Here is a 56722-nt window from a genome sequence, read left to right on the forward strand (position 1 = left end):
GGCCGCGCTCGACGCGAAGCTCGCCGCGGACATCGCCCGGCTGCAGGGAGTCCGCGAGGAACTCCGCGAGCTCCGTCGGTCGACGGCACCGTCGGACCTCCCACCCGGGCTGTCGGAGGCTGCGACCGCCCACCAGCTCTCCCCCGCCGACCGCAAGTTCAGCGTCGTCCTCGCCCAGCTGGTGGGCCCGGCGCGGGCCGAGGAGTACGCGCGGATGCTCACCGCGCACGGCCGCACCGCCGCGGGCGACGACTTCGACCGGCTGCCCGCCGACGCGGACGACGGGACGATCGAGGACGTCACCAGGCGCCTCGTCCCCGAGGTCCTGCGGCAGATGACGGACTTCCCGGAGCTCGGCATCTGGTCCGAGGAGGGCGGTCACGATCAGCGGACGGCGCAGCGGGTCATCCTCGCCGCGCTGTCGGAGCTCTACAACCCCGCGCAGCTCGCGGTGCTGGGCCGGGTCGCTGTGGCCGCGGCCTCGGCCCGCGAGGAGAACTGACCGCTCAGCGCGCGACGCGGGCGGACCGCCCGAAGACCTCCACCACGTCGCCGACCGCGAGCTGCCGCCCCCGACGGGTGTCGACCTCGCCGTTCACGGCGACCTCGCCCTCGGCGATCACCGCCTTCGCCTCGGCGCCGGAGTCGATGAGACCCGCCAGCTTGAGGAACTGCCCCAGCCGGATCACCTCGTCGCTGATGGTCACGTCGATCGCCTCACTCACGCCCCACATCATGCCCGACTACTCTCGGGGCGTGCTGCTCGATCTCGCGGGTACCCGCACCCATGTGGTGGTCGACGCGGCGGCCGGGCGCGTCTCCGGCCCGCCCGTCGTGCTGAACTCCGGTCTGGCCGGGAACTGGTTCGACTGGGACGCCGTCACCGAACTGCTCACGCCCGGCCGCACCGTCGTCCGACTGGACCGGCCCGGGTACGGCCTCTCCGATCCGTGGCCCGACGGTGCCGTCCCCACGCTCGATTCCGAGGTCACCCGGCTGCGCGAGCTGCTCGACGCGCTCGACCTGGAGTCGGCGGTGCTGGTCGGGCATTCCATGGCGAGCTTCTACGTCGAGGCCTTCGTGCGCGAACACCCCCGGCGAACGGCGGGATCGGTCCTGCTCGACGGCAGTATCGAGCCGTCGCCGCGGTGGGTTCTGCCGGGCGACCTGCGGGACGCGCTCCTGCTGCGGACGGCCGATGCCGCCGCCGCGGTGCGGATGAACCTGTTCGGCCCGGTCGCACACCGGATGCTCGGTGCAGGGGCTCCGCCGCCGGAGTACGCGGAGATCCTCTCCTCCGAGGCGTATTTCCGCGCGGCCTTCCTGGAGAACGGCCGCTATCCCGTGCTGGCCCACGACATCGCGGAGCTGCGCGAGCGGACGCCGCTGCCGGCCGGGGTCCCGATCACGGTCGCCGCGGCGTTCGCCGGGCGCCGCACTCCGTGGGCGAAGCACTGGCTGGAGCAGCAGCGGGAGCTGGCCGACGTGCTGCGGGCGCGGTTCGCCGTGATCGCGCCCAGCGGGCATCAGGCCATGGTCGATCAGCCCGCGCAAACGGCGGCGCTGATCCTGGATGCGACTATCCCGCGCGGAGAACCCGAAGATCCGAGGCGGTGACGAGGCGCTCGCCGTCCTCGGTGAGGGTGCGCGCGAGGCGACGGTTCCGCAAGCGGGAGATCGCCTTCGAGCCCAACAGGGTGGTGCGTCGGTGCAGCTTCACAGGAATCTCCGGGCGATCTCGATGCGGAACGGTTGGTTACAGATACTGTATTCCTCGTTCGGGGCGGGGTCCAGCGCTCAGCTCCGAAGCGTGTCGCTCCTCACATCCGGGTTCCGGCGAGCAGCCGCACATCCCGCCGCTACGCTGTGGGTGTTCGTTCACTTCTTTGCGTCCTCACACATCCTCCAAGGAGAACCGTGTCCGATCTCGACGATCTGATCAAGTCCATCCCGCTCGCGGATATCGCCGCTCAGCTCGGCGTCTCGGAGGACGTCGCCTCGGAGGCCGTCAACCAGACGGTGCCGACGCTGCTCGCCGGCCTGCAGGCGCAGGACACCACCGAGGCCCCCGCCGATCTCGCCCAGGCCGCCGACAGCGGCGACGGCCAGCAGATCGTGTCCAGCCTGTTCGGTGAGAAGACCGACGACGTGGCCGCCGCGGCCGCCGCGCCGCTGTCCTCCGGCGTCACCGACGGCCTCGTCAAGCAGCTGCTCCCGATCCTCGCGCCCATCGTCATCAGCTTCGTCATGAAGAAGCTGGCCGGCGGCGGCGCGGCCGCACCGCAGCAGGAGCAGGCCCCGGCCCCGCAGCAGGGCGGCGGCGACGTCCTCGGCAGCATCCTGGGCAACATGCTCGGCGGAGGCAATCAGCAGGCCGGCGGCAACGCCGCGGGCAACGTCCTGGGCAGCATCCTGGGCGGCCTGCTCAAGGGCAAGTAGCCCACCGGAACGACCGAAGGCCGGCTCCCGTGCGGGAGCCGGCCTTCGTCGTCCGACGGTGCGCCGTCGGCCGCGGAGCTACCGCTGCGGCGCGGTGGTGGGGACGATCGGCGCGGGCAGCGCGGTATCCCCCATGAGGAAGCGGTCGACGGCGGCCGCGGCGCTGCGGCCCTCGGCGATCGCCCACACGATGAGCGACTGGCCACGGCCGGCGTCGCCGGCCACGAAGACGCCGGGCACCGTCGACTGGAAGTCGTCGTCGCGGGCGACGTTGCCGCGGTCGCTGTACTCGACGCCGAGCTTGTCGAGCAGGTCGTCGCGCTGCGGGCCGACGAAGCCCATGGCGAGCAGCACCAGATCGGCCTCGAGGGTGAAGTCGGTGCCCTCGACCTTCTCGAAGCGGCCGCCCTCCATCTTGACCTCGTAGGCCTTGAGGCCGGTGACCCGGCCGTCCTCGCCGACGAACTCCTCGGTGCTGACGGAGAAGACGCGCTCGCCGCCCTCCTCGTGCGCGGAGCTGATGCGGTACATCAGCGGGTAGGTCGGCCACGGGGTCGACTCGGCGCGCTCGCGCGGCGGGATCGGCATGATCTCGAACTGGTGCACGCTGGCCGCGCCCTGGCGCAGCGAGGTGCCCAGGCAGTCGGCGCCGGTGTCACCGCCGCCGATGATGACGACCTTCTTGTCCTTGGCGTGCAGCGGCGGCAGGCCGTTCTCGTCGACGACGTCGTCGCCGACCGCGGCGCGGTTGGCCCACGGCAGGAACTCCATCGCCTGATGGATGCCGTCCAGCTCGCGCCCGGGGATCGGCAGGTCGCGCCAGACGGTCGCGCCGTTCGCGAGCACGACCGCGTCGAAGTCCTCGCGGAGCTGTTCGACGGTCACGTCGACGCCCACGTTGACGCCGGTCTTGAAGACCGTGCCCTCGGCGTTCATCTGGGCGAGGCGGCGATCGATGTGCCGCTTCTCCATCTTGAACTCGGGGATGCCGTAGCGGAGCAGGCCGCCGATGCGGTCGGCGCGCTCGAAGACCGTCACGGTGTGGCCGCCGCGGGTGAGCTGCTGCGCCGCGGCGAGACCCGCCGGGCCGGAGCCGACGACGGCGATCTTCTTGCCGGTCAGCTTGGTCGGGTGCTGCGGCGAGACCCACCCCTCGTCGAAGGCCTTGTCGATGAGTTCGACCTCGACCTGCTTGATGGTGACGGGGTCCTGGTTGATGCCGAGGACGCACGAGGCCTCGCAGGGCGCGGGGCACAGCCGCCCGGTGAACTCCGGGAAGTTGTTCGTCGCGTGCAGCCGCTCGATGCCGTCCTGCCACCGGTCCTTGTACGCCAGCGTGTTCCACTCGGGGATCAGGTTCCCCAGCGGGCAGCCGTTGTGGCAGAACGGGATACCGCAGTCCATGCACCGGGACGCCTGCTTGCGCAGGGTGGTCCCGTCGAAGGGCTTGTAGACCTCGTTCCAGTCCAGGAGCCGGAGCGGAACCGGCCGGCGGACCGGCAGCTCGCGCGAGTTGTTCTTCAGAAAGCCTTGCGGATCAGCCACGAGCGGCCTCCATCACTGCGTCGTCGATGTTGCGGCCGTCGAGTTCGGCGCGCTTGATGGCGGTGAGAACGCGCTTGTAGTCGCGCGGCATCACCTTGGCGAAGAGCTGGCGCTCCCGCGGCCAGTTGGCCAGCACGCGCTCCGCGACCGCGGAACCCGTGTAGTCGTAGTGCTTCGTCACGGCGCTGTGAACGAACTCGAGATCGGACTCGTCGAGCGACTCCAGCTCCACCAGTTCGGTGTTGAGGTCGCGCTCGAACCGGCCATCGGCGTTGTAGACGTAGGCGACGCCGCCGGACATGCCGGCGCCGAAGTTGCGACCCGTGTCGCCGAGGACGACGACGCGGCCACCGGTCATGTACTCGCAGCCGTGGTCGCCGACGCCCTCGACCACCGCGACGGCGCCCGAGTTGCGCACGGCGAACCGCTCGCCCGCCTTGCCGTTGAGGTACACCTCGCCGGCGGTCGCACCGAACAGGATCACGTTGCCCGCGATGATGTTCTCGCCCGCGACGAACTCCTCGGGGGCGTTGCGCGCGGGACGGACCACGATCTTGCCGCCGGAGAGACCCTTGCCGACGAAGTCGTTGGCGTCGCCCTCGAGGCGCAGCGTGATGCCCTTCGGGACGAAGGCGCCGAAGCTGTTGCCCGCGCTGCCCTTGAAGGTGATGTCGATGGTGTCCTCGGGGAGGCCGTCGGCGCCGTGCGCCTTGGTGACCTCGTGGCCGAGCATCGTGCCCACCGTGCGGTTGACGTTGGAGATCGGCGTCTCGATGGTGACGGGAGCGCCGGTCTCGACGGCGACCCGCGCCTGCGAGATCAGCTGCTGGTCCAGGGCCTTCTCGAGGCCGTGGTCCTGCGGCTGGCTGCAGAACGGGTCCTGCTTCATGAACGGCGAGTCGACCTGCGCCAGGATCGGCGAAAGATCGAGCTTGCCGGCCTTGGCGTCGGACCAGTGCGCCTGCGCCGCCGTGGTGTCGAGGATCTGCGACTGGCCCACGGCCTCCTGCAGGGTGCGGAAGCCCAGCTCGGCGAGCAGCTCGCGCACCTCCTCGGCGATGTAGAGGAAGAAGTTCTCCACGAACTCGGGCTTGCCGGTGAAGCGGCGTCGCAGCACCGGGTTCTGGGTCGCCACGCCCACGGGGCAGGTGTCCAGGTGGCACACGCGCATCATGATGCAGCCGGAGACCACGAGCGGTGCGGTCGCGAAGCCGAACTCCTCACCGCCGAGCAGCGCGGCGACGATGACATCGCGGCCGGTCTTGAGCTGGCCGTCCACCTGCACCACGATCCGGTCGCGCAGGCCGTTGAGCAGCAGCGTCTGCTGGGTCTCGGCGAGCCCGATCTCCCAGGGCGCACCCGCGTGCTTGACCGAGGTCAGCGGGGTGGCGCCCGTGCCGCCGTCGTGACCCGAGATGAGCACCACGTCGGCGTGCGCCTTGGAGACGCCCGCGGCGACGGTGCCCACACCGATCTCCGAGACGAGTTTCACGTGAATCCGCGCCTGCGGGTTCGCGTTCTTCAGGTCGTGGATCAGCTGCGCCAGGTCCTCGATCGAGTAGATGTCGTGGTGCGGCGGGGGCGAGATCAGGCCGACGCCGGGCGTCGAGCCACGGACCTCGGCGACCCACGGGTACACCTTGTGCGGGGGCAGCTGGCCGCCCTCGCCGGGCTTCGCGCCCTGCGCCATCTTGATCTGGATGTCGGTGCAGTTGCTCAGGTAGTGCGAGGTCACGCCGAACCGGCCCGAGGCGACCTGCTTGATCGCCGAACGCCGGAAGTCGCCGTTCTCGTCGGGCGTGAACCGCGCCGGATCCTCGCCGCCCTCACCGGAGTTCGAGCGGCCGCCGAGGCGGTTCATGGCGATCGCCAGGGTCTCGTGCGCCTCGGCCGAGATCGAGCCGTAGCTCATGGCGCCGGTCGAGAAGCGCTTGACGATCTCGCTGGCGGGCTCCACCTCGTCGATGGAGATCGACGGGCGATCGCTCGCGAAGCGGAACAGGCCGCGCAGCGAGGCGAGCCGCTGGCTCTGGTCGTCGACGAGCTTCGTGTACTCCTTGAACACCTTGTACTGACCGGTGCGCGTCGCGTGCTGGAGCTTGAAGACGGTGTCCGGGTTGAACAGGTGGTACTCGCCCTCGCGGCGCCACTGGTACTCGCCGCCGACCTCGAGCTCGCGGTGCGCCAGCTCCTCGGGGCGGTCGTTCATGGCGCGCTTGTGCCGCGCGGAGACGTCGGCGGCGATCTCGTCGAGGCCGATGCCGCCGAGCTGGCTCTGCAGGCCGGTGAAGAACTCGTCGACGACCTCCTGCGAGAGGCCGATCACCTGGAAGAGCTGGGCGCCGGTGTACGAGGCCAGCGTGGAGATGCCCATCTTGGACATCACCTTGAGCACGCCCTTACCGGCGGCCTTGACGTAGTTGGCGTTGAGCTTCTCCAGCGGGGTGCCGTTGAGCTCGCCGCGGATGTGCATGTCCTCGATGGTGGCGAAGGCCATGTACGGGTTGACCGCCGCGGCACCGCAGCCGATGAGGGCGGCCATGTGGTGCACCTCGCGGGCGTCGCCGGACTCCACGATCAGGCCGACCTTGGTGCGGCTGCGCTCGCGGACCAGGTGGTGGTGCACCGCGGAGGTCAGCAGGAGCGACGGGATCGGCGCCAGCAGCCGGTCGGAGTTGCGGTCCGAGAGCACGATCAGGCGCGCGCCGCCGTCGATGGCCTCGGAGACCTGGGTGCGCACGGTGTCGAGCGCCTCACGCAGACCCTTGCCGCCCTCGGCCACGTGGTACAGGCCCGGGATCACCACGGACCGGAACTCGGGCAGGGTGCCGTCGTCGTTGACCTTGACCAGCTTCTGCAACTCGTCGTTGTTGAGGATCGGCTGCTCGAGGTGGATCTGGCGGCAGCTGATCGCCGTGGGGTTGAGCAGATCGGACTCGCTGCCGATCGTGCCGCCGAGCGCGGTCACGATCTCCTCGCGGATCGCGTCGAGCGGCGGGTTGGTGACCTGCGCGAAGAGCTGCTGGAAGTAGTCGAACAGCAGGCGCGGGCGCAGCGAGAGCACGGCGACGGGGGTGTCGGTACCCATGGAGCCGATCGCCTCGGCGCCGGTCTTCGCCATCGGGGTGAGCAGGATGTCCAGCTCCTCCGTGGTGTAGCCGAACATCTGCTGCCGCTGGGTGACCCGGTCGTGCGCCATCACGGTGTGGGGGCGGTCGGGCAGGTCCTTCAGGCGCAGCAGGCCCTCATCGAGCCACTCCTGGTAGGGCTCGGCGGCGGCCAGCTCGCTCTTGATCTCCTCGTCGGAGACGATGCGGCCCTGCGCGGTGTCCACGAGGAACATGCGGCCCGGCTGCAGGCGGGTCTTGTAGACCACCTCCGAGTGGTCGATGTCGAGCACGCCCACCTCGGAACCGAGCACGACGAGGCCGTCCTTGGTCACCCAGATGCGCGACGGGCGCAGGCCGTTGCGGTCGAGGACCGCGCCGATGACGGTGCCGTCGGTGAAGCAGACCGAGGCCGGCCCGTCCCACGGCTCCATCAGCGAGGAGTGGTACTCGTAGAACGCCCGGCGGGCCGGGTCCATGTCCTGGTGCCGCTCCCACGCCTCGGGGATCATCATCAGCACGGCGTGCGGCAGGCTGCGGCCGCCGAGGTGCAGCAGCTCGAGCACCTCGTCGAACCGCGCGGTGTCGGAGCCGCCCTCGGTGCAGATCGGGAAGATCTTCTCGCCGGCGTCCTCGCCGAAGGCCGAGACGTCCAGCAGCGCCTCGCGGGCCCGCATCCAGTTCTCGTTGCCGCCGACGGTGTTGATCTCACCGTTGTGCGCCACGCGCCGGTAGGGGTGCGCGAGCGGCCAGCTCGGGAAGGTGTTGGTCGAGAAGCGCGAGTGCACCAGGCCGAGAGCGGATTCCACGCGCTCGTCCTGGAGGTCCACGAAGAAGCCGCGCAGCTGCGGCGTGGTCAGCATGCCCTTGTAGACGAAGGTCTGGCCGGACAGCGACGGGAAGTACACCGACTCCTCGCCCTGCGAGCCCGCGCCGGCGCCGTCGGTGCCGAGCTCGCGCTCGACGCGCTTGCGGATCACGAAGCAGCGGCGCTCGAGGTCCATGCCCGAGAGGGGCGCACCGTCGGAATCCGTTCCGGCGATGAAGACCTGGCGCATGGTGGGCATGGCGTCACGGGCCAGCGCGCCCAGCGAGCCGTCGTCGGTGGGCTGGTCGCGCCACCCGAGGACCGACAGGCCCTCCTCGGCGACGATGCGCTCGACGCCCTCGGCCGCGGCGGTCGCCTCGGCGGCGGCCTGCGGGAGGAAGGCGATGCCCGTGGCGTAGGCGCCCTGATGGGGCAGCTCGAAATCGACGACCTCGCGGAAGAAGCGGTCCGGGACCTGGATCAGGATGCCCGCACCGTCACCGGTGTTGGGCTCGGCGCCCGCGGCGCCACGGTGCTCGAGGTTGACCAGGGCGGTGATGGCCTTGTCGACGATGTCCCGGGACTTGCGTCCGTGCATGTCCACCACGAAGGCGACACCACAGGCGTCGTGCTCGTTCGCGGGGTGGTACAGGCCCTGGGGGCCCGGGGGGACGAATCGGCTCATCGAATACCTGCCTCTACGCAGCGCCTCACGGCGGAACGGGTTCTTCAAGGTTCGGCGATCGGGACTGCAGATCACCTCAGGCATCGTTGGCTGTACCAGAAACTGTAGTTTCCCACTCCTCGATCACCAAATGAAAGGTCAACCTTACCGGTCATGACCTGCGTCGATCCGGCGGAGAGGCCACCGAGCGCCCTCGTTTCGGCTAGGTTTCCGGGACGTGACCGGAAGTGATCCGGGCGAGCTGCTCACGGTGGGCCCGGGGCTCGCCGTCGCCCTCGTCGCCCTCGCCCTGACGGGCGCCGCGGTGGCGTGGCTGGGGCGCACCGGATACGGCCCCGCGATCCTCGGCGCCACGGCGCGGGCGGTCGTCCAGCTGGCCGTCCTGGGGATGGCGCTCAGCCTGATCGTCCGGAGCCTGTGGTTCACGGCGGCGTTCGTGGTGCTCATGGGCGGCACCGCCGGCTGGACGGCGGCGCGGCGCATCGTGGGGCGACGGCCCCGGCGCTCCGAGCTCGCGGTCACGACGGTCGCCGTCGCGGGCCCGGCGGCCGTCCTCGCCGTGGCGCTCATCGTGAGCGGCGTGCTTCCCGCGCGGGGGATCGCCGTGATTCCCGTGGCGGGCAGCGCGATCGGCGCGGCGATGGCCGGCGCCGGGCTCGGCGGGAAGCGCGCGCTGGAAGAGCTGGCCGCGCGGCGCGGCGAGCTGGAGGCGGGTCTCGCGCTGGGACTCGATCCGCTGTTCATCCGGCTCGAGCTCACGCGGGCGGCGGCCGCGACGGCGCTGATCCCCGCCCTGGACCAGACGCGCACCGTCGGGCTGGTCACCATCCCCGGCGCGTTCGTCGGCATGGTGCTGGGCGGCGCCTCGCCACTGGCGGCGGCGGTCATGCAGCTGTACGTCCTGGTCGCGATCCTCTGCGTGACCCCGATCGCCGTCGTGGCCGTGACCTGGTTGGTTGCAGCCGGCCGGTACGAAACCGGACCTCGGAACTACTGACGCCCTGTGTGCGATCGTGTCCGCTCAGCGGTCACAATCCAACACACTTACGACGCGCCGATCGCGTCCAGCTCGGCGAGCGCGTCCTCCGGGAGCTCCAGCGCGGCGCCGGCGATGTTCTCCCGCAGGTGCACGACCGACGAGGTGCCCGGGATCAGCAGGATGTTCGGCGAGCGCTGCAGCAGCCACGCGAGGGCGACCGCCATCGGGGTGGCGCCGAGCCGGGCCGCGACCGCGTTGAGCGCGTCCGACTGCAGCGGGCTGAACCCGCCGAGCGGGAAGTAGGGCACGTACGCGATGCCCTGCGCCGCCAGGGAATCCACCAGGTCGTCGTCGACGCGATGGGCGATGTTGTAGAAGTTCTGGACGCACGCCACGGGCGCGATCGACTGCGCCTCGGCGACCTGCTCGGCGGTCACGGTGCTCACGCCGAGGTGCCGGATCAGGCCCTGCTGCTGCAACTCCGCGAGCACGGTGAAGGGCTCCGCGATCGACCCGGGCGCGGGGGTGTCGAAGTCGCCGACGCGCAGATTCACCACGTCGATCACGTCGAGGCCCAACCGCTCGAGGTTCTCGTCGACGGCGCGGCGCAGGTCGTCGGGCTCGAGCGCCGGCGGCCAGCCGCCGGTGTCGTCGCGTCGCGCACCGACCTTGGTGACGATGTGCAGGGAATCCGGGTACGGGTGCAGGGCCTCGCGGATGATCTCGTTGGTGACGAACGGGCCGTAGTAGTCGCTGGTGTCGATGTGCGTGATGCCGAGGTCGATCACGTCGTGCAGTACCTCGATCGCCGCCTCGCGGTCGGCGGGCGGACCGAAGACGTGCGGCCCCGCGAGCTGCATGGCGCCGTATCCGAATCGCGTGACCGTCAGGTCGCCGCCGAGGTCGAAGGTGCCGCCGGGCGGGGTGGGTGCGGACATGGTGCAACTCCTTCGTGCGGGACGATGTGACGGCCTCCAGTATCGCGCCGATCGTTCCGGCGCACCCGGCTGCATCACCACGAGTCCGTGTTGCCCGGATCCCGCTGACGTGTCGCGCTTCAGTACCCGTGCTTGTCGAGCCGGATGCGGCGCCAGCGTTCCATCACCTCGGGGAGTTCGGTGATCATGAACTCGAAGAAGTCGCGCATCACCGACAGACGCTCGGCGGCCGGGCCGCCGGCGGGGAGTTCCTCGATCCCCTCGGTCGCCACGTCCCGCCACCGCTCCAGGATCGGATTGCGCGAGGCGAAGGCCTCGTACCAGATGTCGTCACCGAGGGTGATGAGACTGTGCCGCGACCCCGGGACGTGCGTGCGGCGGATCATGCTCGTCTGCTCCAGGTACCTCACCGCACCCGATACCGCACCCGCGGACACCTGCAGCTGTGCGGCGATCTGCGACGGTGTGAGCGCGGCCTCCGGCGACGTGAGGACCGCGGCGAAGACCCGGGAAGCCATGCGCTGCATCCCCGCATCCACGAACGCGGCTGCCATGTTCTCCACGAATTCCGGCGCATCCATGCAGGTCACGATACCAGAATTCAGACACTTCACAAATTTGTGAACTGGGCGTAGCGTCGGCGCCATGACAACCGAAGTCATCCGCGTCGAGGGCCTCACCAAGACCTTCGGCAGCGCACACGCACTCACCGGCCTCGACCTCCACGTGACGCCGGGCGAGGTCCACGCCTTCCTCGGCCCCAACGGGGCCGGCAAGTCCACCACCATCCGCGTCCTCCTCGGCCTCCTGAAGAAGACCTCGGGCACCGTCGAACTGCTGGGCGGGGATCCGTGGGCACAGGCCCCCGAGCTCCACCGCCGCCTGGCGTACGTCCCGGGCGATGTGACGCTGTGGCCGAACCTGTCCGGCGGCGAGATCATCGACCTCATGGGACGCCTGCGCGGCGGCCTCGACGAGGCGCGACGGGCGGAGCTCATCGAGCGCTTCGCCCTCGACCCCGCGAAGAAGGCCCGCACGTACAGCAAGGGCAACCGGCAGAAGGTGGCGCTGGTGGCGGCGTTCGCGGCCCGCGCCGAGCTGATGATCCTCGACGAGCCCACATCCGGCCTCGATCCCCTCATGGAGGAGGTCTTCACGCAGTGCCTGGCCGAGGCCAAGGCCGCCGGCACCTCGATCCTGCTCTCCAGCCACATCCTCTCCGAGGTGGACCGGGTCGCCGACACCGTCACCATCATCAAGGACGGCGCGACCGTCGAGACCGGCTCGCTCGACTCGCTCCGGCACCTCTCCCGCACCCGCGTCGAGGCGACACTGGCGCGGCCCGTCGACCTCGCGGGAACCGCCGGCGTGCACGACCTCCAGGCCGACGGTGACCGGATCTCGTTCAGCGTCGAATCCTCCGATCTCGGCAGGGTTCTCACCGAGCTCGCGGCCGCCGGCCCCACGTCGCTCACCAGCCGCCCGCCCACGCTCGAGGAGCTCTTCCTCCGCCACTACGACACCGCGGGGGCCGTACGATGACCGGCCTCGCCGCCACCCTCCGGCTCGTGGTGCGGCGCGATCGCATCCAGCTGGTGGTGTGGCTGCTGCTGTACGTGGCCATGGCCGCGTCGGCGTACTCGACGGCGAAGACCAACTACGCCGACCAGGCCTCGCTCGACTCGGCCGCCCGCGCAGCGAGCGAGAATCCTTCGCTCGTCGCCATGTTCGGCCCTGTCTACTCCGCCACGACGGGAGCGGTCGGCATGATCAAGATGGTCGTCATGATGGCGGCCGCGCTCGGCCTGCTCACCGGCCTGCTCGTCATCCGGCACACCCGCGCCGACGAGGAGTCCGGGCGCCGGGAGATGTTGGGCGCCTCCGCGATCGACCGCACCGCTCCCCCGATCGCGGCCCTGATCGAGTCGACGGTGCTCAGCCTCGCGATCGGCGTGCTCAGCGCGCTGGTACTGGTGGGGATGGGTGCGGATGCGCAGGGCAGCATCATGTTCGGCGCGCTCTGGACCTTCACCGGCATCGTCTTCGCCGCCTTCGCACTGCTGTGCGCGCAACTCACGGAAGGAGCGCGGGCCGCACGCGGCCTCTTCGCCGTGGGCCTCGGCGCGGCCTACCTGCTCCGGGCCGTCGGCGACGTCTCCGTCATCCGGAGTGACGGGACGCTCCCCGCCGAGCCCGGATGGGAGTCGTGGCTCTCCCCGCTCGGGTGGGCACAGCAGATCCGGCCCTTCGCCGACGACCGGCCGTGGCCGATCCTGTTGCTGCTCGCGGCCTCGGTGGTGCTCACCGCGGTGGCGCTGCGCATCGCCGCCCAGCGCGACCTCGGTGCCGGCCTGATCCCCGTGGGCCGGGGCCGCGAGCGCGGCAGCGCGCTGCTGGGTTCGGTGGAGGCGCTCACGTGGCGGCTGCACCGCGGTCAGCTCATCGGGTGGAGCATCGGCATGCTCGCGGTGGGTCTCGCCTTCGGCGGCATGGGCAGCGCGATCGACTCGCTGGCCGGCAATGCGGGGACGCGCGAGATGCTGGAGCGGCTCGGCGGATCCGGCTCGAGTCTGCTCGACATCTTCTTCGGCGCCGAGTTCTCCATCATGGGCATGGCGATCGCAGCGCTGGGCATCTCCATCGTCAACACGGCGTGCTCCGAGGAGACCTCCGGCCGCGCCGAGTACCTGCTCTCCGGTCCCGTGCCGAGGGTGCGCTGGTACGTCTCGCACCTGACGGCGGCCGTCGTCGCCACGTCGATCGCGAGCCTCGCACTGGGCGTGGGGGTCACCCTCACCGCGGGCCGCCAGCTCATCGTGCCCGCGCTCGCCGCCCTCCCCGCGGTGTGGGTGATCACGGCGATCGCCGCGCTCGCCGGGGCGATCTCGGCCCGCTGGGCGTCGGTCGGCTGGATCGTCCTGGCGCTGTGCGTGACGACGATGGTCGCCGACGTGCTGAAGCTGCCCGATTGGGTCGCGAAGATCTCGCCGTTCAAGCACGTCGCGACGCAGCCCGGGGCGACGGTGCTCACCGGCGCCACGGTGGCGCTCGTCGTGATCGCGGCGGTAGGGCTGATCGCCGCAACGCTGTCCGAGTCGCGGCGGGACCTGGCGGCGTAGCGGACCAGCGCTGCGGTCTGTGCGGCGACGCTGCCGTCCGTGACTCTGCGGCGGGCAGGTCCTCCGTTCGAGCCCCGAGACCAGCTGTGTGAGACTGCATTCGTGATGAACGAACAGCAACCGGGCGGTCCTGCCTCCGGCACGTCGGCGGAGGGAGCAGACCGGATGCCCCCACTGACGGTGGAATGGGTCGCGCGACCAGGGGACCTCCGCCGCGCGACGCTCTCCGTGCTGCGGCAGCGCCGCTTCTGGGTACGGTCGTTCGTGATCGGCCTGATCGTGGGCGTGGTCGTCGTCGCGGTCTGCATCGCCACCGGTAGCGGATGGCCCCTGGGGCTCCTGATCGGCGGGTGCTTCTTCCTCGGCCTGAGCCTCGAAGTGCTCCTCCTCTGCCTCGTCGCCGCGTGGCGACAGAACCGGAAGGTCCTGCGGGCGGGCACGCGCTGGGCAGCGGGCAGCGATGCCCAGCGCATCCGCATTGAAAACCGGATCAACACGATCATCATCGCCCGCGAGAACATCAAGGGCTTCCGACGAGTCGGCAGTCTCTTCGTGCTGCAACTACCCGAGGGCGAGGTCTTCGCGATCCCAATGGCTCTGCTCGACTCGATCCTGACGGATCCGGATCTGGCCCGTCTCATTGACTGAGACACTTGACGTTTCACCTGAGAGACGCCGGGCTAACTTGAGAGATCAAAAGCCCTGCAAATGACTACTGACCGCAGCGAGCGAGTCAGCTGCGGTCAGTGCACTCTCAGGATAACAGGAGAGTTGCGGTCATGCATATATCTCATCGCGATTCTTTTGTCATGGCGTTTTCACGCTGCGACCGCATCGCTCCAGCAGAAGCCGCCCGGCGGGGTACGCGGCCAGGGCCGCGGGCAGCGCGCCGGGACGGCCGGACTCCAGCACGGCCACCACGTCGCCCAGCTCCGGCGGTCCGCCGGGCTCCACGCCGAGGCGGCGCAGGGCCTGTCGCGCGACGGGTTCCGGCGAGTCGAAGACCACGACGTCCCGGCCGGTCCGCTCCCGCAGGGCCGCCACGATCGGTTCCCTGACCAGCCCGTAGTGCGTGCAGCCCAGCACCACCGATTCGATGTCCACCGGAGTCGCCGCGGCGGCGGCGTCGATCGCAGCCGTCACTCGTTCCGGTGAACCCGAGTCGATCGCCTCGGCCAGTCCGTAGCAGGGGATGCGGTGCGCCAGCGCCGGGTCGGCGAAGGCGTCGATCAGGGAGGTCTGGTAGTCGCTCACCGTGGCGGCGGCGGTCGCCCAGACGGCGAAGGGGCGCCCCGTCGACCCTGCGGGACGGATGGCGGGCACCACGCCGACCACGGGGATCGCGGGCTCGAACCGGGCCCGCGCGGCCTCGAGCGCGTACATCGAACCGGTGTTGCAGGCGACGATGATCGCGTCGACCTCGAACTTCGCGGCCGCGGCTGCCATGGCCACCACGCACTCGGAGATCCGCGCGGGCTCGAGCAGGCCGTAGGGCATGTTGTCGGGGTCGCGGGCGAGCACCAGCTCGGTATCGGGACGGACGCGGGAGAGGGCGTCGGCGTAGTTGACCATCCCGAAACCGGAGTCGATCACCGCAACGCGCATGCCCTCGAATTTACCGGCCGAGCCACAGGCGGAACACGGTGGACGCACCGTCGCGCCGGTAATCGACATCGCCACCCAGGAGCCGCGCGTTGTCGCGGGCGATCGCCAGCCCGAGTCCCGCTCCCCCGCCGGTGCCGCGCGAGCGGGCCTCCTGGGCCTTCGCGAACCGGCCGAAGACCCGCTCCTCGTCCCCGGGCGGCACGCCCGGCCCGTGGTCACGCACCTCGACGACGGTGCCGTCGGGCGCTGCGGTCACGGTGACGGTCACGGGCGGAGCGCCGTGTCGCACCGCGTTGCCGACCAGGTTGGTCACCACGGCGACCACTCGGCGCCGGTCGGATTCGAGCGAGAGGCTGGGCACACCGTCGAGCGCGACGGACCGCCAACCGCGTGCGGAGAGCGCCTCGCGGATCGCGCCGACCAGCTCGAAGGGCGCGCGCCGGACCTCCGCGGCACCGGCGTCGAGACGGGTCATCTCCAGGAGATCGTCGACGAGCTCGGCGAGGGTGTCGACCTCGGAGGCGACCAGTTCGGAGGCGCGCCGCAAGTCGGACTCGGGGCCGAGCGACGCGGCCTCCTCGCGCAACACCTCGGCCGCGGGGACCAGCGCGGCGAGCGGGCTGCGCAACTCGTGCGAGACGTCCCCGACGAAGCGCCGCGAGCGGGCGTCCTGCCGGCGCAGGACGTCGATCGACTCGCTCTGGCGGTCGAGCATCGAGTTGAAGGTCTCGGTGAGGTCGCGCAGCTCGGTCACCTCGGTGGCGGGAAGCCGGGCCTCGACGTCGCCCTCGGTCACCCGGGCGGCGACCGCCTGGATCCGGCTGAGCGGGCGGATCACCGTTCGCGCGACGACCAGCGCGACGAGGATGCCCAACAGGGCGCTGCCGACCACCGCGACGATCAGCAATATCGTCAGGCGGTTCAATCGCGAGCCCACGTCCTCGAGCGGCTGCACGCCGTACACCACCACGCTCGAGGCATCGAAGTTCGCGGGCCGGTTCACGCTGTGCGCGACGAGCATGCGGCCGTCCGACATGCGTTGGAAGCGGTACAGCGACGGCACCGCCACCAGCTCCGACCGCATGGACCGCGGGATGTCCTGCGGCCTGATACCGCTCCCCCACTGCACCGTCTCGCCGTCGACCTCGACGAGGTACTCACTCGCCAATGCGGTGAACCGGGGCGGCTGGTCCCCTCCCGCCGGCGCCCCCGGCGGTGCGTCCCCGTCCGGCCACGCCCGCGACCGCGTGGGGGTGCGTTCGAAGGTCTCCATGTCGTGCCGGAAGGTCGTGAGCACGGCGTCCTGCGCGTCCTGATAGACCCAGTCCCGCACCACCACCGTCACCGCGATCCCGGTGACGCCCGCCGTGAGGCAGGTGACGACGACGATGATCGCGAGGATCCGGGCGCGCAGGCCCGCGATGAGGGGGCGCCGCGCGCCGCGCGCCGTCACGGTGCCGGCCGGAACCGGTAGCCGAAGCCGCGCACCGTCTCGATGTGGCTGCTCCCGTCGGGCGGGTCGATCTTCGGCCGGAGCCGCAGGATCGCGTTGTCCACAAGCCGGGAGTCCCCGAGGAAGTCCTGATTCCACGCCATCGCGAGGAGTTGCTCACGGCTGAGCACCTGGCCCGGATGATCGGCGAAGGCGTACATCAGGCGCTTCTCGGTGGGCGTGAGCGGCAGGGGCTCGCCGTCGCGCAGCACCTCGGCGCCCGCCCGGTCGACGGTCAGCGGACCGTCGGCCGACGGTGTCGCGGGCTCCGCCGACGGTGCCGGCGCGGGATCCGCGGGCGCGGACCGGCGCAGCGCGGCCTTGATCCTGGCATCCAGCACGCGGGGGCTGACGGGCTTGACCACGTAGTCGTCGGCGCCGGCTTCGAGCCCGGCGACGGTGTCGATGTCGTCGGAGCGGGCGGTGAGCATGAGGATCGGCACGGTGCTGGAACGACGGATGCGGCGGCAGACGGCGAAGCCGTCCTCCCCGGGCAGGCCCACGTCCAGGATCACGGCGTCGGCGTCGGCCACCCGCTCCTCGAGGTCGTCCGTGGCGGCGGCCAGGTGCTCGACGGTGTGATCGAGCCGGCCCAGCGACAGCGTCAGCGCGTCGACGATCGCCGGGTCATCCTCGATGAGCAGCAGCCTGACCACCCGCGAGGCTCCCTTCCACATCGGAGGTCCAGACCCAGGCGGCATGGCCGACCCGGACCACCGCGGCGGCGGCCGCGGCCACCAACCATGCTCCCAGGACATCGCCCGGCCGGTGCCACTGTTGGGCGACCACGAGCACCGAGACGACGCTGCCCACGACCGCCGCGACGAGCATCGCCACCGCCCGGTACCGGCGCGCGGCGGAGCCGACCAGGATCACCGCGAGCGCCGCGACCACGGCGACGGTGTTCGACGGGAAGGAGTTGAGCTCGGGTCCGACGCCGAACGAGGGGCGCTCCAGCAGGGCCTTGAGAATGAAGGCGCCCGCGACCGTGGCCACGAGGACGAGCGCGGCGGAGACCGCGACGGCCTTCGAGCGACGGCTCGCGACGACCGCGGCCACGAGCAGGCCGCCGACGGCGAGCATCGGGAGCTGATAGCGGCCCAGGGCGCCCTCGACGGGGTTCTCCACCCCGAACGCGGCGGAGAGCGTGCGCATGAGCTCGTGGTCGATCTGCTGGCCCGCCGGCGTGACGACGACCGCGAGGTAGAGCCCGGCGAGCGCCAGCGCGGCGACGACGGCCGCCGTCGCGGCGGTCCAGGGGCGTGTGGTTGCGAACATGACGCCGAGCATTGTCCCCCATCGTCGCCCGGCGGACTCCGTTCCGCCCCGCGAATGTCACAGCCGTGTCGCAATCCGCGACCGCGACGCACCCTCGACGCCAACTCTTCCCTTACGGGAGGGTAGAGTTCTGACTGTCGCGCGGCGGTCCCCGTCCCGCACCATCCCTCCCCGCACCCGCGCCCGGCACGCGCCGCCCGGTGCGCCCCAGGCACGAAGGATCGATCGATGACAGTGGATGCACACGTGATGCGGGCATTCCGTGACAGCGACGTCGTGGCCGCGCTGCGCAGCCCGAAGCGCCTGAGGACCGAGACCCTCGCGGGGCTCGTCGTCGCGCTGGCACTGATCCCGGAGGCGATCTCCTTCTCGATCATCGCCGGCGTCGATCCCCGCGTGGGATTGTTCGCGTCCTTCACCATGGCGGTGACGATCGCGGTCGTGGGCGGCAGGCCCGCGATGATCTCCGCCGCTACGGGCGCGGTCGCCCTGGTCGTGGCCCCCATCGCGCGCGAGCACGGGTTGGACTACCTGCTCGCGACGGTCATTCTCGCGGGCGTCCTGCAAATGCTGCTCAGCGCCCTCGGCGTAGCGAAGCTCATGCGGTTCATCCCACGATCCGTGATGGTCGGATTCGTCAACGCGCTCGCGATCCTCATCCTCCTCGCCCAGGTGCCGCACATGACCGGCGTGCCGTGGCTCGTGTACCCGATGATCGCCGCCGGCCTGCTCATCATGGTCGGCCTTCCGCGGCTCACCACCGCGGTGCCGGCGCCGCTGGTCGCGATCGTCCTCCTGACCGCGGTCACGATGATCGCCGGCCTCACGGTGCCGAACGTGGGCGACGAGGGCGAACTGCCGAACACGCTGCCCCAGTGGCTGATCCCCGACGTACCGTACGACCTGGACACCCTTCGGCTGATCGCGCCGTACGCACTCGCGGTGGCCCTCGTAGGCCTGCTCGAGTCGCTCATGACCGCCAAGCTCGTCGACGACATCACCGATACGCACTCCGACAAGACCCGCGAGGGCTGGGGGCAGGGCGTGGCGAACGTGGTGACCGGCTTCTTCGGCGGTATGGGCGGCTGCGCGATGATCGGGCAGACGATGATCAACGTCAAGAGCTCCGGCGCGCGGACGCGGATCTCGACCTTCCTCGCCGGCCTGTTCCTGCTGATCCTCGTGGTGGGACTCGGGGACCTCGTCGCACGGATCCCGATGGCCGCTCTGGTGGCGGTGATGGTGATGGTCGCGGTCGGCACCTTCGACTGGCACAGCATCGCCCCGGCGACGCTGCGCCGCATGCCCCGCAGCGAGACGGCGGTCATGCTCGTCACCGTCGCGATCACCGTCGCCACCCACAACCTCGCCTACGGCGTCGTCGGGGGCGTGATCGTCGCGACGCTCCTCCTCGTCCGCCGGGTCGCACACTTCACCGAGGTCGTCCCCGTCGAGTCCGACACCCCGGGCACGCGCGCCTACCGCGTACGGGGCGAGCTGTTCTTCGCCTCCAGCAACGACCTGGTGCACCAGTTCGACTACAGGAATGATCCGCCGCACGTGATCGTCGACCTCGCCGCTACCCACGTCTGGGACGCCTCCACCGTCGCGGCCCTCGACGCGATCGAGACCAAGTACCGCAGTAAGGGCACGAGGGTCGAGTTCGTCGGGCTCGACGCGGCCTCGGCGGAGCGGCACGCCCGTCTCAGCGGCCACCTCGGCGGAGAGAACTAGGCTCGGGCCATGGCTGACGTACCGGAGAGCGGCCGGCTCCTGCAGATCGGACAGGTTGCGGAGGCCACCGCCCTCTCGCTCAAGACGATCCGGCACTACGACGAGGTCGGGCTGGTCACGCCGTCCGAGCGCAGCCCGGGCGGATTCCGCCTCTACACCGCCACGGACGTCGACCGCCTGCTCGTGATCCGGCGCATGAAGCCGCTCGGCTTCACGCTCGAGCAGATGCGGGATCTGCTCGCGGCGTTGGACACGCTCGCCGACCCCGCTGCGGCGCCCGAGGTGCGCGCCGACGCGCAGGCCTTCATCGACCAGTGCTCGGATGCCGCGCAGCAGCGCTGTGCGGAGTTGCGGGCGCAGTTGGCGATCGCCGAGGAGTTCGCGAACACGCTCTCCGCGCTCGCCCGGCAGCACTGACGGCCGCGGCTGCGCGCGAGATGCGCGGCGCCGCGGGGGTGAGCTCCGCAGCGCCGCGCCGGCGTGCCGCTAGGCGTGGGTGAGAGTGTCCGCCTCCACGACCGCCGAGTCCGTCACGCGCAGCACCCGGCCGGACGCGATGTCGAAGAACAGGCCGATCACCTCGATGCGCCCCGCCGCCACCGCGGCGCGCGCCAGCGGATGCTCCGCGACCGCCGCCACCTGGACGGCGACGTTGACCAGGGAGAGTTGGTCGGCGGCATCGAAGCCGAGGTCCGCCGCCGCCGCCCGCACGGGGTGCCCGGCGCGGAAGGCCGCGGTCGTCGGTGCCGCGTGCGCGATCCAGCGCTCGATCGTCGGCGGCACCGGGGGCGAGGAGAGTGCGACTCCCATCGCCCCGCAGGCCGAGTGCCCGCAGACGATGATCTGGCGCACCGCGAGCTGGTCTACGGCGTAGGCCAGCGAGGCCTCGATCGACGGGTCGGTGCCCGGGGCGGGGACGAGGTTGCCCACGTTGCGCACGGTGAACAGGTCGCCCGGGCCGCTGCCGGTGATGACGTTCGGGACGACCCGGGAGTCGGCGCAGGTGAGGAACAGCGCCTCGGGTCGTTGGCCGCCGCTGAGCTGGTCGAAGTCGTCGCTCAGCAGCGCCGCGTGCCGCCGGTGGTAGCGGGCGATGCCGTCCGCGAGGCCGCCCCGGGCATGCGCACGCCACGGCAGCAGACCACGCTCGGCCGGGCGTTCCGTGATGCGCCGCGGCGTGCGGGTGGCGGCCACGTCGAGCGCCGCGCCGCCCAGGTCGTCGACGGTGACGGTGCCGCCGGCCGCTCGGTAACGGCGCGCCCACTCCTGGATCTCCTCGGCCGCCGCGTGGTCGAGGAAGTCGACGGTGAGCTCGATCGCGACGTCCTGTCCGGGCGGGACGGCCGCGAGCACCCGGGTGAGGCGGGGCAGGGAGAAGAAGGACAGCGTCCCGTCGACGGTGACGTGCCAGCGCCCGGCACCGTCGACCACGGCCTCGATGTGGGCCCGCGCGACGCGCCACAGGACGAGGACCAGCGCGACGACGAGCCCTGCGAGCACGCCCTCGAGCAGGTTGAGGAACAGCACGCCCCCGATGGTGACGGCGTAGACGAGCAGGTCGCCGGTGCGGCGGGCGGTGCGGATGTGGGAGATCTTCACCAGCTGCACGCCGATCACGATGAGCAGGCCGGCGAGCGCGGAGGTGGGGATCTTCTCGACGAGGCCGGACAGCGCGACGGAGAAGAGGAGGAGCCACACGCCGTGCAGGACCGCGGACCAGCGGGTGCGCGCGCCGGCGGCGACGTTGGTGGCGCTGCGCACGATGACGCCGGTCACGGGCAGGCCGCCGAGCAGCCCGGAGACGGTGTTGGCCGCGCCCTGACCGACGAGCTCGCGGTCGAGGTTCGTCTTGGCGCCGTCGTGCATGCGGTCGGTGGCGACCGCGGACAGGAGGGACTCGACGCTGGCGATGAGCGCGACGGTGAGCACGCCCAGCGCCACGGCGCCCCAGTTGCCGGTCGGCATGGCCGGCAGCCCGATCGCGTCGATGATGGAGCCGTTCAGGCGGATCCGCTCGACGTTCATATCGCCGACGAGCGACAGGACCGTCGCCGCGGTGACGGCGACGAGCGCACCGGGGACGCGGCGCCAGGCCGCGGGCAGCTTCGGCCAGAGCACCATCACACCGATCACCACGAGCCCGACGGCGAGGTCCGGCCAGTGCAGGGCGCCGATCCGCGAGGGCAGCTCCGCGAGATTCTGCAGCACCGAGCTGCGCGAGGAGCCACCGAGCAGGACGTGCACCTGCTGGATCACGATGGTCACGCCGATGCCGGCCAGCATGGCGTGCACCACGACCGGGGAGATCGCCAGCGCCGCACGGGCGATCCGGCTCAGCCCCAGACCGATCTGCACCAGGCCGGCGGCGACGGTGATCGCGGTGGTGACCTTCCAACCGAAGGTCGCGATGAGCTCCGCCACCACCACCGTGAGGCCGGCGGCCGGTCCGCTCACGAGCAGCGGAGAGCCGCCCAGGAGGCCGCCCACGATGCCGCCGATCACGCCCGCGATGAGGCCCGCCATGAGCGGGGCGCCCGAGGCCAGCGCGATCCCGAGGGACAGCGGCAGCGCGACGAGGAAGACGACGATCGACGACGGCCCGTCGAAACGCGCGATGTCTCTGAGTTTCTCCTGCATGGGCACCACTGTGGCGGCGTGGTGTGGCCGCTCCGCCGCGACGTCGTGAAGGTTCCGTGAAGGTGCGATCAGGGCGCGGGGAGTGTGAAGGCGAAGACGGCGCCGCGGCCCGGTCCGTCGGATTCGACCCACATGTGCCCGTCGTGCGCGGTCACGATGGCGCGACTGATGGTGAGCCCCACCCCGCTGCCGCCGTGGTCGCGATCGCGCGCGACGTCGGTGCGGTAGAAGCGCTCGAAGATCCACGGCAGGTGCTCAGCGGCGATGCCGTCGCCGTGATCGACCACCGCGATCCGGATCCGGCGGTGCGGCTGACCGTCGGCCTGAAGCTCCACCACCGCGCCGGAGTCACTGTGCCGCAGCGCGTTCGACAACAGATTCGCGAGCACCTGGTCGAGCCGCTGGCGGTCGGCGCGGATCGTGCGGTGGGCACCCGGGCCGATCCGCACGTGCAACCGGACCCCCTTCTCGGCGTAGGCCCGCGCCGCCGCGGCGGCCGCGGCCTCGAGGACCTCCACCACATCGGCGGCGCTGGGCCGCAGGTTCAACGCGCCCTCCTCGGCGTGCGAGACGGACAGCACGTCGTCGGTGAGGCGCGCCAGGCGGGTGGTCTGCGTGCGGAGCATCGCGAGGGTCTCCGCATCCGGCTCGACCACGCCGTCCGCGATGCCCTCGAGGTAGCCGTCGAGAACGCTCACCGGCGTGCGGATCTCGTGCGCGAGGTCGGCGAGCAGCCGCCGCCGCGACTGATCGCCGGATTCGAGCTGCACCGCCATGTCGTTGAACGCCGACACCAGCCCGTCGGCCTCGGGTCCGAGCCCGACGGGCGCGACCCGCACGCCCGCGCGGCCGTCGGCCACCTGGCGCGCGGCGCGTTCCAGTCGCGCCATGGTGCGCCCCAACCGGCGCGCGATGAAGACGCTCGCCCCGATGGAGAAGGCCACCGCGCAACCGAATCCGAGGACCACGGCGAGCACGTTCACCGAGACCGTGCCCGTCCGCCCCAGGATCAGCGGCCACACCACGAAGTCGACGACGGCCGTCACGGCGAGCGTGCCCAGCGAGACGGCCATGAGCATGCCGCCCATCCGGGCGCCCATCCCGACATCCCCCACGGACCTCACCCGGGCCCCATCCGATAGCCCACGCCCCGGACCGTGCGCACGTACCGCGGATCCGCGGCGTCGTCGCCGAGCTTGCGGCGCACGCGGCCCACGTGCACGTCCACGAGGCGCTCGTCGCCGACCCAGCCGGCACCCCAGATCGCCTCGATGAGCTGCCCGCGCGAGAAGGCGATGTTGGGACTGCGAGCGAGGGTTGCGAGCACGTCGAACTCGGTGGCGGTGAGCTCCACGACGCGCTGCCCCACCGTGACCTCGCGGGCCAGCGGGTCGATGACGAGCTCACCGAACCGCCGGGCCGCGGCGGCGCCGGCACCGTCGGGCAGGGTGCGCGGGCGGCGCAGCATGGCCCGGACCCGCGCCACCACCTCGCGCGGGCTGAAGGGCTTCACCAGGTAGTCGTCGGCACCGACCGAGAGGCCGACGATCGTGTCGAGCTCGTCGCCGCGCGCCGTGAGCATGATGACGTAGGCATCGCTGAAGGCGCGGACGGCGCGGCACACCTCCAGCCCGTCGATGCGGGGCAGGCCGATGTCGAGCAGGATCACGGCCGGATCCAGCTCCCGCGCGAGCGCCAGGCCGCGTTCGCCGTCCGCCGCCGTCGTCACGTCGAAACCGTCGCGCGCCAGGTATTCCTGCGTCAGCCGAGCGAGGGCGGGTTCGTCCTCGATCACCAGTACCTTGTGAGTGGTCATGCTTCATATAGTAATATGCGCATGTGCTGATTCCTGATCCACCGGTCGACGCACCGTCGATCCTGGGCATGCTCGGCTGGGATCCGCCCGCTCTCCCGGTGCTCCCACTGGCGGCGGCGATCGCGGCCGCGCTGTACCTGCTGGGGGTACGGACGGTGCGGCGCCGGGGACGACGGTGGCCGCTCGCGCGCGTGGTGAGCTTCCTCCTCGGCTGCGTGGTGCTGGCCGGCGTCACCGGGCTGCGCATCGAGGCCTACTCCTGGCATCTGTTCAGCGCATTCATGTTCCAACAACTCACGCTGTCGATCCTGGTGCCGCCGCTGATCGTCGGCGGCGCGCCCGGGGTGCTCCTGCTGCGCGCCACGCCGCACCGCGGCCTCGGCCGCATCGTGCTGGCGGCGGCGCTCGGGCTGCTGCGCAGCCGCGCGCCGCGGATCCTGCTGCACTCCGGCTTCACCATCCCGCTGTTCCTGGCGAGCTACTACGGCGTCTACCTCGGCGGCGTCGTCGACGCGATCGGCGGGACCTGGCTCGGCCACACCGCGCTGCAGGTCTTCTTCCTCGGCGCGGGGCTGCTGTTCATCATCCCGATCCTGTCGATCGGGCCGCTCCCCGGCCGCGACTCCTGGCTGATGCGCTTCTTCGACATCTTCATCGAGATGCCGCTGCACGTCTTCATCGGCGTGATCCTGATGATGGCGACCACCCCGATGGTCGCGCTCTTCGCCGCGCCGCCGGCGTCCTGGGGGATCGACCCGCTGCGCGATCAGTCCATCGCCGGCGCGCTCGCGTGGTCCTACGGCGAGCCGATCGCGATGATCACGACCTGCCTCTTCGCGCTGCGCTGGCGGCGGTCCGAGCGGCGCGACGCCGCCCGGGCGGGCGCGGACCGTCGGGAAGAGGACGAGCGCGAGGCGTACAACGCCTACCTGCGCGAACTCCGCTCTCGGTAGCGTGGTGCCCATGCGCCGCGCCCGACTCATCCTGCTCGCCGGCACCGCGCTCTACTCGGCCTGGATCATCGCACCGCTCCTGGGCTCCGGGCTGAGCCCGCTGTACTCCTACGTCAGCGAGGCCGGCGCCGCCGGCCAGCCGCACGCCCTGCTCTTCCGCGCCACCGATCTGCTCGCCGGCACGGCCTTCGTCGTCGCGGCCGTGCTCGCCCACCGCGCCGCCCGGCCGGTGCCGCGGCTGGCCCTCGCCGCACTCGCCGGCCTGCTGATCCTGGGGGCCGCGACCATGTGCGACGCCCTCATGCCGCTGTCGTGCACCCCGACCGCCGACGCCGCCTGCGCCGCCCGGGAGGCCGCCGGGCAGGTGCCCCTCACGCACGTCGGGCACGCCGTCTCATCGGGGATCGCGGGCTTCGGCGGTGTCGTCGCGGTGCTCGGGTGGGGGCTGTGGCGCCGGTCGAGCCGACACGGTTCGGGGAGCGGCTTCGACGGTGCGCGGATCCCGCTGGCCCTGGGCGCGCTGTACCTGGTGACCACCGCGTGGACGCTGGCCGCGATGCTGGAGCCGGCGCTCTACCTCGGGCTGGCGCAGCGCGGACAGGTGCTCTCGCTCACGCTGTGGCTGGTGCTTCTCGCGACGTCGCCTCGCGCTCAGCGGCTCCCAGCACCGAATCGAGCAGACCGGGGTACGCCGCGTTCACCTCGTCGACGAGCAACAACTGGCGGGCCGTCGCGCCCAGATCGTCCCGACGGGTGAGCCCCGCCTCGCGCAGCACCTTGAAGTGATGGCTGGCCGTGGCCTTGGTGACCCCGTCGTAGAGCTCGGCGCAGGCGAGCGGGCGCTGCTCGCGGTGCAGGCGCCGCACCATCTCCAGCCGCACCGGATCGGCCAGCGCGCTCAGCACGGTGTGCAGCGGGACGGCGGCAGTGGCGGTGGCGTCGGTCATGATTCTCGTTCCCTGAGACAACGGTTTGATCTTCGTCGAACCGGGTGTACCGTTGGCAACGGTTCGATGATCGTCGAACCTCGACGATACACCCGGAGGCGAGCATGAGTCTGGCGCAGCAGGTCGCGGCACCGTCGACGCACATCCACCCGCAGCGCTGGTCCTTCGCTCTCCTGCTCACCCTGCTCGCGCTGGCCCTCGGCGTCTCCGGCTTGCCGTCCCCGCTGTACCCGCTCTACCAGCAGCAATGGCACATGTCGGCGCTGTCGACCACCGTCGTCTTCGCGGTTTACGCGATCGGCGCGCTGGGCGCGGCGCTGACCGTCGGCCCGATCTCCGACGCCATCGGCCGCAAGCCGGTCCTGCTCGCCGCCGTCGGGACCATCCTCGCGGGGCTGCTCCTGTTCCTGTTCGCGGGTGCCGAATGGCAGCTGATCCTGGCGCGGTTCCTGCACGGCGCCGCCATCGGTTCGATCACCGTGGTCGCGGGCGCGGCCCTGCTCGACGTCCGGCCCACCGACGGCGCCCGCAACGGCATGCTGTCCGGCGTCGCCCTCAACATCGGCATCGCCGCGACCGCGCTCGGCGCCGCGGCCGTCGCCCAGTACGCGCCGCATCCGCTGCGCACGCCCTTCGTGACGATGGGCGTCGTGGTGCTCGCGATCCTGCTCGGCGTCATCGCGCTGATCGAACCGCACGTCGGGCGCACGGGCGAGCGGGTCCGGCTCAGCCGCCCCGGCGTGCCCGGAGAGATCACCGCCGACTTCTGGTTCTCCGGCATCGGCATCATCACCGCCTGGTCGGTGCTCGGCGTCTTCCTCAGCCTCTATCCCGCGCTGGTGCAGCACGTGACCGGGCACGGCTCGGTGATCTTCACCGGCGGCCTCGTCGCCGTGATGGCGCTGGCCTCAGCGGTCTCGCAGTTCATCGGCGGCCGGTACCCGGCCAAGCCGACCGCGATCGTCGGCGACGTCGGCCTCGCCGCGTCGCTGATCCTCGCCGTGGTCGCGGTCCGCTACGGCCACACCTGGCTGATCGTGGTCGACACGGTCCTGCTCGGCGCCACCTTCGGCCTGGCCTTCGGCGGCTCGCTGCGGCACCTCGGCTCCGTCGCCCCCGCGCACGCGCGCGGCCAGGTGATGAGTGCCTACTACCTGCTCGGCTACCTCGCGATGGGCGTGCCCACCGTGATCGCCGGCTACCTCGCCACGCAGTACAGCACGGCGACGATCTTCCCCTGGTTCGCCGCCGCCGTGGCCGCGGCCTGCCTGGGTGCCGCCTGGATCGGCCTCCGCGGCCGACGGTCCGCCGTGGTCGCGTAAGCGCCGCGGCTCCCGTGGAGGAGGCGGCTTCGCGCGGGGGACGACCGCACCCGCGTCGCCGCGGGATCAGCCTCCGGCGGTACCCGAGGGCGGCACCGTCGACGGCGAGGGCGCCGCGGACGTGGTCTCCGGCGCCTCGCCCTGATCGCCGCGCGGGAGAGCGCTCCCCGCGACCCAGGTGGCCCAGGGCACGGACCAGTCGCCGTTCTGCCACTGCTCCAGCGCGGGGCCCCCGGTGTTGCGGACCTCCACGACGTCGCCGGGCTGCGAGAGCCCGAAGAACCATTGCGCGTTCGCGGGGCTCAGGTTGAGGCAGCCGTGCGACTCGTTGCGGACGCCCTGCGCGCCGATGTTGTCGAGGGCGTGCAGGTAGATCCCGTCGTTGCTGATCCGGGTGGCCCAGCCGATGCTCTGCTTGTAGCCCAGCCGCGAATTGATCGGCAGGCCGTAGGTCGACGAGTCCATGATCACCGGATTCGCCTTGTCGAGGACGGTGTAGACGCCGCGCTGCGTCCAGAAGTGGAAGGTCTGGCCGTTGATGACCTCGTTGCCGCCCTGCCCCATCGACGTGGGCATCGACCGCACCATCTGGCCGTTCACGAAAACCTGCACCTGCTTGGTGTTGTCGTCGGCGATGGAGACGTGCGACTCGCCGATCGAGAACGTGATCGCGATGTCCTTCTCACCCCAGAGGCCGGGGCTGACCTCCTTGCCGAAGGCGTTGACCTGGATCGAGACCTTGGTGCCCGACGGGTAGTAGTCCTTCGGCCGCCACGCCACCGTCTTGTCGGTGGTCCACATCCACGCGCCCTCGACCGGCGGGGTCGTCGTGACCTTGAGGAGCTTCTGGGCCATGGCCCGGTCCTTGATCGGCTCGTCGAAATGGACGACCGCGACCTGCCCGACGCCGTAGACGGCACCGTCGTTGAGCGACATCCCGCCCGTGTTCTCGAAGTAGGGCAGCGTCTTGTTGGTGTCGTCGACGGTGACGGTGGAGAAGGTGGTCCGCTTCTCCCGCTGCTGCCCCAGCGTCTCGTACTTCGCGACCAGCGTGTACTGCGCGTTGTACTCGAGCGGCTTCGACGCCTTCCAGGTCAGCATGTCCGTCGAGAGCGCGCCCTCCACGGCGACGCCCTTGGCGTCGGTGAGCGTGACCGAACCGAGGACGGCCTTCGCGATCGTCACCGTGACCGGCGTGATCGGGCTGACGGCCTGCGCGCCGTCGGCCGGGGCGACCGTCACCTCCGCCGGGTCGGGCGGGGGCGTGGAGGGCCCAGCACTCGTGCCGCCACCGGTCAGATCGCCGATCGTGCAGCCTGCGGCCACCAGGGGCACCGCCGCGGCGGCACCGACCAGGACCGCGCGCCGGCCGACGCGCTCGTTGAACATGCTCACTGAATCGTCCCCTCGCTGATTACATGCGAGTCTAACGATGCTTCCTGACATCCCCGTCCGGGTAACGCTCCCGATGCATCGCCTCGGACAGCGGGCGACGCTCGCGCCAACCGAATCGCTCCAGGTCGGGCACCGTCTGCAGGGCGGTCACGGGGCCCACGCACAGCCACGCCACGATGTGGACGTGCTCGGGGACGTCGACCAGGGCGCGCAGGAAGGGCTCGCGGTAGAACGACACCCAGCCCACGCCGATGCCCTCCGCGGTCGCGGCCAGCCACAGGTTCTGGATGGCCAGGGCCACGGACAGTCGGCCGGTCTCGTCGATCGTGTGCCGGCCGAGGATGTGGGTGCCACCGCGGGTCGGATCGTAGGTGACGACGACGCCGGTGCGGGACGACTCGATGCCCTCGATGACGATCGGGTTGAAGGTGTCCTTGCGGTCCGGCGGCAACGAGCGGGCGAAGTCCTCCCGGCATTCGCCGACGTGCCCGGCGAACCGCTCGAGCGTCTCCGGATCCTGGACGACGACGAAGTCCCAGGGCTGGGTGTTCCCGACGCTGGGCGCGCTGTGCGCGGCGCCGAGGATCCGTACCAGCCGCTCCTCGTCGATCCGCTCGCCCGAGAACTCGTTGCGCACGTCGCGCCGGCGCAGGATCGCCTCGAAGACGTCCATCAGGCCCCGCCGGCGCGGACGGCACCGTCGGCCTGCGCGGCCAGGGCCCCGAGGCTCTCGCCCGTGAGTCGTTGCGTGGTCCACTCTTCCATCGGCACCGCGCCGATCGACCGGTAGAAGCCGATCGCGGGGGCGTTCCAATCGAGGACGGTCCACTCGAGCCGGGCGTAACCGTTGTCGCGGCACTCCTGCGCGAGGGCGGCGAGCAACTTCTTGCCGTGGCCGCCGCCGCGCGCGCCGGGCCGGACGTAGAGGTCCTCGAGCCAGATGCCGTGGGTCCCGGTCCAGGTGGAGAAGGTGCGGAAGTACACGGCCATCCCGACCACCGTCTCGGTTCCGCCGGGGCGGCGCACCGCATCGTCGGCCGGCCCCGGCTCGGAGGCGATGAGCGCGAAGACGGCGGGCGCCGGCCCGAACAGCGCGGCGTGCAACTGCTCGGCCGTGGCGACCGCGGCGTCGGGTTCCTTCTCGTACGCGGCGAGCTCGGCGATCATCGTGAGGATCTCCGGCACGTCGGCGGGCGTCGCCGGACGGATCACTGCGCGCCGCCCGATGCCGAGCCGCTCGCGGCCGCGGCCTGCGCCGCGATCGCGGGCATCAGACACTCGCGGACGACGCGGCCCGCGGTGTAGGGATCGTCGAAGCTGATGAGACCGTCGGGCGCGAGGAGCACCGAGTGCCCGACGCGCGCGAAGATCTCGGCGATCGGCTTCGGGTCGAACTCCGGCAGGTCGCCGCTCGACTGGAAACCCGCGATGATGTTGGCGGCGAACTCACGGCCGATCTCGATGACCATGCCGCCGCCCTGCGCGATCATCGGCAGGCCGACGACGACGTTGCCGTCGCCGATGCCGCGGATCAGCGGCCGACGATGCGCCTCGCGCAGGAAGGCGACGAAGCCCTCGGTGAGCGCCTCCTCGACGGAGCCCAGCCCCTGCACCTGTTGTTCCACCGTCTTGAGCAGCTGTTCGGCTTCGTACCGGATGGCCTGCTGGACGAGGTTGTCCTTCCGGTTGAAACGCCGGTAGACGGTGGCCACGCCGATGCCCGCGAGGTTGGCGACGTTCTCCATCGTGGTCCGCGAAATGCCGACGCTGCCGATGCTCGACACCGCTGCAGACAAGATGCTCTGCGCGGTCTGATCGTTTCTGCCGGGACTCACAACGTCCGATTCTAGGCGCAGTGGGACCATGGAGGTATGAACGACGGTCCGAGCAAGCCCAACCCCGTGCAGTACGTCCTGTACTCCTACGGCAGGACGGTGCTGCCGCCGTCGATGCACGAGTGGGTGGCGAACGACCTCGCGGGCCCGCGTGCCGCACTGCGGACCGTCGTGCGCTTCGCGATCCCCTGTCTGCTGATCCTGGTCCCGTTCTGGTTCATCGACACCTCCGTGCTGAACCGGGCGACGATGACCCTGCCGATCTTCATCCCGTTCGTCTACTTCTCGATCGCGCTGAACAAGATCTACCGGCGCGGCCGGCTGCGCCACCACGGGCTGGACCCCGACCTCGTCGACGTGATCGCCCGCGAGAAGGAGGCGGACCTGCACGCCGCCTACATCGCCAAGCACGGCCCGCGCGACACCTGAGACGGCCGCCGCCGCGGCGCTGATACGTGATCCGCGTCCTACTATCAGTGCCATGGCGCTCACCGAAGTCCTCCAGAAGCTGGCCCTGCAGATCCCGACCCCGCTCGTCGCGGGGGCGGCGAAGATGCTGTTCGGGCTGCCCGCGCATGTCAAGCAGCGCCTCGGCACCCCGCAGACCGTCGAGGGCAACGAGCTGGACCTGGATTCGCGGATCACCCTCCTGCTGCTGGGCCTGCAGGGGGTCGACGGGCTCTCCGGTGCCCGCGACGTCGACTTCTCCCGCGCCTCGATGCTCAAGCTGAGCCAGGTCGTCGGCGCGGGCACCGCGCCGTCGGTCGGCGTCCGGGGTCTCATGGTCGACGGTGCCGAAGGCCCCCTCCCGGCACGGCTGTACACGCCGGCCGGGCTCGAGGCGGGCTCGCCGCTGGTCGTCTTCTTCCACGGGGGCGGTTTCGTCCTCGGTGATCTGGATTCCCACGACGCACCGTGCCGCTACATCGCGGATCGGGCTCGCGTGCGGGTGCTGTCCGTCGACTACCGGCTGGCGCCCGAGGCGATCTTCCCCGCGGCGGCCGACGACGCCGTCGCCGCCACGGCGTGGGCGCTCGCCCACGCCGACCAGCTGGGCGCCGACCCCACCAGGGTGGCGGTATCGGGCGACAGCGCGGGCGGCAACCTCGCGGGCGTCGCCGCCCGCGAGCTGGCACTGGCCGGCGGCGCGCAGCCCGCGTTCTCGCTCCTCTTCTACCCCGTGACCGGTGCGGATCCGGCGAACCGCAGTCGCGACACCTTCGCCAGCGGCTACTTCCTCACCAAGGACGACATCGAGTACTTCCGGCAGCTGTACACGCCGGAGCCGGGCCAGGACACCGACCCGAAGTTCGACCTGCGGCACGCCGACGACCTCGCCGGCATCGGCCGCACGCACGTCGTGGTAGCGGGGTTCGACCCGCTGCGCGACGAGGGCGCGGCCTACGCACAGCGGCTGCGCGACGCCGGCGTCGACGCCACGACCCAGCTCGCGCCGGGAGCGCTCCACGGCTTCCTCAACACCGTCGGCGTGAGCGCCGACGCGCGGGTCGACGTGGACGCCGCGCTCGACGTCCTGCGGTCCGCGCTCGCCCGTCGTTAGCGACAACAAGCGTTGGCAGTTGCAGTCGCACGCGAACACGCATGTCACGAAAGGTGGCACCCGTACGCGTATACCCCGTATCGTGGGTTCTGCGGCCGCCATATGACGTCTCCCCCCACGTCGGCGGCTGCGTGATTGAGCCTTGATACCGGCTCCCCCTCCTCCCCCCATTCCGGGAGCCGGTATCAAGGCCTTTCACGTTTTCGGACCCGGTGCGCCGAGGTGGATACTGGAGGGGTGACTGATCTCGACCAGGCCCCCGCTCCGGCCGCGCAGCCGGAGCAGGCGCAACGCACCTTCCTCGATGTCGGCGGCATGACGTGCGCCGCGTGCGTCGGGCGGGTGGAGCGCAAGCTCAACAAGCTCGACGGGGTGCGCGCCGTGGTCAATCTGGCGACGCGGACGGCCACCGTCGAGCACGCGCCGACGGTCAGCGTCGAGCAGCTGACCGGGACCGTCGAGGCTGCGGGGTACACCGCCGCGCCGAAGTCCCCGAACCCGCGCCGCGCGATCCTCGCCGAGGAGCGCGAGCGCCGCGACGTGCTGCGCCGGCTGATCGTCTCGCTGGTGCTGTTCGTGCCCGCCGCGGATCTGTCGATCGTGCTCGCGACCATCCCGTCGACGCGGTTCACCGGCTGGCAGTGGGTGCTGCTCGCGTTGAGCCTGCCCGTCGTGACCTGGGGCGCCTGGCCGCTGCACAAGCGGGCCTTCCAGGGAGCGCGGCACGGCGCCGCGACCATGGACACGCTGGTCTCGGTCGGCATCATCTCCGCCACCGCCTGGTCGGTGGTCACGGTGCTCACGCCCGGCCGGCAGCGCCCGGATCCGCACGGCTTCTGGAACGCGATCATCCAGTCCGACCCGATCTACCTCGAGGTCGCGATGGGCGTCACCGTCTTCGTGCTCGCGGGCCGGTACTTCGAGGCGTCGGCGCGCGCGAAGGCCGCGTCCGCGCTGCGCGAGCTCGCCACGCGCGGCGCGCGCGAGGTGTCGGTGCTGGTCCGCGACGGTTCCGAGCTGCGCATCCCGGTCGGCGAGCTGCGCGAGGAGCAGCTCTTCGTGGTGCGCCCCGGCGAGACGATCGCGACGGACGGCGTCGTCGAGTCCGGCTCCGCGTTCGTCGACAACTCGGCGATGACCGGCGAGTCCCGGCCCGTGCCCGCGGGCCCGGGCGACCGCGTCGTCGGCGGCACCGTCTGCCAGGACGGCCGCCTGACGGTCCGCGCGACCGCCGTCGGGGAGGACACCACTTTCGCCGCGATGCTCCGGCTCGTCGAGGACGCGCAGGCGAGCAAGGCGCGGATGCAGCGCCTCGCCGATCGGGTCTCCGCCGTCTTCGTGCCGTGCGTTTTCGCCATCGCCGCACTCACCTTCGCGGGCTGGCTGATCGGCAGCGGGATCGACAGCGCGGTGAAGTCCGCGATCGCCGTGCTCGTGATCGCCTGCCCGTGCGCGCTGGGGCTCGCCACGCCCGTCGCCTTCATGGTCGCCTCCGGCCGCGGCGCGCAGCTGGGCGTCTACGTCCGCGGGCATCAGGCGCTCGAAGCCACCGAGACCATCGACACCGTCGTCTTCGACAAGACCGGCACCGTGACCACCGGCGTGCTCTCGGTGGCCGGCGTGAGCGTCGCGCCGGGATTCACCGAGGACGCCGTGCTGCGATTGGCCGGCGCCGTCGAGGCGGCGTCCGAGCACGCCGTCGCCCGGGCGGTCGTCGCGCGCGCCGGGGGCGACCTGCCCGCGGTCGAGGACTTCCGGGCCGTGCCGGGCCTCGGCGCCACCGGCGTCGTCGACGGTGCCGCCGTGCGCGTCGGATCGCCGCGGTTCGTCGCGCCGGGCGTGCTCTCCGGGGCGGTCGAGGCCGCCGCCGAGGCGGGCCGGACCGTCGCCGTGGTGGAGGTCGACGGTGCCGTCGCCGCCGTCCTCGAGGTGGCCGACACGATCAAGCCGGATGCGGCGGCCTCCGTCGCGCGGCTGCACGAGGCCGGGATCCGGACGGTGCTGCTCACCGGCGACAACGCCGCCGCGGCGGCCAAGGTCGCGGCGCTCGTCGGCATCGACGACGTGCGCGCCGACGTGCTGCCCGACGGGAAGGTCGCGGCGGTGCGGGAGCTGCAGGCGTCGGGCCGGAAGGTCGCCATGGTGGGCGACGGCGTGAACGACGGCCCCGCCCTCGCCGCCGCCGACCTGGGCCTGGCGATGGGCACGGGCACCGACGTGGCGCAGAGCGCGGCCGATATCGTCCTGATGCGCGAAGAGCTCTCCGCGGTGCCCGACGCGCTCGGCCTCGCCCGCGCCACGCTGAAAACCATCAAGACGAACCTGGTGTGGGCCTTCGGCTACAACGTCGCCGCGATCCCCGTCGCCGTCGCCGGCCTGCTGAATCCCCTGATCGGCGCCGCGGCCATGGCGTTCAGCTCGTTCTTCGTGGTGTGGAACAGCCTGCGCCTGCGCACGTTCGGTAAACGCTAGCGGGAATTCGCCTGGTCTAATTCCCTCATTCCCCGTTGCAAAAGCAACGCGCGGGAATACTGTGACGCCTGAGGCTAATGAGGTCTCGCTGTCGCCTAGGGAGTTGCCATGCCAAGCAGTCGGGGATCCTCCTTCCGTAACCACCGCGAGCCCGCGCCGGGGCGGCGCCTCAGGTGGCGTGCCGCACTGATACTCGCCGCATCTCTACTGGTGGCCATCAATGGCATGCGACCTGCCGTACCAGCGCAGGCAGCCGTCCAAGTAGGCGACGGGCAACGCGGACTCAACATCCAAACGCTGTACGTTCAGGCGAACATCATCTACGACCACCCGACCGCAGTCGGTACCGGCGAGCCGCAGTCGTCGTACAACTACCTCGCGGGATTGGGACACAAGCTCATTCGCCTGAACATTAATTGGGACTACCTCCAGCCGAACCTCGACACGGGTAATCGCACATTCCACTCGGCCTACTGGGCGGCGGTCAAGTCGGAAGTCTCGAAAATTAGGACTGCCGGCATGCGCACCGTGCTGGATCTGCACAACGGTTGTGAGTGGAAGAAGCCCAAGACGTCGACCACCCTTCTCTGCGGCGCCGGCCTCACCACGACGGATACCACCGACGTCTGGCGCAAACTCTCGACCGAATTCAAGAACGACACCAGCGTCGTCGCGTACGACCTGTTCAACGAGCCCGTGCGGTTCAATCACCCCACCCGCCCGGAAGTTCGGAAGCCGGACTACCAGCCCTATTCGACGTACAAGACGCACGTCAACGCGGTCGTCGCCGCGATCCGGGCGAACAGTGACAACAAGACCATCTGGGTCGAATCACTGTGCTGCCATTGGTCGCAGGACCTACCGGACACCGATCCCGGAGGCGGCTGGGTCGTCGATCCTCAGAACAAGATCGTCTACTCGTTGCACATGTATCCGGTTGGCGACAGCACCGCGGGCGAAACCTATAACCCTGCGAAAGAAGATCCGAACTACGAGCAGCCACCCGGCAACTTCTGGGCCGACTACGGGTACGACCGAGGCTTTCTCGGGCGCCTCGACCGATTCGGGAGGTGGTGCGTCGATCGGGGTGTCCGGTGTTCGATCGGCGAGGTTGGTTGGTACGGCTACGGCCAGTCGGCCACCAGTGCCGCGCAATGGAATGAGCTCGGCGACATCTGGTACTACAAGGCCAACTTCTACGGTTTGGACGTCACGTACTTCGGTGCGTCGTCGGCATATCACGAGGGCCTCACCGCGTACGACGCACCCGGGCCCGACACGTGGTTGCCCGCTGCTGGAATCAGCCGCAAACAGGCGCAGGCGACGATCCTGGAGAAACCTGAGCACCGCTCGCGGTAGTCGCGTCGGCTAACGCTCACGCAGGGTCGCGTTCCTCACCTCGAATGAAGAATCGGAAGCAGCACGAGTCCGGCAGTAGTGAGCGCCTGCAACGCGGCCAGGGCGACCAGCGGCCAGAGCCTGCGCACGTGATTCGATACGAACAGCTGGGTCAGTAGGAGAACCGTCAGCACGGCGGCCGGCAGCTCTACGTACTTCTGGTACAGCTGCGCGCCGAACATCAGCGCCGCAGCGAGCGCGACCAGAGATGCCACCAGGACTGCGCCGTAGCGGGCCGGCACGGCCCGCACGGCCACTGTCGCCGCGAAACCGCCGAGGAAGGCCAGGACCACCAGCACCGGCGAACGGCCTGCGATGTCCGGGAACGCCCCGACGGCCGACCAGACGAGTCCGCCCCGCCGGGAGTCATCGGGGGAAAGCGTCGCCCCACTGGCGAAGACGACTGCGGGCACCGCCGCGATCACGCCCACCACGGAGGCCTCCCGCGCCCGGACGAGCACGCCCGAGAATCCCGCGGTGGCCAGCACGGTCGGCACGAGGAAGACTGCGGCCACCGCCGAGACGAAGGACAGCGATGTCGGGCTCAGGTGCATCCCACTCATCTCTTTACCTGCGGGCGGAGCAAGCCCCTCACAGCGCGGTGAGCCACGCCGACATGGCCAGCCCCGGCGCGCAGATCCGGACCAGCGCCGGCACCCCGGGCCAGCGCGGACCACTTCCTCCAGCGAAGGCGTACGCTGCGCACGCCGGCAGCAACAACCAGATGAAGTTCTGACGGGTGGGGAGGCTCCCGCGATGAGCACGCCGACACCCAGCTGCGCGCGGGCCCCGTCCGAACGTCAGGGCTGCGGCGAGCGCGGCGAAGGCGAACAGCGTCGCGGCATCATTGCCTAGAAGCTTCCTGATGAGCCGCCGCCGTCGGAGAAGCCGCCCGAGCTCGACGAGGAGCTCGGGCCGCTCGAGCCGCTGTCGGAGGCGAAGCTCGAGCTCGATCCGCCACCGCCGAAGACCCCGCCCGACGAACTCGAACCCGTCTCCGATTCCCGTACGTGCCACTGCGGGTAGATGCTGTTCCACGTGACCAGGCCGACGCCGGTGTGCCGGTGCGCATGGGCGTAGCGCTTGCGGTTCGACCAGGTCGCGTAGCCGGGCTCGTCGTCGATGACAGCGGCGAGGCGCGAGCGCAGTTCGGGGGTGTCAGCGTTCGCGGCGGCCCCGAGCTTCGTCACGATCGAGACGACGATGCCGATCGCCACCAGGACGAAGATTGCGATGATCACCCCGGGGATCCCACTGTTCTGCGTCGCCGGGCTCTGCCAGTGTGGGGAAGATCCGGGATAGCTGCCGTAGATCCCGCCGTCGCCGGGGTTGTACGTCGTCCCGCCCGCGAGGCCGGGAGCGAGCACCACAGCATCGTCAGGGGTGGTGGCGACGGCGGCGGTCGTTGTGGCCACGGCGAGCCCGGTGGCGACGTCGGCGAGACCTCGCAGCCCGGCGATGACGCCGTTCGCGTAGTTCCCCGCACGGAAGGGCGGCGTGATGGCGGTGTCGATGACGCGGGTGATCTCGGCATCGGGGATGCGCGTCATCGCCGTCGGTGTGGTGTAGACACCGACCTTCCTCGTCTGTACGTCCACCGCGATCACCACCGCCTCGCCGCGATCCCGGCCGAGCACCGCGCCCGCGCCGGTGGCGAACGCGCGGATGTCCTGCCCCCCGATCCCGTTCGCGGTGACGACGGTGCCGGTCATCCCCGTCCGCAGCTGGAAATCGTCCAAGGCCGCCCCCACGTCGCCCGCCCGGTCGCCGAACAGCCCGGCGCGGTCGGCGACACCCGTCGGATCAGCTGCCGCCGTGCCGACACCGGCGGTCAGAGCTACGATCAGCACGCACACGATGCCGAAGATCCGGTTCATGATCGGATCATACTTAGCGATCGTGATGTTCTGCTGCATGATCGTTAGGGCATTGTCGACAGCCTCGCCCCTCCGCCGGAGCCCCGGGGGACCGACGGCCTCACGGCCGACTCAGAGCAACTCTGGCTCGGAGTCCTCGTCGCGGTTGCGCCACGCCCAGTGCAGGACGAGACCGAGGGTGACGAGCGCGATCGCGGCCTCGTCGGTGGCCCACGCGACGACGCCGCCGACGAACTGGTCGCGGTGCAGGTCCGTCATCCACGGGAAGTCGAGGTAGAGGTACAGGCGCGAGCCGACGAGACCGTCCATCGTCATCACGATGAGCGCGAACACCATGGTGATCGGCATCATCGCGAGCAGCATGCCGATGCGGCCGATGAACGGCAGCTCGCCCGGCACCGGGTCGATCTGGAAGACGCGCCAGTAGAACAGGAAGCCGGTGAACAGCAGCGCGGCGTAGATCGCCAGGTGGCCCCAGTGGTAGCGGCCGATGCTGTCGAAGAGCGGCGTGAAGTACAGACCGTAGAGCACCGCCGCGAACAGTCCGAGCTGCACGACGGGCCGCATGAGCACGGCGAAGGACTTCGACTCGAGCACGGTCGAGAGCCACCGCGCGGGCGCCCCGGTGAGCGTGTCCCGCATCAGCGTGATCGGCGCTCCCAGCAGCAGGAAGACCGGCACGATCGAGGTCATCAGCATGTGCACCACCATGTGCACGCTGAACATCGCGTTGGAGTAGGTGCGCAGCCCGGAGCTGGTCAGAGTGAGCAGGAAGACGCAGCCGAGCACGAAGAAGACGCTGCGGTACCAGGGCCAGTTCGTCGTACGCCGCACCAGCAGCAGGTAGCCGACGGCGAGGGCGATCGCGAAGGGCGCGAGGTTCAGGTCGGGCCGCCAGTTCCCGAGGAAGGACATCGCACTCGGCGGATCCGGCAGGTTGTAGCCGAGGAAGTTCTCCCCCACCGTGGGCCGGCTGCGCAGGAACGGCGGCGGCGTCAGTTCCGAGGCCGCGATGGCGGTGCCGAAGGCCGCCGTCAGTAGCGCCGCCGCGACCGGCAGCGCGCGCAGCCAGTGCGCCGCGCCCGCGACGAGGAGAAGCGCCCCGGTGGCGAGCAGAAGCAGGCCGTACCAAGTGACCCAGAGGTCGGATCCGGGTGCCATGACCACGGCGATGACAGCGCCGTTGACCAGCGCCACGGCGGCGAACAGCGGGCCGATCCAGCGGCGCTCGGGCCGGGCCGGCAACCGCACCGCCGACCACAGACCACCGAGCCACAGGGCCGCGACGACCGCAAGCGTCGTCAGCGCGGCGGTCGTGTAGTCGTGGTTCCAGTTCTGGGCCTCGTTGGCGGTCACGACCGTGGCGAGCAGGCCGACGACCGCGGGCAGCAGCATCCACAGGTGCGCCATCCACGTCATCGCGGTGCGCAGAGCCGCGTACACGATCACCGCGCAGACGAGCGAGACGATCCAGCCCTTCGCCGTGTCGGAGGCCGAGATCAGGATGCCGAGACCGCCGACCCGGTACGTGTCGACGAGGTTCTGGGCGGCGCTCTCCGCGGCCGCGAGGAAGATCATCGGGAGCGAGACGACGGCCCAGACGGCGGCGTACCGTCGGGCCTGCAACTGCGTGAGGTACCCGCGCAGGCCCAGCTCCCCCGTGTCGAGGGCCTTGGTCCGGAAGACCGCGTAGCCCACCGCGCCGAAGGTCAGCGCCGCGGCGACGGTGCCGATCACCCGGCCGACGGCCGCGCCGTAGGCGGTGAGCGCCCCGGGGTAGGCATTGCCGTTGACGAGGTAGCGCAGCTCGCCCTCGCTCGCGACCAGCCAGATCACCACCGCGACGGCGGCGACGGAGCCGACGGCGAGCGCTGCGACGCCGCCCGCGCGCGGGGCGCCCGGGGATCCTTCGGTCGTCGCAGCGGCGTCGGACTCCTGCGCCACCGTCGTCAAGCTACTTCGCGTCCTTGATCTTCTTCACGGCCTTGTCGAGGAAGCCGTTGAACTCGCCGCGATCCGGGTCGCCGCCGAGCTTGGTGCCCTGCACCGCGACGGTGTAGCCGCGCAGCGAGGCCACGCCGACGAGGACCTTCTGGTGGATCGGGAAGGAGTCGGCGCCCTTGGTGCGGGTGCCGTCGAGGGCGATCTCGAAGGTGGCCTTCTGCTTGTCCGAGGAGACCTCCTTGGTGATGGCGCGCACCTTGATGGTGCCGCCCCGCGGATCGTTGGTCTCGATGGTCACGTCGGAGCACATCTTGAGCAGGCCGACCTTGACGGTGTCGACGTCGACGTCCTTGGCGACGAGCGTCTCGCTCAGGCTCTTGCGGTCCTGATCGTGCACGCCGGCGACGGTGTCGCCGTCGCTCTGGCCGCCCTTGACGGCGGTGAGGAGGTTCTTGCACTCCGGCGGCGTGACCTTCGCCGAGCTGGCGAGGGTCAGCGGGTCGGCGCCGAGTTCGTTGGCCAGCCGCTGCTGCGGCGACGGCACGACGATGTAGCCGCCCGGGAAGTCGCTGGAGTTCAGCAGCAGCTCCGCCGACGGTGCGGTGGGCTTGGTAGTGGTGTCGGGGTCGGCGACGGCGACACCACCGGTCAGGCCGACGACCAGCGAGGTCGCGGCAGTGAGGGTGGCGGCGCGACGCAGGCCCGCTCGCTTGAGGTCAGTCTTCGCGTTCATCCTTCACCTATCTCCGGTCTCGAGCCGTTCGTTACGCGGAACGACGGTGACGGTGGTCACCGCACGGCACGCTTGCGCAGCGCGATCATGCTCAGCGCCGCGACGGCCACGGCGATCTCCGCCGCGGCGAAGACGATCATCAGGGTCATCCAGGGCTGCATCGAGCTCATCGAGTGGCCCATCGCGCCCATGTCCATCCCGGGCATGGAGTGGTCCATGCCCGCCATGCCGGAGTCCATCGCCGACATCAACACCGGGTGCAGCGCGATCATGATCGCGCCCATCGCCGCGGTCCGCACCCAGGCGCTCACCGTCGGGTTGCGGAACAGGCACACCGAGCAGTGCGCGCAACCGATCAGCATCGCCGCGACGATCAGCGAGACCACCCAGCTGTTGTCGCCGAGCATCGGAAGGTGCACGAGCGACGTGGCGAGCGCGACGGCGGCGCCGACCCACCCCCAGATGCGGGCGGTCCGGGACGTTCCGGCGGCGTCGGCGTGCGCGTGGTTCACGCCCGTGATCCTACCCGGCGGGCTCCTCGACCACGTCCGGCGGCGGCTGGTCGCCGGACAAGACGTACACCGCCCCGGCCAGCGCCGCGAGAATCCAGGTCATGTACCAGATCTGCATGAAGCCCGAGGTGTCGAGGATCAGGCAGATCACGATCAGCGCGGCGATGGACCCGCTGATACCGCTGGCGATGTCGGCGAGCGCCCCGTGGGCCCTCGCCGAAGCGCGGATCGCGAGGTAGAGACCCACTCCCAGGGCGCCGAGGAACGTGACCAGACCGAAGACACCGGCCTCCATGAGGCGCGAGAGGTACTGGTTGTCGAGGACCGGCTGCTTGAGCGTCGGATACGCGCCCACCCCCTGCCCGAACCAGAGCCGTTTCCAGACGTTCTCCGCAACGAAGGCCTGGCCGACGGCCCGCGATTGCAGCGACGAGTCGTTGCCGGATCCCGCGAAGGTCTCGATCAGCGCGGTGATGATCTTGATCTGCGCGATCGTACCGACGATCACGATCGTGGCGGCGCTGACGACGATGCCGAGCAACCGGCGCACTGGCCAGCGCCAGCACATTACGAGCAGTGCGGCGACCCCGCCGACGACCGCCGACCGGGACAGGGACGCCGCGTCCGCGACAACGATGAGGCCCGTGCACGTCAGCCAGGGCCACACCTTAGCCCCACGGGCTCGGGCGGCCAGGATCATCCCGGCACCGAGCGGGACGAGCAGCGTGAGCACCGCGCCCAGCTCAAGTGGGTGCCCCGCGCTGCCCTGCGGCCGATTCAGCCCTGCCCGCGTTGCGTTCTTGATCAAGACGAAATCGTTCGCCTTCGTGAGCCCCGGAATCCGGAAGCTGGCCGCGATGTCGAGCCCTGTGCCGGCGAACAGCAGCGCGAACAGAGCGCTCACGGTTCCGCCGAGCAGGAGGCCGCCCAGGATGATACGGAGCGACTGCTCGGTCCGCGCGACCGCGAGGATCAGCAGCACCATTCCGACCAACAACATGTCGACGATGATGTAGCGGTCCATCGCCTCGACCGTGATGCCGCTCGGGACGCCGCGCGACATTGCGCCCGCGTAGGAGACGAAGGAGGCACACGCGTAGGCGAGCACGGCCGCCACGATGGTGCGGTCGCGCACAGGCAGTCCGTACCCGGTAAACGCGGCGGTCCCCCACACCAACGCACCCACCGCGAACATGGTCTGGGCCAGCGTCAGTCCGTACGTGGCCGGGACCGTGATCGTCTGGCGCATCGACAGCAACGCGAAACCGCACGTCGCCACGAACACCGCGCCCGGTGGCCCGATCGTCCGGGCGATCCTGCGCGTGATCGTCGATCCCACGTCGACAGGATCGAGTACGGCGAGCGACTCCCGCAGCCGTGTCACAACAACGCCTGCTCGGTGTGAGGATCCACTGTCGCCGATGCGCCGTCCTCCAGGGGGCCGGAGTGAGTCGGATGGTCACCATCGACGGGCTCGGGCCCGCCCCGGGCAGCACTTCCTCGCAGTCCCGCCAGCAGGACCACGACGAACAGGACCAGGAGCATTCCGCCCATCGCGTATCCGACGGCGGTCCGCGCCGGATCCGCACCGCTCAGGACTCCCGGCCTGGGCTCGACCGCCACTCGTAGGTCGGCGAAGGTCCCGTCGACCATGCCCGATTCCCGTTGCATGGCCTGGAGGCGGACGCGCAGAAAGTCAATGAGGGCCACCGCCGCCTCACGGGACGCCCACTGGTTCGGCGCGCGGACCGCGAACACGACCTGCGGGGAGAGAAGCGCGGACGAGCCCTCACCTGCCACCGTCGAGACGACGTAGTCCGGCGACCCGCCCTTGTCCGCGACGACACGCCGGGCGTCCTCACTGACCGCCACGGTCGCCAGGACGTGCGCCAACTGTGCCGTATTGGACAGGTTCGTGAACGGGTTCAGCGTGGGGTTCGGGTTACCGGCACCAGGCGGGATGGCGACGACCGCCCCCACCGATTCGTATTCGACGGTGATCGACTTCCAGCCCACGGCACCGCAGACGATGGCGGCGACGATAACGGCGGCGACGACGACACGGCGCAGGAAGACGTCTCGAACCATGCCCGCAATGTCCACGTCCGTCCTTCCCGCCTCACTCTGTCTGTCGCGCCTCCCAGGACTGTGAGCGCCTGCGATAATGCGATCGCAATGATAGCCGGAAGGAACCGAATGCCCCGCATACTCGACTCCCTGCGTGCGCTCCCGCGCTCCCACGCGGTCGCCCTGGCCATGTTCGCAGCAGCATCGCTCCTTGTCATCGCCTATGCGGTCCACAGCGGCACACCGCTGCGCTACAGCGACGAGAAAGAGTACGTCGAGATCGCGCGCGGGATCGTGGCCGGCGACGGGTACCGCCTGTACGGGGCAGATAGTGCGTACCGACCTCCTGCCTGGCCTCTGTTGTTGGCGGCGTTCCTCGCGGTCGGGGTTCCGGAATCCCTGCTACCCGCCGTCTCCGCCGCGCTTCTGGTGATCGCGGCTGTGAGCGCGGGTGTTTTGGGTGTGCGCATCACCCGGTGCGCGCTCGGCGCGATCGCCGCTCCGTTCGTCCTGCTCTATCCCATCAACGCCTACACGGCGACGACGCTTTATCCGCAGGCCCTTGCCACGGCGGCACTGGTCCTGCTCGTGCTGTACGCGTCCCGCGCCGGCGACGGCCACCTGTCCACGCGCTCCGCGTTGGCGATCGGGGCCCTGCTCGCCGTATCGGTGCTCTCCGTCCCCACGATGGGATTCAGCGCCGCCGTGATCGGGCTGTGGATCCTCGTGCGTCAGCACGGCAACCGCTTCCGATACGCAGTCGCCGCCGGGCTCACCGCCTTCGCCCCGATCGCGGCGTGGACGGTCTACAACGCGCACCGCCTGGGATCGCCCGTGGTGGTCAGCACCAGCGGGGGCCGCAACCTGCTGATCGGGAACAACCCCTCCGCCACCGGCAGTTCCGGAGTCGCCGTCGACCTGGGCCCGTACGAAGCAGGTGCACGAGGCTTGAACGAGGTGGATCAGGATCGCTACATGCAGCAGTCGGCGATCGACTGGATCACCGCGAATCCGGGCCGGGCCGCCTCTCTGTACGTCGAGAAGACGTTGAACTATTTCGCGCCCTACAACCCGCCGGCCACCGCCGAGCAGGCCGAGAGTCCCGCTCGCATCGCACTGTTGGTACTCGCATTCGCAGTGATGCTCGTAGGTGTCGCGCTACGGTTGGGCCTCCATCGCAGGCTGTCGATCCGGCCGGTGGAGTGGCTGATCATGGGCCTGTTCGTCGCGAACGCGCCCGTGATGGCCGTCTTCTTCACCCGAACCCGGTTCCGACAGCCACTGGATGCTCTGCTTCTGATCGAAACCGCGGTCGCCGTCGCGGTCGTGGTGCCCCTGCTGCTCGCCCGTCGGCGCTCCGCACGTACCGCCACACCAACGCCAATCCCAGAGTGACCAGGGCGGAGACCGCGCCGAAGGTCAACGCGGCAATGGCGAGATCACCGGTGACCTCGTGCGCCGCGGGCGCGGGCACTGCGACCTGGACCTGGGCCATCCGGTCCACGGGAACGCCGGCGCTGGTCTGGATCGAGCGGACGGCATCGCGGACGGCAGCGACGAGCGCATCGGCACCGCGCCGGGCGGCGTCGGCATCGCCGGCGTTGATGGTGTAGTCGATCTGGGCGACGTTCTGGGCGAAATTCGCGCGCACCTCCCGCGCCACCGTCTCGAGGGTGTAGTCGCGGCGCGCTCCGGACGAGGCGGCCACGCGATCGCGGGTCTCCTCCGATCGGACATTCGTCGCCACGACCGCGGTGAACTGTGTGGAGTTGTACATGTTCGCGAACGGGTTCTGACCTGCATCCTTGCTGCCCGCTCCAGGCGGCAGCACGATGACCGTCCCCTGCGTCGTGTAGTACGGCTCCGTCGTCGAGTACCCGACAGTCCCGCCGGCGGCGGCCGCGGCGACCACCAGCGCGGCGGCGAACACCCTGCCGCGCAGGCCCCGGAGCCACCGGGCCAGATCAGTCCACACGTTTCCTCAGCACCCCGTCGGTCTTCACGATCGCAATCGACTCTAGCGTGCCGTGAGCCTCGGAGCCCAACCCCGCGGGGCTTGACCGTCCCGAACCGTCGTGATCGACTGGGCGCAGGTAATCGGCGTTACGAAACCAGCGCTTGTGCAATCCGACCGATCGGAACGGGTCCGTCATGAATGCGAAGCCCCTGGGCGCGATGGCCGCCGCCCTCCTCACCGTCGCCGCCCTCACGGCGTGCGGGTCCAGCGAGGATCAGCAGGACAGCTCCGTCGCCTTCTCCCAGATCACCGGCGACGACTTCACGGCCAACCCCGGCGCCTGGCAGACCGACGGTGTGCCCGTGCCCGAGAAGGGCGTCACGATGGTGGGCGATCCCGTCGCCGCGCAGGCCCTGGCGAACGCGGGGCTCGAGCAGGGCACCATCACCGCCAGTTCCGGCGACGGTGCCACCGTCTTCTACCCGAAGGCGCCGCCCGTACCCGGTCTGCCCGTCGGCGAGCACGAGGTGGCGCCTCCGCCGCCGCAGCTCACGCGACCCGTCAACACCCGTCCGTGGAACTACACGCCGCACCAGATCGCCGTGTACCGCCAGATCTGCGAGACGGGCCGGTGGAACGGCTGGGTCGCCGGCGCCGAGGTGCAGTCGCAGACCTGTTGGACCGTGTACGGACGGCAGCTCGGCGTTCGACCGTGGTACCCCGGGCAGCCGAAGCCGTGGGAGCGCCCGTCCTGGCCCAAGCCCTGGTACGACGCCGCCTTCCGCGCCGACGTTCCCGTGATGTGGGTGTATCCGCGCGACTGGAGCCGGCCGCGGCCGCAGCCGATCATCTCCGTCTCGATCGGGCTGAACGTGCCGCAGAACCCGCACGCCCGTCCCAACCCGCGGTTCCGCGACGACCCCTACCTGCCGGTGTGGGCGGTCACGCCCGGCCGGCCCGTCGCGGCCCGGGACCAGGCCCGGGTCGTCGCGCCGTGGCTCGCCTACGACGTCACGCCGACGGCCCGCTACACCCCGCCGCCCGTCTACCCGGGCACGGCCCTCGCCGCGATGCCCTCGTCGGGCCGGGCCGAGGTCATCACCGCTCTTCCCGGCGCGGACGGCGAGTGGAACCCGAACCGGGACCGGACGGTGCTCTCCCCCTCCGCCCGCGCCATCGCCGGCGCGGCCGTCTACAACGGGACCAGGGCCGACGTGGTGCGGGCCCTGGGCGAGGACGTCGACGTGAGCGTCGCGACCAGCCGCAGCCGCCCGTCGACGACCACGACCACGACCACGAAGGCGAAGACCGGCTCGAGCGCGGCCGCCACCTCGACGGCCCGGACGACCGACGCCGACGGCGCGGAGTCCACGACGACCACACGGACCACCGATCGCACGACCACCACGACGACCACGAAGGCTCCGTCCACCACCACGACGAAGCCCGTGAAGACCACGGAGCCGACCACGACGAAGCCCGAGACCTCGGCACCGTCGGCGACGCGGACCACGACGACCGCGCCGAAGACGACCACGACCGAGGCCCCGGTCAGCACGACGCAGGCGGAGAAGCCGGCGACGACCACCACGACCACACCGCCGAAGCGGACCACCACCGCGCCGGCCGCGACGACGACCACGACGACTCCGGCGCGCTGACCGCACGGCGGGCTCCCCACCGGCCGCCGCGGTTCGCCTCCGCTCCCCACGCGACTCATAGTCGTTCGATAGTGTTGTGCGATCTCGAAAACTTGTCGGTGGGTCGGCGTAGCGTCCTGGTATGGACGAAAACATTGCGGTAGAGGAGGACCCGCCTCCCGAGGGAAGGTCGGTGGCCGAGCGGTTGCGTTCGAGTCATGTGCGGCGGTGCCTGGCTGGTGCTCGAACAGTACGCGCTCGCTGCTGATCTGTTGCGGGAGCGGGTGTGCGAGCGGATCGCCGCCGGGTTGGCGCAGGATCGGTGGCAGCAGGGCGTGGCCGCGGAGATCGGGCTGGCCTTGCACATGTCGCCGCATACGGCCGCGCGGTTCCTTGCGCGGGCGGTGGAGTTGGAACGCAACATGCCGCAGCTACGGGCCCGGCTGCATGCGGGTGATCTGACGCCGGAAGCGATCCCGACTCTGCTGGCAGGACTTGCGCATCTCGATGTCGCGGATCGGCAACGGGCTGACGCGGAACTGTGCGCGGATCCGGCCGTGTTGGCCGGGTTGGGGCTCAAGCAGATCGCGGCCCGCGTGGAGCAGGTCGCTTACCGTCTCGGCGCGCAGGCGACGGTGGATCGGAACGCCGCCGCGGAGAAGGACCGCACCGTCACCATTCGGCCGCTGCCGGAGGGGATGGCCCGGGTCTCGCTGCTGCTGCCGGTCGCGCAGGCCGTCGGTGTGTACGCGGCCGTTCGGAAGGCTGCGGAGTCGCTGCGCGGCATCGGGGAGGAGGCGCGGACCGTGGGGCAGCTGATGGCCGACACGGCCATTGCCCGCCTCACCGGCCGCGAGGCCGCCGCCGGGCAGCCGGTCACGGTGAACCTGACCATCCCCGCCACTGTGCTCCTCGGCGATCAGTCCGGGACCGGGCACCTCGACGGTGGCGGCACCATACCCGCGGAGATCGCCCGCAACCTCGTCGGGAGGGCCACCGCCGCTGGCGTCGCCTGGGTCAAACGGCTCTACGTCGCGGAGTCGGGTGCGGTGGTGGCGATGGACTCGCGGCAACGCTGCTTCCCCGACGGACTCGCGGAGCTGATCCGCGCCCGAGACCGGTACTGCCGCACCCCGTACTGCGACGCACCCATCGCGCACACCGATCACGTCGTCCCACACGCGAAAGGTGGTGCCACCGAGTTCGAGAACGGCCAAGGCCTCTGCGCAGCATGCAACTACGCCAAGGAAGCCGCCGGCTGGCGAAGCACCGTCATCCCCGACCCGAGCGGGCGCCACACCGTCGAAACCCGCACCCCCACCGGGCATGTGCACCGATCCACGGCGCCGCCCCAGGCGGCGTGATCAGATCCGGCGGCCGAGCCCCACGCGGGTCAGCGTGCCGGCGAGGCGCAGCGTGCGCCCGAGCTGCCGCGGCGAGGCCATGATGGTCCGCTTGTGCCGGTGCCCGGCCTTGGCGGCGGGCTTGCCGTCGAGCCGGTCGGCGAGCCAACCGAGCAGCATCGGCGCCGAGAGGAAGTGCATGGAGAAGTGGTCGCTCCACTGGTCGGTCACGTACTCGACGTGCGTGCCGCCGGCGGCGTATCGCCCGACGTGCGCCTCGGCGTCGGTGACCGGGGAGATCTGGTCCTTGGTGGACTGCACCACGAGCATCGGCACCGCGGGCGCGGACTGGCCGGGCCGGATGTCGTCGAAGATCTCCAGCAGCTTGGGCAGCCGGGCGATGTCCTCGAACGGGATGTCGCAGTAGTAGCCGAAGTCCTTGTGCGCCATCTTGCGGATGGCCCGCTCGGGTGACCAGTGGAGCGCGTCCTCGTAGAAGAGCTTGCGGCCCTTGTCGTCGACGTGCTCGGCGAGCACCTCGCGGAGCGTCGGGTACTCGCGGGCCAGCGCCGCGATCACCAGCGTCGGCAGCCCCGTGAACAGGGTGTTGTTGAGGTAGACGAAGACATTGCCCGGGTCGGAGACGGGTGCGCCCACGGCCCCGGCGACCAGGTTCAGCTCCGGGGCGTACGACGGTGCGATCTCCGCCGCCCAGGACGTGGCGAGGCCGCCGCCCGAATAGCCCCAGACGCCGAGGCGCGTGTCGGCGGCGAGGCCGAGCGGCTCGTGCGAGAGCGCGGCACGCAGGCCGTCGAGCACCATGTAGCCGGGCTCGCGGGGGATGCCCCAGCGGCCGGCCTGGCCACCGTGATCGGGCACGGAGACGGTCCACCCCTTGGCGACGGCAGCGGCGATGAAGAGGTACTCGATCTGCGGGAACGAGGCGTCGTCGCAGCGGACGCCGTGCTGCAGCACGTACGAGGGGAAGGTCTTGGGGTGCAGCGAGTCGATCGCGCACTGGTACGAGACCAGCGGGGCTCCGGGCTTCGCGCCGCGCAGCGGGCTGAGCACCGTGGTCACGGTGACCTCGGGGACGCCGTGCATGTTGACGGTGCGGTACAGCAGCTGGGTGGCGCGCACCTTCTGCTTGATCCGGCCGAGGAAGCCGATGCTCACGTCGCGGTACCGCAGCACGGTGCCCTCGGGCGCGTCCTCGAAGCCCGACGGGGCGTCGAAGAACGGGTCGGAGCCCACCATCTGCGGCTCCGCGGGTGCGGGCCACTGCTCGGCGAGGTCCGTGCGGTTCTGCACAGCCGTCATGTCGCGTCCTCCTGATCGGGCGTTCGGGGCGACACTACACGCAGTTGGGACAGATCTGAAGAATCTGTCCCATTTGTGATCGGTGAACATCCCATGAACCGGCCTCAAGAAGTCGTTCGACGGGCTACGTTTGCACCTTCACGAAGCAGAAGAGGTGACCGCCATGACCCCCGGCGATCGAGTACAGCTCCGCGGCGAGGAGCTCGGCTTCGGCACGGTGCTCAGCACGGACGACGAGAAGGTGTCCGTCAAGCTCGACGACGGCCGTGCCGTCGCAGTGCATCGCGAGGCGCTCGTCCTCCTCTGACCCCTGCGGCTCCGACTCCTACTGGACGCCCATGAGCGCCAGCGTCGTCTGCAGCGAGGTGACCAGGGACTCCGTCGGAATCGTCGGGTCCAGCGCGCGGTGGATGCCCATGCCGACCCCCGCGCTCAGCATCAGGTCGGCCGCGTACTCGATCTGCTCGCCGTCCACAGCGCCGGAGTTCGCCACGCCGAGCAGGCCCGTGAGCCCGTCGACCACCGCCTGCCGCAGGGAGTTCCGCAGCGCCACCGCCATCGCGCGCAGTTCGGGGTCGTTCCGCGCGACCACCATGAACTCCAGCTCGAGCATCGTCCAGCCCACGTCCCCGAGGGTTCGCTCCACCCAGTCCGAGAACCGGTCGATCCGGTCCGAGACCTGCCCCGGCGCGGTCGCCAGCGCCTCGATCTCGGCCGCCTTCTCCTCGTGAATGGCCTGCAGCACCTCGCGGCACAGGTTCGGCTTGTCGACGAAATTCGAGTAGACGGCGCCCTTGGAGTAGCCGGCGCGGTCGGCGATGTCCTCCAGGCTCGCTGCGGCGTAGCCCACCTCGAGGAATCGCTCCCGCGCGGCGAGCAGCAGGTCGGCGCGCGTCTGCGCGCGTTGCTCCACCCTGGTCAGCCTGGCCACCCGAAAAGAATACGGCAGCGGGTATTCAAAAACTACCGGTATTCGGATACTGTCGGTCGCATGAACCTGTTCTCCTCCACCGATCACCTCGCGCGGCTCGACGGCGCCCTCGTCGTCGTCACCGGCGGCGCACGCGGCATCGGCGCCGCCACCGCCCGCCTCTTCGCGCAGCACGGTGCCCGTGTCGTCCTCGCGGACGTCGACCTCGACGTCGCGGAGGCCACCGCCGCGACCATTCCCGACGCGCGCGCAGTGCGCCTCGACGTGACGGACCGCGCGTCGTGGACCGCGCTGGTCGACGACCTCGACGCGCCGATCGACGTGCTGATCAACAACGCCGGAGTCATGCCGCTCGGCGCCTTCGATGCGGAGTCCGAGGACACCACCGACCTCATCCTCGACGTGAACGTGCGCGGCATGCTCAACGGCATGCGGGCGGGTATTCCCGGCATGGTCGCGCAGGGCCGCGGCCACATCGTCAACGTCGCGTCGATGGCCGGAATGATCCCGATCCCCGGCATGGTCACGTACAACGCGAGCAAGTTCGCGGCGCTCGGCGCGTCCGTGGCCGCCCGCCGCGAGTACGACGGGACCGGCGTCACCGTCTGCGCGATCCTCCCGTCCGCGGTCCGCACCGAACTCTCCTCCGGCGCGCAGCTCGGCGGCGGCATGCCGACCGTCGACCCCGAGGACGTGGCCGCCGCGATCCTCGACACCCTCCGCACCCGCGCCGCCCGCACCTCGGTGCCGAAGTGGGTCGCGCCGGGCTGGAGCCTCGTCGAGGCCTTCGTCCCCGAGCCGATCGAGCGGCTCGCCCGCAGGCTCCTCGACGATCGCCGCACGCTCGCGCTCGACGCGCAGGCCCGCAAGGCCTACACCGACCGCATCGCCCGCCAGGCGTCCCAGCACGCCGCGCTCACGGACGGGGAGGCGTCCCGGTGACCCGCGCGCTCGTCATCGGGTGCGGCGGCACCATCGGCGGGGCGTGGACCGTCGCCGCGCTCGCCGCGCTCGAGGAACAGCTCGGCATCGACGTCCGCGACCTCGACGTGCTGCAGGGCACCTCCGCGGGCTCGGAGATCATCACGGCGCTGCAGTCCTTCTCGGTGCAGGACCTCGTCGCGATGCAGGAGGGCCGCGCGGATTCGCCCGTGCTGCAGCACCACCTGGCGGCGACGCCTGCCCCACTGCCGCGCGTCCCGTTCTCGCTGCCCGCCGATCCGTCGACGCTGTGGACCCGCCGCGGCGGGCACGCGCCGCTCACCGGCATCGCGCCGCGCGGCCGCGGCGACGCGACCTGGCTGCAGGAGCTGGCCGACGCCACCGTCGGCGCCGGTGCCCTCGTGCCGCCGAAGGCCCGCCTGGTGGCCTACGAGCCCGCGACCGGGGAGCGCGTCGCCTTCGGCGCCCCCGGTGCGCCGAAGGCCACTGCCGGGGAAGCACTCCGGGCCTCGTGGGCGATCCCCGCGTGGATGCCGCCCGTCGAGATCGGCGGCCGCACCTACGTCGACGGCGGCGCCGCCTCGACCGCATCCGTCGATCTGGTGACGCCCGCCGACGCGGACGAGATCTTCGCCGTCGTGTCCATGGCCTCCGCGCCCGGCGTGCGCGGCCCCGGCGTCGGGGGACTCCTCGAGTACGCGGTACTGCGCCGCCCCATGTCGCAGGTCTTCTGGTCCGAGGTGGCCGTGGCCCGAGCCCGTGGACAGAAGGTCACCGTCGTCTCGCCCGATGGTGCCGACCTCGCCGGCCTGGGCGCGAACTTCATGGCCCGGAGCAAGCGCGCGGACGCCTTCGCGGCCGCGCGGCGCACCGCCCCGCTCGCTGTGCGCCGCGGCCTGGAGGAGGCGCGATGACCGAGCCCCGCATCGTGGTGATCGGCGCCGGCGTCGCCGGCATCTCCACCGCGCACGTGCTGCAGGAGCAGGGCTTCACCGACTGGGTGGTGCTGGAGAAGGGCGCCGACGTGGGCGGCGTGTGGTTCTGGAATCACTACCCCGGGCTGACCTGCGACGTGCCCTCGCAGATCTACCAGTTCGCCTTCGCCCCGAAGCCCGACTGGGAGAAGATCTGGGCCACCGGCCCGCAGATCCAGCAGTACCACCGCGACGTGGTCGACCGACTGGGCCTGGCGGACCGGATCCGCTGCAACACCGAGGTTCTGGCCGCCGAGTTCGACGATGCGACCGCCACCTGGACGCTGACCCTGAACACCGGCGAGACCATGACCGCCGACGTCGTCGTCTGCGCGACCGGCGTCCTGCACAACCCGGCGATCCCGGACATCGAGGGCCTCGCCGATTTCGACGGCGACGTGGTGCACACCGCCCGCTGGGACGACTCCCTCGTCACCGAGGGCCGCCGGATCGCCGTCATCGGCACGGGATCGACCGGCGTGCAGGTGGTCTCGGCGCTCCAGCCGAAGGCGAAGCACCTCACGCACTTCGTGCGCTCCCCGCAGTGGGTGCTGTGGGCACCGATGCGCCTGCCCCAGCTCGGCCTGATCTCCGAGCTCTTCTCCCGCGCCCCGAAAGTGCTCGACCGGGTGCACCAGGGCCTGCTCTGGGGTTCCGGCATCCTCGCCGACATCGTGACCACGCCGTCGTGGCGCCGGCGCGCCGTGCAGGCCTACGCGCGGCTGTCCCTGCGTGCTCAGGTCCCGTCGTCGATGCGACGGGACCTGACGCCCGACGACGAGCCGCTGTGCAAGCGGCAGGTGGTCTCGGGCACGTACTACTCGGCGCTCAAGGCGCGCAACGCCTCCCTGGTGACCCAGGGCATCGAGCGGATCGAGGCCGGCGGCGTCCGGACCACCGACGGTACGCTGCACGAGGCCGACCTCCTGGTGCTCGCCACCGGCTTCCGCGCGCACGACTACATGCGGCCCATGCGCGTCACTGGCCGCGACGGCCGCAAGCTCGACGACGCCTGGGCCGACGGTCCGCGCGCCTACCGGATGACGGCGATCCCGGGCTTTCCCAACCTGTTCACCGTGCTCGGCCCCAACTCACCGACCGGCTCGATCTCCCTGCAGTTCTCCGCCGAGCTCACGGCGCGCTACATCGCGCAGTGGCTGGACCGGTTCCGCCGCGGCGAGGTCACGGAGGTCGAGGTCACCGAGGAGGCCACGGAGACCTTCAACCGGCAGGTGGCGGAGGCGATGGGCCCGACGGTCTGGAACACCGGCTGCAACTCGTGGTACTTCACCGAGGGCGGGTCCATCGACCTATGGCCCTTCGACCGGAAGACGATGGTGCGCATGCTCTCCGCGCCCGACGACGCGGACTTCCACGTCCGACGGCCCGCCGACCGCTCCTGAGGTCACGTCGCCCCGAGGTGGGCGCGGAGGACGGACAGGGCCCGGTGCTGCACGAGCCGCACCTGGTCCTCCGTCATCATCAGGACGTCGGCGCACTCGGCGACGCTGCGCCCCTGCTGGATCCGCAGGACCAGAACGATCCGCAGCTCGTCGGGGAGGCGGTCCACCGCGGTCACCCGGGCGCGGCACGGCGCGGCGTCGGAGTCGATCATGAGCCGATCCTCCGATGCTGGTGCGGCGGCCTCTCCTCGGTCTCGTCACGGCCGCGTCGCGATCGTGTCGCAGTCCGTCAGAACCAGACCCGGGCGAGCCACGCCGCGAGGCCGAGCCCGCACACGGCGACGATCACGCGCAGACGTGCCGCGTCGATCCGGGCCACGACGGGCGGCCCGCACCAGCCGCCCGCGAAGCCGCCGATCGCCATCGCGATCGCCGCGGGCCAGTGCACGGGACCGAAGATCGCGAATCCGATGGCGGCCACCAGGTTCGCGAGCCCGAGGGCGTAGCTCTTGAGCATCGCCGCGCGCCACAGCGGCTCGCTGGTCGCCAAGAGCGTCAGTGCCAGGATCATCACGCCCGCGCCGGCCCCGAAGTAGCCGCCGTACACCGCGACCAGGAACACCCCCACCGGGTAGAACCGCGCGAGCCGCGCCACGCCGGGATGCTCGTGCAGGCGCGGCTGCAGCAGGATGGCGATCGCCGCGCCCGCGATGAGGACGGGGACGACGTTCTCGAAGGTGCTGCCCGGCGCCAGCAGGAGCAGGGCCGAGCCGACCAGCCCGCCGGCGATCGCGAGGACGGCGAGCGTGCGCATCTGCGCGGGGTTCTTCCGCAGTTCCGACGCCGACGACGCGATCGAGCCACCCCCCACCGCGACCATGGCCACGGTGTTCGTGACGTTAGCGGCGACCGGCGACAGCCCGAACACCAGCAGCGCCGGATAGGAGACGAGCGAGGCCAATCCGGTGAGGTAGCCGATCAGCCCGGCGGCGAAGCCCGCGAGCACCATCGCGGCGACCGTCGCCGCCGTCATCGGTTCCCCATCGCCCGCACTCTACCTGCGCGAACGGCGCGGATTCAGACTGCGGGCTGCTGCTGGGTGATGCAGTGGATGCCGCCGCCGCGGGCGAACAGCGGCCGCGCGTCGACGGTCACGATCTCGCGTCCGGGATAGGCCGCGGCCAGGGCCTCCACGGCGACGCCGTCGTGGGGGTCGTCGAAGGAGCACGCCACCACCGCGTCGTTCACCACGACGTGGTTGATGTAGCTGTAGTCGACGAAGCCCTCGTCGTCGCGGAGCACCGTCGGCGCGGGAACGGGGACGACCTCGAAGGCGCGCCCCGCGGCATCGGTCGAGCCCGCCAGCACGTCGCGCAGGTGTGCGGAGCGCTCGTGATCGGGATGCGCCGGATCGCGCTGGTCGTGCAGGAGCACGGTGCCCGGCGACGGGATCGTCGCGACGATGTCGACGTGGCCGCGGGTGCCGAAGGTGTCGTAGTCCCGGGTGAGGCCGTAGGGCAGCCAGACGGCGTGGGTGGCGCCGATGGTCCGCTGCATCTCGGCCTCGACCCGCCGCTTCGTCCACCCCGGATTGCGCCCGGGATCGAGCTGGACGGTGTCCGTGAGCAGGACGGTGCCGGCACCGTCGACGTGGAGACCGCCGCCCTCGCCCACCAGCTCGGATCCGATGTACTCGGCCCCGGCGAGCTCGGCGACGAACCGCCCGATCCGGCCGTCGCGGTCCCACCGCGTCCAGTCCTGGCCGCCCCAGCCGTTGAAGATCCAGTCGACGGCGCCCAACCGGCCCGCCTCGTCGACGACGAAGGTGGGGCCGATGTCGCGCATCCAGGCGTCGTCGAGCGGCGCCTCGACCACGTCGACCCGGCTCGAGAGGTACCGCCCGGCGGCCTCCCGCTCCGCGGGGTCGACGACCACCGTCACGGGCTGGAAGTCGACGATCGCGTTCGCCACCGCCGCCCAGGTCGCGCGCGCGGCGTGGTGCTCCTCGGCGGTGTCGCCGAGCGAGTAGCCGGCGGACGGGTAGGCCATCCAGGTGCGGGTCTGCGGGGCCGTCTCCGACGGCATGCGCCAGCTCATCGGGCACCGCCGCCCAGCGGCCCGTTGGCCGCGACGGGCGCGGTGAGCGCGCCGTAGGTGTCGGGGCGGCGGGTCGCGAGGAACGGGAACAGCGTGAGCCAGTCGCGGCGCTGGTCCAGGTCCAGGTCGGCGACCAGCACGGCCGAGGCGTCGCGCGGCGCCTCAACCAGGATGCGGCCGTACGGGTCGGAGATGAACGAGCTGCCGTAGAAGGTGATCGCGCCCTCGTCGCCCCACCGGTTGGGCACCACCATGAAGGTGCCGCTCGCGATGCCGTTGCCCACGATCACCTGCCGCCACAGCGGGGCGGTGTCGAATTCGGGGTGGTCGGGCTCGGATCCGATGGCCGTGGGGTAGGCGAGGACCTCGGCGCCGCCGAGCGAGTAGGCGCGCGCCACCTCGGGGAACCATTCGTCCCAGCAGGTCGGGAGGCCGAAGCGCGCGCCGCCCAGCTCCGAGGGTGCGTGCACCGGGTAGGGCTCGGCGCCGTCCGCCTGGGACGGACCCCGGAGGAAGTAGGTGTCCTCGTAGTAGCCGGCGGTCACGGGGATGTGCAGCTTGCGGGTCTTCGCAAGCAGCTCACCGGATGGCGAGACCATGATCGCGGTGTTGTAGCCGAGCGGCTCGGCGTCGGGGTGCCGCTCGTACAGCGAGGCGTGTACGACGACGCCGTGCCGCTTCGCCGCGGCGGCGGCGAAGGTGAACGTCGGCCCGGTGAGCAGGTCCTCGGCGAGCCTGCTCGGCTGCGCGCCGCCGCGCTCGAAGGCCGGGTACTGCATCAGCGTGATCTCGGAGAGGAAGACCGCCTCGGCGCCGGCCGCGGCGGCCTGCCCGATCCCGTCGGTGAGCTCCCGGGCGAGGAGGTCGGCGTCGTCGTGCCAGCGGTGCTGCACCAGCCCCACCCGGAGCGGGGCGCG

Annotated in this window: 52 protein-coding genes and 1 pseudogene (2 of these 53 only partly in view); 23 read left to right on the forward strand and 30 right to left on the reverse strand. The window is 70.9% G+C overall.

From position 1 onward, the window contains the following. Positions 1–502, forward strand: partial view of a MerR family transcriptional regulator gene (locus FK530_RS17255; RefSeq protein WP_146488219.1) — the 3' portion only. Its footprint begins 230 nt before the window's first position; 502 of the gene's 732 nt are visible here — the last part of the coding sequence; the start codon falls outside the window, past its left edge; the stop codon is at positions 500–502. A 4-nt stretch (positions 503–506) separates the two neighbouring features. Here the strand turns inward: FK530_RS17255 and FK530_RS17260 are convergent, their stop codons facing one another. Next, positions 507–734: an RNA-binding S4 domain-containing protein gene (locus tag FK530_RS17260; protein WP_146488268.1), complete on the reverse strand. Its 228-nt coding sequence runs from the start codon at positions 732–734 to the stop codon at positions 507–509. A gap of 1 nt (position 735) precedes the next feature. Here FK530_RS17260 and FK530_RS17265 point away from each other — a divergent pair, with 1 nt between their 5' ends. Together FK530_RS17265 and FK530_RS17270 are read left to right on the forward strand one after the other, a co-directional pair. Further along, on the forward strand, positions 736–1617 hold the full coding sequence (locus tag FK530_RS17265) for an alpha/beta fold hydrolase (protein ID WP_146488220.1): 882 nt from the start codon (positions 736–738) through the stop codon (positions 1615–1617). A 300-nt stretch (positions 1618–1917) separates the two neighbouring features. Beyond that, positions 1918–2439, forward strand: coding sequence for a DUF937 domain-containing protein (locus tag FK530_RS17270; protein WP_146488221.1), 522 nt, complete (start codon positions 1918–1920; stop codon positions 2437–2439). A gap of 78 nt (positions 2440–2517) precedes the next feature. On the opposite strand, the gene FK530_RS17275 is transcribed toward FK530_RS17270, so the two are convergent. Both FK530_RS17275 and gltB read right to left on the reverse strand, forming a co-directional pair. Next, positions 2518–3984: a glutamate synthase subunit beta gene (locus FK530_RS17275; protein WP_146488222.1), complete on the reverse strand. Its 1467-nt coding sequence runs from the start codon at positions 3982–3984 to the stop codon at positions 2518–2520. Next, positions 3977–8584 carry a glutamate synthase large subunit gene (gene gltB, locus FK530_RS17280; RefSeq protein WP_146488223.1) on the reverse strand — a complete coding sequence of 1536 codons (4608 nt, stop codon included), beginning with the start codon at positions 8582–8584 and terminating at the stop codon, positions 3977–3979. The genes FK530_RS17275 and gltB overlap by 8 nt, the downstream gene beginning before the upstream one ends. Before the next feature lie 217 nt (positions 8585–8801). On the opposite strand from gltB, the gene FK530_RS17285 reads away from it, so the two are divergent. Beyond that, positions 8802–9581: an ABC transporter permease gene (locus tag FK530_RS17285; RefSeq protein ID WP_191834174.1), complete on the forward strand. Its 780-nt coding sequence runs from the start codon at positions 8802–8804 to the stop codon at positions 9579–9581. 47 nt (positions 9582–9628) lie between these two features. On the opposite strand, the gene FK530_RS17290 is transcribed toward FK530_RS17285, so the two are convergent. Together FK530_RS17290 and FK530_RS17295 are read right to left on the reverse strand one after the other, a co-directional pair. Continuing rightward, positions 9629–10501, reverse strand: coding sequence for an aldo/keto reductase family oxidoreductase (locus FK530_RS17290; protein ID WP_146488224.1), 873 nt, complete (start codon positions 10499–10501; stop codon positions 9629–9631). Between the two features lie 119 nt (positions 10502–10620). Further along, complete coding sequence (locus FK530_RS17295; protein ID WP_146488225.1) at positions 10621–11082, reverse strand: GbsR/MarR family transcriptional regulator; 462 nt, start codon at positions 11080–11082, stop codon at positions 10621–10623. A 64-nt stretch (positions 11083–11146) separates the two neighbouring features. On the opposite strand from FK530_RS17295, the gene FK530_RS17300 reads away from it, so the two are divergent. The 3 genes from FK530_RS17300 to FK530_RS17310 all read left to right on the forward strand — a co-directional run bounded on the left by FK530_RS17300 (position 11147) and on the right by FK530_RS17310 (position 14268). Continuing rightward, positions 11147–12043, forward strand: a complete 897-nt coding sequence (locus FK530_RS17300) for an ABC transporter ATP-binding protein (RefSeq protein WP_146488226.1) — start codon at positions 11147–11149, stop codon at positions 12041–12043. Next, positions 12040–13620: an ABC transporter permease gene (locus FK530_RS17305; RefSeq protein ID WP_146488227.1), complete on the forward strand. Its 1581-nt coding sequence runs from the start codon at positions 12040–12042 to the stop codon at positions 13618–13620. Before FK530_RS17300 ends, FK530_RS17305 begins: the two co-directional genes overlap by 4 nt. A 264-nt stretch (positions 13621–13884) precedes the next feature. Further along, positions 13885–14268 carry a hypothetical protein gene (locus tag FK530_RS17310; protein WP_146488228.1) on the forward strand — a complete coding sequence of 128 codons (384 nt, stop codon included), beginning with the start codon at positions 13885–13887 and terminating at the stop codon, positions 14266–14268. A gap of 159 nt (positions 14269–14427) precedes the next feature. Here the strand turns inward: FK530_RS17310 and FK530_RS17315 are convergent, their stop codons facing one another. The 4 genes from FK530_RS17315 to FK530_RS17330 are packed head-to-tail and all read right to left on the reverse strand — an operon-like array spanning position 14428 to position 17995. Then, positions 14428–15225 (reverse strand): glutamate racemase, encoded by a 798-nt coding sequence (locus tag FK530_RS17315; protein ID WP_146488229.1) that lies wholly within the window; start codon positions 15223–15225, stop codon positions 14428–14430. Between the two features lie 10 nt (positions 15226–15235). Next, complete coding sequence (locus FK530_RS17320) at positions 15236–16678, reverse strand: sensor histidine kinase (protein WP_146488230.1); 1443 nt, start codon at positions 16676–16678, stop codon at positions 15236–15238. Then, a complete protein-coding gene (locus FK530_RS17325; RefSeq protein ID WP_146488231.1) occupies positions 16675–17373 on the reverse strand; it encodes a winged helix-turn-helix domain-containing protein in 699 nt (232 codons plus the stop codon). Before FK530_RS17325 ends, FK530_RS17320 begins: the two co-directional genes overlap by 4 nt. Further along, a complete protein-coding gene (locus FK530_RS17330; RefSeq protein WP_146488232.1) occupies positions 17345–17995 on the reverse strand; it encodes a phosphatase PAP2 family protein in 651 nt (216 codons plus the stop codon). The genes FK530_RS17325 and FK530_RS17330 overlap by 29 nt, the downstream gene beginning before the upstream one ends. Positions 17996–18223: 228 nt before the next feature. On the opposite strand from FK530_RS17330, the gene FK530_RS17335 reads away from it, so the two are divergent. Next, a complete protein-coding gene (locus FK530_RS17335; protein WP_146488233.1) occupies positions 18224–19729 on the forward strand; it encodes a SulP family inorganic anion transporter in 1506 nt (501 codons plus the stop codon). 9 nt (positions 19730–19738) lie between these two features. After that, positions 19739–20146: a MerR family transcriptional regulator gene (locus FK530_RS17340; protein ID WP_146488234.1), complete on the forward strand. Its 408-nt coding sequence runs from the start codon at positions 19739–19741 to the stop codon at positions 20144–20146. 69 nt (positions 20147–20215) lie between these two features. Here the strand turns inward: FK530_RS17340 and FK530_RS17345 are convergent, their stop codons facing one another. The 3 genes from FK530_RS17345 to FK530_RS17355 all read right to left on the reverse strand — a co-directional run bounded on the left by FK530_RS17345 (position 20216) and on the right by FK530_RS17355 (position 24182). Beyond that, positions 20216–22366, reverse strand: a complete 2151-nt coding sequence (locus tag FK530_RS17345) for a solute carrier family 23 protein (RefSeq protein WP_146488235.1) — start codon at positions 22364–22366, stop codon at positions 20216–20218. 68 nt (positions 22367–22434) lie between these two features. After that, the gene (locus tag FK530_RS17350; RefSeq protein WP_146488236.1) at positions 22435–23466 is read right to left on the reverse strand and encodes a sensor histidine kinase; all 1032 of its coding nucleotides are present in this window, start codon (positions 23464–23466) and stop codon (positions 22435–22437) included. Between the two features lie 20 nt (positions 23467–23486). Then, the gene (locus tag FK530_RS17355; RefSeq protein WP_191834173.1) at positions 23487–24182 is read right to left on the reverse strand and encodes a response regulator; all 696 of its coding nucleotides are present in this window, start codon (positions 24180–24182) and stop codon (positions 23487–23489) included. Positions 24183–24250: 68 nt separating this feature from the next. On the opposite strand from FK530_RS17355, the gene FK530_RS17360 reads away from it, so the two are divergent. Next, complete coding sequence (locus FK530_RS17360; RefSeq protein ID WP_146488271.1) at positions 24251–25135, forward strand: cytochrome c oxidase assembly protein; 885 nt, start codon at positions 24251–24253, stop codon at positions 25133–25135. Positions 25136–25145: 10 nt separating this feature from the next. Further along, positions 25146–25715: pseudogene (locus tag FK530_RS26705) on the forward strand (DUF998 domain-containing protein); the annotation flags it as partial. A 31-nt stretch (positions 25716–25746) separates the two neighbouring features. Here the strand turns inward: FK530_RS26705 and FK530_RS17370 are convergent. Further along, positions 25747–26082: an ArsR/SmtB family transcription factor gene (locus tag FK530_RS17370; protein ID WP_146488237.1), complete on the reverse strand. Its 336-nt coding sequence runs from the start codon at positions 26080–26082 to the stop codon at positions 25747–25749. Between the two features lie 104 nt (positions 26083–26186). Between FK530_RS17370 and FK530_RS17375 the strand changes: the two genes are divergently transcribed. After that, positions 26187–27404: an MFS transporter gene (locus FK530_RS17375; RefSeq protein ID WP_146488238.1), complete on the forward strand. Its 1218-nt coding sequence runs from the start codon at positions 26187–26189 to the stop codon at positions 27402–27404. A gap of 66 nt (positions 27405–27470) precedes the next feature. On the opposite strand, the gene FK530_RS17380 is transcribed toward FK530_RS17375, so the two are convergent. Genes FK530_RS17380 through FK530_RS17395 form a run of 4 tightly spaced genes read right to left on the reverse strand, consistent with a single transcriptional unit; the run spans position 27471 to position 30664 of the window. Then, complete coding sequence (locus tag FK530_RS17380) at positions 27471–28793, reverse strand: L,D-transpeptidase (protein ID WP_146488272.1); 1323 nt, start codon at positions 28791–28793, stop codon at positions 27471–27473. 37 nt (positions 28794–28830) lie between these two features. Next, positions 28831–29472 carry a 5,6-dimethylbenzimidazole synthase gene (gene bluB, locus FK530_RS17385; protein ID WP_146488239.1) on the reverse strand — a complete coding sequence of 214 codons (642 nt, stop codon included), beginning with the start codon at positions 29470–29472 and terminating at the stop codon, positions 28831–28833. Further along, positions 29472–30011: a GNAT family N-acetyltransferase gene (locus FK530_RS17390; protein WP_146488273.1), complete on the reverse strand. Its 540-nt coding sequence runs from the start codon at positions 30009–30011 to the stop codon at positions 29472–29474. Before FK530_RS17390 ends, bluB begins: the two co-directional genes overlap by 1 nt. Beyond that, on the reverse strand, positions 30008–30664 hold the full coding sequence (locus tag FK530_RS17395) for a TetR/AcrR family transcriptional regulator (RefSeq protein WP_146488240.1): 657 nt from the start codon (positions 30662–30664) through the stop codon (positions 30008–30010). The genes FK530_RS17390 and FK530_RS17395 overlap by 4 nt, the downstream gene beginning before the upstream one ends. Before the next feature lie 6 nt (positions 30665–30670). Between FK530_RS17395 and FK530_RS17400 the strand changes: the two genes are divergently transcribed. From FK530_RS17400 to FK530_RS17415, 4 genes are all read left to right on the forward strand, one after another. Next, positions 30671–31063, forward strand: a complete 393-nt coding sequence (locus tag FK530_RS17400; protein WP_146488241.1) for a DUF5313 domain-containing protein — start codon at positions 30671–30673, stop codon at positions 31061–31063. A 52-nt stretch (positions 31064–31115) separates the two neighbouring features. Further along, a complete protein-coding gene (locus tag FK530_RS17405; RefSeq protein ID WP_146488242.1) occupies positions 31116–32195 on the forward strand; it encodes an alpha/beta hydrolase in 1080 nt (359 codons plus the stop codon). A 237-nt stretch (positions 32196–32432) separates the two neighbouring features. After that, on the forward strand, positions 32433–34667 hold the full coding sequence (locus FK530_RS17410) for a heavy metal translocating P-type ATPase (RefSeq protein ID WP_146488243.1): 2235 nt from the start codon (positions 32433–32435) through the stop codon (positions 34665–34667). A gap of 210 nt (positions 34668–34877) precedes the next feature. Beyond that, entirely contained in the window at positions 34878–36026 is a 1149-nt protein-coding gene (locus tag FK530_RS17415) for a glycoside hydrolase family 5 protein (protein ID WP_231706682.1), read from the forward strand. Positions 36027–36061: 35 nt separating this feature from the next. Here FK530_RS17415 and FK530_RS17420 read toward each other — a convergent pair whose 3' ends face one another. From FK530_RS17420 to FK530_RS17450, 7 genes are all read right to left on the reverse strand, one after another. Continuing rightward, the gene (locus FK530_RS17420) at positions 36062–36628 is read right to left on the reverse strand and encodes a hypothetical protein (RefSeq protein ID WP_146488244.1); all 567 of its coding nucleotides are present in this window, start codon (positions 36626–36628) and stop codon (positions 36062–36064) included. A 288-nt stretch (positions 36629–36916) separates the two neighbouring features. Continuing rightward, positions 36917–37942: a TPM domain-containing protein gene (locus FK530_RS17425; RefSeq protein ID WP_158645124.1), complete on the reverse strand. Its 1026-nt coding sequence runs from the start codon at positions 37940–37942 to the stop codon at positions 36917–36919. 111 nt (positions 37943–38053) lie between these two features. Next, positions 38054–39886 carry a cytochrome c oxidase assembly protein gene (locus FK530_RS17430; RefSeq protein ID WP_146488246.1) on the reverse strand — a complete coding sequence of 611 codons (1833 nt, stop codon included), beginning with the start codon at positions 39884–39886 and terminating at the stop codon, positions 38054–38056. A 10-nt stretch (positions 39887–39896) separates the two neighbouring features. Beyond that, entirely contained in the window at positions 39897–40619 is a 723-nt protein-coding gene (locus FK530_RS17435; RefSeq protein WP_146488247.1) for a hypothetical protein, read from the reverse strand. A gap of 56 nt (positions 40620–40675) precedes the next feature. Next, a complete protein-coding gene (locus FK530_RS26340) occupies positions 40676–41131 on the reverse strand; it encodes a hypothetical protein (RefSeq protein WP_191834172.1) in 456 nt (151 codons plus the stop codon). Between the two features lie 10 nt (positions 41132–41141). Beyond that, positions 41142–42515: an O-antigen ligase family protein gene (locus tag FK530_RS17445; RefSeq protein WP_146488248.1), complete on the reverse strand. Its 1374-nt coding sequence runs from the start codon at positions 42513–42515 to the stop codon at positions 41142–41144. Beyond that, complete coding sequence (locus FK530_RS17450; protein WP_146488249.1) at positions 42512–43219, reverse strand: hypothetical protein; 708 nt, start codon at positions 43217–43219, stop codon at positions 42512–42514. The genes FK530_RS17445 and FK530_RS17450 overlap by 4 nt, the downstream gene beginning before the upstream one ends. Positions 43220–43279: 60 nt before the next feature. Between FK530_RS17450 and FK530_RS17455 the strand changes: the two genes are divergently transcribed. From FK530_RS17455 to FK530_RS17465, 3 genes are all read left to right on the forward strand, one after another. Continuing rightward, positions 43280–44593, forward strand: coding sequence for a glycosyltransferase family protein (locus FK530_RS17455; protein ID WP_146488250.1), 1314 nt, complete (start codon positions 43280–43282; stop codon positions 44591–44593). A gap of 756 nt (positions 44594–45349) precedes the next feature. Further along, entirely contained in the window at positions 45350–46816 is a 1467-nt protein-coding gene (locus FK530_RS25905) for a hypothetical protein (protein WP_158645125.1), read from the forward strand. Positions 46817–47013: 197 nt separating this feature from the next. Next, a complete protein-coding gene (locus FK530_RS17465) occupies positions 47014–48159 on the forward strand; it encodes an HNH endonuclease (protein ID WP_146488251.1) in 1146 nt (381 codons plus the stop codon). Here the strand turns inward: FK530_RS17465 and FK530_RS17470 are convergent, their stop codons facing one another. Further along, positions 48160–49458, reverse strand: coding sequence for a lipase family protein (locus FK530_RS17470; RefSeq protein WP_158645126.1), 1299 nt, complete (start codon positions 49456–49458; stop codon positions 48160–48162). A 163-nt stretch (positions 49459–49621) separates the two neighbouring features. Here FK530_RS17470 and FK530_RS25910 point away from each other — a divergent pair, with 163 nt between their 5' ends. Further along, positions 49622–49765 (forward strand): hypothetical protein, encoded by a 144-nt coding sequence (locus FK530_RS25910; protein WP_158645127.1) that lies wholly within the window; start codon positions 49622–49624, stop codon positions 49763–49765. 18 nt (positions 49766–49783) lie between these two features. Here the strand turns inward: FK530_RS25910 and FK530_RS17475 are convergent, their stop codons facing one another. Further along, a complete protein-coding gene (locus FK530_RS17475; protein WP_146488253.1) occupies positions 49784–50389 on the reverse strand; it encodes a TetR/AcrR family transcriptional regulator in 606 nt (201 codons plus the stop codon). Positions 50390–50449: 60 nt separating this feature from the next. Between FK530_RS17475 and FK530_RS17480 the strand changes: the two genes are divergently transcribed. Genes FK530_RS17480 through FK530_RS17490 form a run of 3 tightly spaced genes read left to right on the forward strand, consistent with a single transcriptional unit; the run spans position 50450 to position 53708 of the window. After that, positions 50450–51331 carry an SDR family oxidoreductase gene (locus FK530_RS17480; protein ID WP_146488254.1) on the forward strand — a complete coding sequence of 294 codons (882 nt, stop codon included), beginning with the start codon at positions 50450–50452 and terminating at the stop codon, positions 51329–51331. Beyond that, positions 51328–52245, forward strand: coding sequence for a patatin-like phospholipase family protein (locus FK530_RS17485; RefSeq protein ID WP_146488255.1), 918 nt, complete (start codon positions 51328–51330; stop codon positions 52243–52245). Before FK530_RS17480 ends, FK530_RS17485 begins: the two co-directional genes overlap by 4 nt. Then, positions 52242–53708, forward strand: a complete 1467-nt coding sequence (locus FK530_RS17490) for a flavin-containing monooxygenase (protein WP_146488256.1) — start codon at positions 52242–52244, stop codon at positions 53706–53708. The genes FK530_RS17485 and FK530_RS17490 overlap by 4 nt, the downstream gene beginning before the upstream one ends. Before the next feature lie 2 nt (positions 53709–53710). Here the strand turns inward: FK530_RS17490 and FK530_RS17495 are convergent, their stop codons facing one another. The 4 genes from FK530_RS17495 to FK530_RS17510 form a co-directional block, all read right to left on the reverse strand. Next, positions 53711–53920: a sigma factor-like helix-turn-helix DNA-binding protein gene (locus FK530_RS17495; RefSeq protein ID WP_146488257.1), complete on the reverse strand. Its 210-nt coding sequence runs from the start codon at positions 53918–53920 to the stop codon at positions 53711–53713. 77 nt (positions 53921–53997) lie between these two features. Then, positions 53998–54741, reverse strand: coding sequence for a sulfite exporter TauE/SafE family protein (locus FK530_RS17500; protein WP_146488258.1), 744 nt, complete (start codon positions 54739–54741; stop codon positions 53998–54000). Between the two features lie 44 nt (positions 54742–54785). Beyond that, positions 54786–55805 (reverse strand): agmatine deiminase family protein, encoded by a 1020-nt coding sequence (locus FK530_RS17505; RefSeq protein ID WP_146488259.1) that lies wholly within the window; start codon positions 55803–55805, stop codon positions 54786–54788. Beyond that, positions 55802–56722 carry the 3' portion of a nitrilase-related carbon-nitrogen hydrolase gene (locus FK530_RS17510; RefSeq protein WP_146488260.1) on the reverse strand. The gene runs 60 nt beyond the window's last position, so only the last 921 of its 981 coding nucleotides appear in the window; its start codon lies off the right edge, out of view; it ends in the stop codon at positions 55802–55804. The genes FK530_RS17505 and FK530_RS17510 overlap by 4 nt, the downstream gene beginning before the upstream one ends.

The organism is Tsukamurella conjunctivitidis, from assembly GCF_007858475.1.
GTDB lineage: Bacteria > Actinomycetota > Actinomycetes > Mycobacteriales > Mycobacteriaceae > Tsukamurella > Tsukamurella conjunctivitidis.

Excerpts from the sequence above, each read along its gene's own strand:
- FK530_RS17260 (WP_146488268.1), bottom strand. The coding sequence starts at position 734 with ATGTGGGGCGTGAGTGAGGCGATCGACGTGACCATCAGCGACGAGGTG.
- FK530_RS17265 (WP_146488220.1), top strand. The coding sequence starts at position 736 with ATGCCCGACTACTCTCGGGGCGTGCTGCTCGATCTCGCGGGTACCCGC.
- gltB (WP_146488223.1), bottom strand. The coding sequence starts at position 8,584 with ATGAGCCGATTCGTCCCCCCGGGCCCCCAGGGCCTGTACCACCCCGCG.
- FK530_RS17290 (WP_146488224.1), bottom strand. The coding sequence starts at position 10,501 with ATGTCCGCACCCACCCCGCCCGGCGGCACCTTCGACCTCGGCGGCGAC.
- FK530_RS17295 (WP_146488225.1), bottom strand. The coding sequence starts at position 11,082 with ATGGATGCGCCGGAATTCGTGGAGAACATGGCAGCCGCGTTCGTGGAT.
- FK530_RS17300 (WP_146488226.1), top strand. The coding sequence starts at position 11,147 with ATGACAACCGAAGTCATCCGCGTCGAGGGCCTCACCAAGACCTTCGGC.
- FK530_RS17305 (WP_146488227.1), top strand. The coding sequence starts at position 12,040 with ATGACCGGCCTCGCCGCCACCCTCCGGCTCGTGGTGCGGCGCGATCGC.
- FK530_RS17315 (WP_146488229.1), bottom strand. The coding sequence starts at position 15,225 with ATGCGCGTTGCGGTGATCGACTCCGGTTTCGGGATGGTCAACTACGCC.
- FK530_RS17330 (WP_146488232.1), bottom strand. The coding sequence starts at position 17,995 with ATGTTCGCAACCACACGCCCCTGGACCGCCGCGACGGCGGCCGTCGTC.
- FK530_RS17335 (WP_146488233.1), top strand. The coding sequence starts at position 18,224 with ATGACAGTGGATGCACACGTGATGCGGGCATTCCGTGACAGCGACGTC.
- FK530_RS17340 (WP_146488234.1), top strand. The coding sequence starts at position 19,739 with ATGGCTGACGTACCGGAGAGCGGCCGGCTCCTGCAGATCGGACAGGTT.
- FK530_RS17345 (WP_146488235.1), bottom strand. The coding sequence starts at position 22,366 with ATGCAGGAGAAACTCAGAGACATCGCGCGTTTCGACGGGCCGTCGTCG.
- FK530_RS17350 (WP_146488236.1), bottom strand. The coding sequence starts at position 23,466 with ATGGGCGCCCGGATGGGCGGCATGCTCATGGCCGTCTCGCTGGGCACG.
- FK530_RS17355 (WP_191834173.1), bottom strand. The coding sequence starts at position 24,182 with ATGACCACTCACAAGGTACTGGTGATCGAGGACGAACCCGCCCTCGCT.
- FK530_RS17360 (WP_146488271.1), top strand. The coding sequence starts at position 24,251 with ATGCTCGGCTGGGATCCGCCCGCTCTCCCGGTGCTCCCACTGGCGGCG.
- FK530_RS17370 (WP_146488237.1), bottom strand. The coding sequence starts at position 26,082 with ATGACCGACGCCACCGCCACTGCCGCCGTCCCGCTGCACACCGTGCTG.
- FK530_RS17375 (WP_146488238.1), top strand. The coding sequence starts at position 26,187 with ATGAGTCTGGCGCAGCAGGTCGCGGCACCGTCGACGCACATCCACCCG.
- FK530_RS17380 (WP_146488272.1), bottom strand. The coding sequence starts at position 28,793 with ATGTTCAACGAGCGCGTCGGCCGGCGCGCGGTCCTGGTCGGTGCCGCC.
- bluB (WP_146488239.1), bottom strand. The coding sequence starts at position 29,472 with ATGGACGTCTTCGAGGCGATCCTGCGCCGGCGCGACGTGCGCAACGAG.
- FK530_RS17395 (WP_146488240.1), bottom strand. The coding sequence starts at position 30,664 with ATGGTCCCACTGCGCCTAGAATCGGACGTTGTGAGTCCCGGCAGAAAC.
- FK530_RS17400 (WP_146488241.1), top strand. The coding sequence starts at position 30,671 with ATGAACGACGGTCCGAGCAAGCCCAACCCCGTGCAGTACGTCCTGTAC.
- FK530_RS17405 (WP_146488242.1), top strand. The coding sequence starts at position 31,116 with ATGGCGCTCACCGAAGTCCTCCAGAAGCTGGCCCTGCAGATCCCGACC.
- FK530_RS17420 (WP_146488244.1), bottom strand. The coding sequence starts at position 36,628 with ATGAGTGGGATGCACCTGAGCCCGACATCGCTGTCCTTCGTCTCGGCG.
- FK530_RS17425 (WP_158645124.1), bottom strand. The coding sequence starts at position 37,942 with ATGAACCGGATCTTCGGCATCGTGTGCGTGCTGATCGTAGCTCTGACC.
- FK530_RS17435 (WP_146488247.1), bottom strand. The coding sequence starts at position 40,619 with ATGAACGCGAAGACTGACCTCAAGCGAGCGGGCCTGCGTCGCGCCGCC.
- FK530_RS17450 (WP_146488249.1), bottom strand. The coding sequence starts at position 43,219 with ATGGTTCGAGACGTCTTCCTGCGCCGTGTCGTCGTCGCCGCCGTTATC.
- FK530_RS25905 (WP_158645125.1), top strand. The coding sequence starts at position 45,350 with ATGAATGCGAAGCCCCTGGGCGCGATGGCCGCCGCCCTCCTCACCGTC.
- FK530_RS17465 (WP_146488251.1), top strand. The coding sequence starts at position 47,014 with ATGTGCGGCGGTGCCTGGCTGGTGCTCGAACAGTACGCGCTCGCTGCT.
- FK530_RS17470 (WP_158645126.1), bottom strand. The coding sequence starts at position 49,458 with ATGACGGCTGTGCAGAACCGCACGGACCTCGCCGAGCAGTGGCCCGCA.
- FK530_RS25910 (WP_158645127.1), top strand. The coding sequence starts at position 49,622 with ATGACCCCCGGCGATCGAGTACAGCTCCGCGGCGAGGAGCTCGGCTTC.
- FK530_RS17480 (WP_146488254.1), top strand. The coding sequence starts at position 50,450 with ATGAACCTGTTCTCCTCCACCGATCACCTCGCGCGGCTCGACGGCGCC.
- FK530_RS17490 (WP_146488256.1), top strand. The coding sequence starts at position 52,242 with ATGACCGAGCCCCGCATCGTGGTGATCGGCGCCGGCGTCGCCGGCATC.
- FK530_RS17495 (WP_146488257.1), bottom strand. The coding sequence starts at position 53,920 with ATGATCGACTCCGACGCCGCGCCGTGCCGCGCCCGGGTGACCGCGGTG.
- FK530_RS17500 (WP_146488258.1), bottom strand. The coding sequence starts at position 54,741 with ATGACGGCGGCGACGGTCGCCGCGATGGTGCTCGCGGGCTTCGCCGCC.
- FK530_RS17505 (WP_146488259.1), bottom strand. The coding sequence starts at position 55,805 with ATGAGCTGGCGCATGCCGTCGGAGACGGCCCCGCAGACCCGCACCTGG.